Here is a 55,836-nt window from a genome sequence, read left to right as displayed (position 1 = left end):
ACTCCGAGCATGATTGGGCCTGGGTTTCGCGTGAGCTTGCTCACGGCAAAGATGCCGTGACGCTCACGCTGGAGCTGGCTTCGCACCGCTCTGATAAGCCCAACCCCACGTACTACGCCCAGCGGACTGTAGACATGGCTTCTGCCCGTCTCTGGTTGCGAGAAGGCACAAGCATCGCCGACGTAATCGCGATGCTTGAGAGCCGCAGACAGTCTGAGCTTCCCGCAGCACTTTGCTCCGCTCGTGCGCGGGAGATTGCGGCCACGGCACAGCGCATGATCGCACGCAACAAGGTCGCCTGAATTACCACCCAAAGGAGAACAGCAATGCCACTACTCGAAGTTATCCAAACCCGTCAGGTCAGTGCGTCTATTCGGCTTACTGACTCAACCGCTACGCAGGTCGATCAGTACGCCTCTTTCATCAAAGCATCCGCCGACGATGTCGTGGAACAGGCGCTTGCCTATGTCTTCTCGAAGGATCGCGACTTCCAGGACTTCTTGAAGACGCCACAAGCGAAGCAGGCTTCTTCGACGCTTCGCATCCGTAGAGCGCCAGCTGCCGATGCTGCGGAGCCACCCGTGAAGAAGCCGGTATCCGCAGCATCATCGCCAGTACAACCAGCAGCATCCGTGGCGGGATCGAAGGCTTGATCCCGCTGCTAGTGCAGTTGCAGAGCCACTACGGTGCTGCGCACCGGAAGAAGATTGACACTCCATCCCTTCCAGGGTTTCGTAAACCGCGCAACAGGGAGCCTATAGGCGACCTCGTTGCAAACAAGCAAGTTACATAAATCTGGTTGCTTATAGGAGACCGCAAGGCTCCTATAAGCAACTTCGGGGCAGACGACATGGAAACGGAAACCCAAGGTTCCCATATCAATTTAGAGACGCGGATTCGCCGGTCCAAAGGCAGGACCGGTCGGACGATCAGTGCCACAGCCAAGGTCACGCGCGACGAGCAGAACGAGATGGAAGCGGCGGCCATGCAAAGAGGTCAGAGCCTCAGCGAGTGGTGCCGTGAGGTGCTTCTAGCAGCGGCCAGAGGCGAGACCATCACGCCGATCTTTACTGAGATCGTGGCTATCCGTCAGCTCCTCAACTCAACTTTGCGGAATGTGGCTTGCGGCGAGGTGATGACACCGCAGGCGTTCCAGACCGAGTTGCAAGGCATTCGTTCCAGCAAGCACAAGGCCGCAGTTGAAGTCATGCAACAGTACGCCAGAACGGAGGTAGCACAATGAATAGCAATCAGCAGTGGGGTCGCAAAGAGACCATTGTTTGGCCGCCGCACGCTCCCGTCTATACCTTCAGCGCGTTGGCGTTGGGTGTTTTCGCAACGCTGTTTTTCGTGTGGCAGTTTCTCCGCTTCACGGAGACGCCGTTGCGCCGGACGTATACCCCGACGTACATTCAGTCGCTCGTTGGTGCGACGTTCAAGCAGCATGGCAAGTATCGTCTGCTCTACGTTGGGGGCGGCAAAGCCGCGCCCCGTCTGGCGCTACCAGCCGACTTCGTTCCCGGGGAAACCAGGCTGCCCAACGGTTCTGTTGTTCCCGTCGATTTGTCCGAGGTGACAAGGCATCAGGGTTACACGGTCTTCTATAGAGGGCCGGAGAAGGACTACAACGACGCCGCGCTGAGTCGGTGGTTTCGCAGCGTGTATTTTGACGGGCAAGGGTTGCTCGATATCTACGCAACCTCGTTAGGAGAAGGGCTTCTTGTACTGGTGGTCGCTCTCGTGTTCGCCGGACGCGCCGACGTGAAACGGTTCCGCGAGTTAAAGTACGGACGCCACCTGAAGGGGCCGCTTATGGTTTCACCGTCCGAGTTCAACAAGGCGCTGAAGGCCGATGGCTTGGCCATCGAGACTTCTAAAAAGCCGTGGTATCTCCGCAAGCCGATACAGCTTCGCATCCCCAAGAGCGCGGAAGCGAAGCACATTCAGATCATGGGTGACACCGGCACGGGCAAGTCCACACTGATAAAACAGCTCCTCCAGCAGGTCGCCGACCGGGGTGAAATTGCCATCGTCTATGACCCGGCAGGCGAGTTCACGGAGAGCTTTTACAAGCAGAGCCGCAAGGACCTGATTCTGAATCCGCTTGACGCGCGGTCGCCTTATTGGACACCTTCCAGCGAGCTGCGGAACCCAGCCGAGGCGCGGACTATCGCGGCTTCCATGTACCAGCCGCGAGAGGACAAGCGGGGTGAGTTCTTCACAGATACTCCCCAAAAGATCTTCGCCCATCTCCTGAAGTACAAGCCTTCGCCCGAAGAATTGGTTGCGTGGATGTCGGACGAGGATGAGATTGACCGACGCCTGGAGGGCACGGAGCTTGCGAACTTCGCACCCAAGGATGCGCCGCAGCAGCGGAGCGGCGTGCTTGGTTCGCTTGGGCTTGTGGCCGACAGCTTGCGTCTTCTGCCTACCCGCGAAGAAGCCCAGGGTCGCGAGTGGTGTGCGACGGAATGGGCCGACAAGCGCGAGGGCTGGATCTTCCTGACGTCCACGGAAGCCGAACAGGAAGCGTTGCGCCCTCTGCACTCGCTTTGGATCGACTTGCTGGTGTTGCGTCTCCTGACCAGGCCGAAGCCGGGGCAGAAAAAAGTATGGCTGGTGATCGACGAGCTGGCCAGCCTCCAGCGTCTTCCGCAGTTCCATACGGCGCTGACCAAGGGCCGCAAGAGTGACAATCCGATCGTCTTTGGCTACCAGGGTAAGGCTCAGCTTGAAACCATCTACGGCCATCTTGCCGAGGTGATGCTTTCGCAGCCGACTACCAAATTCATCCTCCGTACCGCCGAGCCGAACGCGGCAAAGTGGGCAGCGGAGATGATCGGCGAGGTCGAGATCGAGCGTGTCCGGGAGACGGTTGCGGACGGCAAGCGCCAGGGCAAGAGCTTCACCCTCGACCGGCAGATCGAGCCGCTGGTGATGAAGTCCGAGGTCGAAGGTCTACCCGACCTCCACACCTTTGTGAAGATCAACAACTACGTCTCGCGCTTTTCGTTTCCACCCATGAGCCTTCCCAAGATCGCAGAGGCTTTGGTTCCGCGCGTGATCCCTCCACACAAGATGTGGTTCAACCCACTCGCGCCGGTGCCGCCGCCAGCCGCGGAGCCAGCCAGCGACCCCGAGGATGTTGCCCCAACCAAAGGCGCTCCGATCAAAGAAGCCGAGGCAATGGTTCCAAAGCTGGAACTTCCCAAGGCCGTGGTTCCTTCGGCGCAGGCCCAAACTTCCTCCATCTCGCACAACCTGTAGGCTGCCATGCTCACTATTTCGAAAGCCATCAGCTCCGCCCAGGCACAGACGTATCACAAGCTGGAATACACCAGCGATGCGCAGAGCTATTACAAGCAGGACGAAACGGTAAGAGGACAGTGGCAGGGCAAACTTGCCGCCGCCCTTGGCCTATCCGGTGAGGTCGCGCCACTGGAGTTCTCCCGTCTGACCGAGGGCATGCACCCACAGACCGAGGCGCAGATGGTGCGGCACCGGGAAGGAAAGGAGTACACCAATGCAGACGGCAGCGTTACTAAACCTGTCGAGCACCGGGCCGGATGGGATGCCACTTTTTCCGCTCCCAAGTCCGTTTCACTCACTGCCCTCGTTGGCGGTGACGAGCGCGTGACAGAGGCACACCGAGCCGCCGTGACGACCGCACTGGAGGAGTTAGAGAAGTACACGCATGCGCGGATCGGCGGCAACAACCCCGCCGAGGTGACCGGGAAGTTCGTCGCTGCAAAGTTCGAACATGACACCGCGCGGCCTGTGAACGGCTATGCCGCGCCGCAGCTCCATACCCACGCCATCATCTTCAATGTTACGGAACGCGAAGATGGCTCTACCCGTGCCATCCAGGAACGAACATTCTTCGAGTCGCAGAACTATGCGACCGCCGTGTACCAATCGGTGCTGACGCATCAGCTACGCAAGCTGGGTTATGAGATCGAGCCGGGACAGAGCGGCGCACCCGAAATTCTGGGCTTCACACAGGCATACCTTGACGCCTCCAGCCCCCGTTCTCGGCAGATCAAAGAACAGATGGAACGTGCCGGTTTCCAGGGACCAGAGGCGGCACAGATCGCCGCCCACGCCACCCGTGACCGGAAGCAAACCCTCACGGCGTCCGAAGTGTTGGCGGCGCACAAGGAGATGGCCAAAGACTTCGGTGACCAGCCGGAACGGGTGATCGCCGCCGCGCGCGAACGTGCCTTGAGACAGGCACAGGAACCCAGTGTGCAGCCGGATTTTCGTGGGGCGGTAGCCTTCGCGAAGGAGAAGGTTTTCGAACGAGAGGCCGTAGCCGATGAACGTGTCATCATGCGGGAAGCACTACGCAGGGGCATGGGTGAGGTCAGCTTTTCGGAGGTGCAGACCGAGTTCCAGCGCCGACGAGAGGAGGGCGAATTACGCTCCGTCCAGGGACAGAAGTATAGTTCCGGCCGCAGCTTCACAACACCTGAGACGATTGCCGACGAGAGAGCAAACGTGCAGCATGTCCTTAACGGACAGGGCGCATCGGCTCCCATGCTGTCCACAGCTGCAGCAGAGCGGCAGGCCACGTCTCGCGATTTCCTGAATGAGGCGCAGCAAACTGCTATCCGCGAGGTGCTGACCAGCACCGACCGGATACACGGTTTCCAGGGGCTAGCCGGAACCGGGAAGACGAGCACGCTGGCCGCTATCCGCGAGGGTGCGGAGCAGGGCGGCTATAAGGTCGAAGGCTTCGCCCCGACCTCGAAAGCCGCAGGCCAGCTACGCGAAGCTGGGATCGAGGCCAACACTCTTCAGAGCTTCCTTGCCCGGCAGAAGGGCGCCGATCCTGCCAGCAGACATCTCTACATGCTGGACGAATCCAGTCTCGCCAGCACCAAACAGATGCGTGCCTTTCTCGAAAAGATACACCCGCAGGATCGTGTTCTGGTCATCGGTGACACTCGCCAGCATCAGGGCGTCGATGCAGGACGACCCTTCCAGCAAATGCAAGAGGCGGGGATGCAGACTTCCAAGCTCGACACGATCATGCGGCAGAAAGACCCGGAGTTGCTGCGTGCTGTGCAGCACCTTGCCACCAACGAGACAGAGATGGGGATCGCTCTGCTCACCCAGCAGGGCCGTGTCACCGAGCTTGCCAATGCGTCGGAGCGCGTCGCCGCTATCGCGCGGGATTACGCCGCCAAACCGGAGAACACACTTATCGTTTCCCCGGACAACCGCAGCCGCCAGCAGATCAATGAGGCCGTGCGGGGTGAGCTGCTGAAAGCCGGCACGCTGGCCGAGGATGGGCGGCGGTTCCTCACGCTGTCCCATCGTTCCGATATGACCGGCCCAGACCGCACCTGGGCAGCGATGTACCGCCCCGGAGATGTTGTCCAGTACGAACGCGGCAGCAAAGCCGAGGGAATCGAGCGCGGCAGCTTCGGTGTGGTGCGATCGAGCGATGCGGCTACGAATCGTTTGACCGTCGAGTTCTCCCATGGCTCCAGTGTCGAGTACGACCCCAAGCGGGTCTATGGCGTGAATGTCTACCGCGAGACCAGCCGCGAGTTCGCCACCGGAGATCGACTCCAGTTCTCGGCTATTCATAAGGATCTGGGGATTTCGAACCGCGACATGGGAACTATTACTAAGATGGAGCCGGACCGACTCACCGTACTCATGGACGGGAAGGAACAGCGTTCTGTCAGCTTCAATCCCGCTGAGTTTCGGCAGTTTGACCACGGCTACGCTGTCACGTCCCACAGCTCTCAGGGACTCACCGCAGATCGCGTGATCGCCAATATCGATACCGAGTCCAGCCGCAGCCTCATCAACAACCGGCTTGCCTACGTCGCAATCTCCCGTGCCTCCGAAGACGCGAGGATTTATACGAACGACGCTGCAACGTTGGGCCATCGGCTCGCTACCGATGTGACCAAGACCGCCGCTCTCGAATTCACTGCCAGGACGGAAGATTCCGAAGCGGCTCAAAGTACCAAGGCTCCAAAACCTGTCCAAATCCACGAGTACAACAACCCGGACTCGCGACTTGCCGCTGTCGCTCGCGAGTACGCCAGCCGCCCACAGCATTCCGTCATCGTTGCGCCCGATCGCGCGGAGCGCGAGGAGCTGACCAAGCTCGTTCGCGCCGACCTCTACGCCCAAAGCAAACTTGGCCGCGACGCCCAGGCTATTTCAGTTCTGATAGAAAAAGAGACCGGAAGCAAGATGCTTGCCGAGAGCTACCAACCCGGTGACAAAATCCAGTACAAGACCGGCAGCCCCAGTCTTAGTGGCATCCCACACGACAGCCAGGCCACAGTTGTCTCCACAACCTCGCGCGGAAATCTGCTCTCCGTTCGTTTCGATGCGACCCGGGAGGAAGTCTCCTACAATCCCGCGCAGCTCCGAATCCAAACGCGCGAGAGCCGTGTCTTCCAGGAAGAGACCCGCGCAATCTCTCAGGGTGAGCGCGTCCGCTTCGCCACCTACGACAAGGAGATGGGCGTGCGCTCCGGTGACCTCGGGACTGTCACCCGCATCGGCGAGGACCACGCCATGACCGTGAAGATGGATTCCGGCAAGATCGCCGAAGTTCCTCCTGAGAAGGCACAGCACATCGACTACGGTTACGTCGTCGATTCTTTGAAGAACGTTCGCGCAGAACGTGTGATCGCAACCGGAGATGGACTCACCCAACAGGCGTTCCAGGCAGCGTCCGCCAAAGCGGATCTCGCTCTATACACCAGCCCGCCGCCGCAAGAATTCGCTTCTTCCAAGGAAATCGCAGTAACAGAATTCGCCCAGCCCACCAAGCAGCAGAATGATTTCGGAATCGGCTTCTAGTCTAAGGATTTCTTTCCAAAGAGGGGCCCTTCCACCAGATGCACGCTTAGGGACATTCTGCGGTCCTGGTTGCATTCGAAGAGTAACAGGACTTCCTGATCCCAACCTCCTCAATGAGCGCATTGGCGATTTGGCGCGAATGCAGGCATCGCTGACGCTAAGAGCGTATTAAGAGCGTTGGACCAGAACAGTTGCCGCAGATTCAGTTTCAGATGTTTCCCCAGCATGTGCCTGGTGACGGCCTCTGGTGACGACTATCGCGGCGATCGCGATCGAGAGTGCCAGGCCGGCGCCGAACTCCGAAGTGATGTATTTGGACACGCCGACCGCAGCCGTCAATTGATCGTAGATACCCTGGATGAACGTATTGTGGCTGGCGTGAACAAGAACACAAGGCCAGATGCTGCCCGAACATAGCCTCAGGTAGCCCATGATATAGGCCATTGCGACCACGCCCACAGTGAAGCAGGTCATGGCGAAGACGGGGTTCGTGCCGACGTTGTAGTCAGCCCAGAGGAGCCCGGGAAAGTGCCACATCGCCCAGACCACTCCTGAGATGAGACATGCACCGTGAAAGCCGAAGCGTTGGTGCAGGCGGGGAAAGAGAAACCCACGCCAGCCAAGTTCCTCTCCTAGCGCCCAGACACATGTGGCGATCACATTGACGGTAAACAAGAGCGGCAAAGCCACGGCAAAGGTTCCAAAGACGGGCCATTGTGCCAAGCCATACATGCCGGACATGGCGGCCTCGAAGCCTTGCAGAGAGAATGTGCCATGGATAGCCAGCCAGGTGATGAGGTACACGGGCGCGGCATAGATCAGCGGGAGGACATACGCGAGCTTGAGGAACCGAGGTGCGGGCCAGCTCCACCCCAGGCTTGCTACCGGGATCCGTAGCAAAAAACAGGTACAAAGCGCAGCGAACCCGGGGCACCACATCGTAAATCTGCTGAGTGGCGCGTCTAGGTGATGGCTGTGAATCACAAGGGCATATGCGGCCGCACTGAAGAGACAGAGGAAAGCGAAGAAGAAAAGTAGTTGCTTGTTTGAATCGCGCACACTTGTCGTACGCAGCTGCACCATCATTTGTTCCATCCGGTCCCCTAGGCTCGAAAAGAAGTGATCTCCCGGTAGCGACAGGAAGTAGGCGGCTCATCGGATGCAACCCGGTCAAGAGTCGTCCACTGTCGACAACAGGCCAATGCACGTTTCCAGCCCCATCTGCCTCAACGAGTGACTCGACGATTTATCACACATTCAAATAGGCACGGCAGCGTTAGGAGATTGCACCGACGTCTGCCGTGACAGTTACGCTAACTGATTGTATCTAAATGATTTCATGGGCGTTGATGGCTAACTACAGCACCCTTGAGCACTCAAAAACACTGAGAAAAACACGAACTCTGAATTTCAGCACCCTCGCTCCCCGCAGCCCACGTGGAACTTGACCTCTGCCTATGCTCTGCAGAGGTCCGTGGCGGGGGTGGGGAAGCCTCGATTCGATGAGGGTGCTGAGAGGGTGCGTGAGCTCTATCCGCACGACCTCGTCTATAGGGCATTCATGATGGACCCGGAATAAGCAAGAAATCAGAAAGTGCGAATCGCGGCAGTGTGGTCGAAGGGAAAATGAAAGGCGACGGCCAAAATACCCCCGTATACTGGGCTTTCCGTATGCTGATCTCAACCAAAATCGATTGGATCGCACAGATTCTTGCTGTAGGCGCTGCCATATGGACCACGATCAACTGGGTCTTGCAGAAAAGGATGGAGCATCGGCTCAACAAACAGCTTGAGGCGACGAAACACGGGTTCCAAGACCAACTGCAAAAGCTTTCCATCGTATACGAGCACCAGAAAGACAGCTTCAAGGCGGTCCTCTCAGCGATGCATGAGGCGATTAGAGCCATCGAAGGAAAGATACGAGGCATCGACGATGAATGGGGTTCCATAGGCATAAGCGACTACGAGACATTTGGGAGAGTTGTCGCCGAAGAGACCTTGTTCCTCGACTCCAGAACAGACCAGGCGATCGCGCTTTTCTCGCAGATACTCTGGGATGCTGTAGACAATCCCAATTTTGATCAGTTCACCGACTCGGAAACTGTCAGGCGATCTTACGGTCATCTTAAGTTGATTTCAGATAGAACCGCCGAGTATTTCAGGTTCAAGGTCGGACTCCATCCAGGGAATCCTGATCCGCTGCTCGATATCGAACTGCTTGGCGCATGCCGTTTGATTAATGAACAAAACTTCTCGGATGCAGGACTTCCTACGAAGACCATATTCAAATTTGGTGAGCACACATCGGCTGAGGAAATTGTCTCCCTGGCCCACAAGAATCCGGATGTCCTTCGCTCTGAGTTGCAATCCCTGAAGAGTGTGCTCGATGAAGATGGATCTAAACGCAGTTTTTATCACCACCTTGAAACGACAGTAGAGCGATACCTCGCTTGCATGCAGCGGCTGGAGTCACCGAAGTGAAACCCAGATCATGCGCCCTCTGCGACCGCGAGTTCGACGGTGATCTCGTCATCAGTTCACGCGAGCACCTGATCCCCAACAGCATTGGAGGTCAAAAGAAGGTTCAGTGGGTCCTTTGCAAGGATTGCAATGATCGGACGGGCAAAGAGTGGGATGCAGTACTCGCCAACCAACTCAGCTTAATAACGATGACCGTCAAGGTGAAGCGAGACAGAGGCACGACTCCAGCCATAGACGCACGAACGAAATCCGGCAAGGCAGTCCGTATCCATGACGACGGCCACATCACCCTGCCCCGCAGCGCACCGATCGAGACTGCGGCCGACGGTGGAGTAAGACTGACTGGCCAGGTATCGAGCCTCGCAGAAGCGCAGAAGCTCTTCAAGGGCTTCAAGAGAAAATATCCCAAGTTCGACATTGAAGCAGCTATGGAGAGGCTGAAGGTGGAAAAGACCTACCTATCCGAGCCGATCGGTGGAGCCGTCTACATTCACGGGGATGCCTCCGCCCGTTCAATCGTTAAATCGGCTTTTGTGTTAGCCGTTCACTCTGGAGTTCCTGCTGAACGATGTGAAACAGCCCGCAATTATTTGAAAGACCCGACTGACTCTGCATGCTGGTGGTTCTACTACGACGGTGATCTCATCCCAGACCGCCCGAAAGGTCGTCTCTTCCACTGCGTCGCCATAAAAGGCAATCCTGCTACTCGTCAATTAATTGGGTACGTTGAATTTTTCGGATCTTATCGCATGCTGGTCCTTCTATCCTCCGAGTATGGCGGAAAGGAGATTTCGAATTCCTATACCGTTGACCCAACAACCGGAGAAGAACTATCGATCTCACCTAATTTGGAGCTACCCCCTGGAGAAGTCTTCGCAATTTGCCGGGGCGAACGATATCGGGCGGAAATTATGACGGCTGCGATCAATCAGTTGATGGCGATTGCTCATCCCAAGAAAATGCAGCGGGACCGAGAGAATGTGATGGAGCAGGCAGTCAGGGCTGCAGTTCCGAAGTTGGGGCTACAACCCCATGAAGGAATCGGCCCAGAACATGTTCCAGAGTTGGTTCGTTTAATTATGGCTGAGATTACGCCGTTCATCATCAGTCAAAATAATGCACAGTTTGAGTTGCAGAGGATCGCCCTGCAGGATTTGACTACGGAAAGCCATTCCCAAAGACGCCCGAGAGGAATAGGGCGTAACTCCTTATTCGGCAGGAATAAGCTCCAGTTCTCTTAAGTAGCGTTCCATCCTCAGATCGCCCATCGTGTCTTCGCGCATCTGGTTCACGAGATGGCTTACAGGCTTCTGAAAGCGCCGCCTGACCCATTCCTTCTTACTTTCCTCGGCCCGCTGAAAATCGAATTGCCTCATCTCTTCATTCTCATAACGAGGATGACCTGGCCTTCTGCCGTACTCGTCCATACCGAACACCTTTCCATTTTTGAAACCCATGAAGGTCCCCGCTGAAAACTTGACCTTGCAGAGATTCGGGAAAAGGAACCAGTCGTCATCTAGCTTTGTCCAATGGATATCGACATGCCTCTCTGGATAAAGAAGCTCCTCTTCACCGGAAGCGATGAACTTCTTAGCGCTCTTTTTGAGGATCAGGTTTATTTTTAAAACTTCGCTCTCGTCGAGCTCGCGCCCAAACTGGATCTGGGTCAGATTCGCTATCGTTCTGTCGAAAGTCCGCGCGTTTTCTCTATTCGCAGCCGGGTTGGTCCACGCGTTACGGGCGAGTTGAAGGTGACTAATGATGAGGCACGACTCTGGACTCAGAGGGAAAATAGTTCGGGTCCCCGCTTGAGGCAAATCAGCTCCAAATGGATAGGGAGGACCGCCAGGGACCACCCGCCGGTTGAAAAACGTCACCGGCTCATCGCTGATGATGAACTTAATCGTTGATTGCCTGGCATGGACAATCTCCCAGATCCCCTCTGACCACATAGTTCCGTAAGCCTGAAAGAGACGATTCATAATCATCAGCGCCTGAGTGTGGTCACCCAGCCCATATTGCTTTTTGATGAGGTCGAGCCCGCGCGGCGTTCTGAATCGCTGCGCGCCCATGTAGAACACGAGATCCTTGAACATCTCGATCGTCGCGTCAACATAGTCACGATACTCACTGAAGAAAGCAGCAGCTGGGGCGCCTTTCTTGTCCACTATTCCAAAGAGTCTGGTCTCCAGTATGTCCGTGGTTTCCTTGCCAAATCTCATGGCGTACAGATCGTCCTGGCAGAAGCAGTTGACCACGTCAGCGCGTTGAGGATTCCGCCGAAAGTAGGAGTGCTCGCCGTTTTCAACTTTTTGCGGCTTCAGGTCCAGGTAGAAGAGTTTGTCATGCCGGGTCGGCAGGAAGCGTTTCTGATACCACTGCGGCACGTAATGGTGGTTGTGGGACTGAGATGGGTTCATTTTCGGGCTCTGTGAACGAGAGAAGTATATGGGCCGCCGCCGCCGCTTCTGAAATTAGATGTGGGAGCCGCGTTCGGTATTGCGGAACCTTAGCAAACGCCTGATAGACTTCATCGAATCCAGATTTGCAACTTATTACATGCCTCCAGCTGAGAACGTCCCGGAGATATCGGTCCATTATGTCGGGCCGGCTGTTGAAAACGGCCGGATAGACCTTTTCGTCCTTTCAGACGGCCTTCGCGGACTCGGGAGACTCACCAGCAGAGTCAGCTACCTGATGTTTGGCAGCGAGCTCGACTACCGCATCGAGCTTGATAGCCAGTTCCAGACCGGCTCAGTCGTCATTCCACTTCATATCCTGACTGACGCGGTTGCAAAGGTTGAGAACGCGCTGCTCTCCCGGCATGGGCAAGCCCTCTCGAGCTTGTTGACGATTCTGGGATGGGGAGCAGTTTCCGGTGCTTTCAATCTGTACAAAATGTTCAAGCAAAAGAAAGGCCGACCGATCACGGACGAGGATGATCTCGCTCGCATTCTCGCGCGTCTAGACAATATAGAGCGGCTACTTTTCATCAAGATCTACAACGACGCCGAGGTTCAGGCCGCACTCCGGGCCGCCTTGCGGCCGCTTCGAGCGGATGGCATCGTTGAATTTCAGACCCGCCGGCGAGAGGTCGTCGTAGAGACGGTGCGGCAGTCAGATCTCAAATCTGCGGACGAAGCCGAGGAAAGCGCAATCCAGGAGGTCGAGGAGAAAGTTTTGGACATCGAAAAAGCAGCTCTGGTGCCTCATTTATCCTGGCACTTCTCAGACGAGGGCAGCGCATTCGATGCCCGCATTCAAGATGCGGCGCTCTGGGAACGTGTTGCGAAGGGAGAGCGCTTCGGGTATGGAGACAAGATGAGGGTCGAACTCCGGACCACTTTTCACAGAGATTCTAGAGGGCGGCTCAACTTGGAACGGACCATTCCCAAGGTGATTGAGGTGGAGCACGCGAGCCAACCTCAGCCGCTGCTTTGGAAGGATGACACTGAGCAATAGAGAAACCACTGGCCTCCAGGCACTTTCTGAGAATAAATGTAAACTGTCATCCAAAGAGCTCAATGCGTATATTTGTCGGCGTCACGGACAAAGACTGGTACCAGCTTCACGCCTCACGTGGGAACGTCGATGAGGTTAACTTCTGGCGTCCGTCGCCCACGGCCACATTCAAAGCCCTCGATCCGGGCGAGCTTCTGCTCTTCAAACTTCATTCGCCCGACAACTTCATTGTCGGCGGCGGTTTCTTTACGAAATTCCAGCAACTACCGGTGAACATGGCGTGGGACGCGTTCGGTTTGAGCAATGGCGTGTCCTCCCTGACGGAGATGCGACAGCGGATCGCTTACTACCGCCGCGAGCCCATGCAGCCCACCGAGAACCCGACGATCGGTTGCATCATGCTGGCCGAGCCATTCTTCTGGCCCCAGGAGCATTGGATGCCATCTCCGCCCGACTTCAAACTGAACACGGTGCAGGGGAAGGGGTACGACGCGGAAGCAGACACGGGACGAGAACTCTGGGCCGAAGTCGAACAGAGGCTGCGGCTTCAGCCTGCCGCGCAGCTTCAGGACGAGACTGCAACAGTCGCGGCCATTGAGTCGCATGGCTTCGGCAAACCGCAGATCGTTCTACCGCGGCTGGGTCAAGGTTCTTTCCGTATCGTAGTGACCGATGCATATGAAAGGCGCTGCGCGCTCACGGGTGAACGTACACTTCCAGTTCTCGACGCGGCCCATATCAAGCCGTATTCAGTTCTGCAGCGACATGAGGTCTCGAACGGCATTCTGATGCGCAGCGACCTGCACAGGCTTTTCGACGATGGGTACATCACCATCGACCCGGTAGATCGCAAGATTCTGGTAAGCCCCCGCATTCGCGAAGAATTCCAGAACGGTAAGGAGTATTACAGGCTTCACGGGCAATCGATCCGGGAGCCCGCGCACGCGCTCTATCGACCTCACGCTGACAATCTGGATTACCACGCCTATACAGTCTTTCGTTGACGCGAGTTTACAAGCTGTCACCAACCACAGGAAGCTCAATATCGTATGGAGGCATTTGCACACGTTTCATCTCGCGTTGAACGGCGAAGTTCACATCCGGGTTGTCTAGTCCGTCGGTGTCGCGCGCACTGTAAGCGGAGCGCCATCGACTTAAAAGTTCGCTATCCGGAGAAATATGCGTCATTGGCTGCCCTTTGGTGAGGATCAGGTAGTTCGTGGGAGGCCCGACAGTCTTTTCCTTCTGCGCTTCCAGCATCGCCTCATGGACATGAAATACGGTTCTTGCGAGGCTGAACCCAAGATTTTGAGCCCGCTTGTTTAGCTGATCCATGGCGAGAGCCGCACCCGATCCAATCGCGTGGATGCCAGGACTAGACTCGGATCGGATATGCTCCATACCTTTTGCGTGAAAGAACATCGTGTTCTCTCCGATGAACCCTCCCACAATGCACGACACGTTTAACGGCGTGGCCCTAATCGCTTGCATTCCGATCTTCTCAGCCATCATGTCGAATTCTGCGGGTGGGACGAACCTTTCGTGCCATTCCTCTAATGTCAGGCCTACATTTGCTCTCAAAGACTGATCGATTTTTGGCCTGAACACCTGAAAGCGAGCATCGTTTATCGCCTTCATAACCTCTTCCCGATAGGGTTCTCTCTCTCCTTCAGCCAGCAGTTCCATCTGCTGTACCAGCCTACCGACGAACTCGTGACATTCTGAGATGGAGCCTGCTATCGCCGCCGCGCAATTGTAGGGCGGCAATGGGTATTGCTTCCCAGCCTGGTCATGCGGTCCGACCGGGCTGTTTCCATGGGTCACACGGGTATCCGCAGCAAGGACGATAGACGGGCCCACTACCGTCAGTGCTCCGATACAAACCGTCATTTCCGAACCTCGCCAGAGTGTGGTGTCGGGTCGATTCTAGAACGCCCCCCGTGTGTTTCGTCATCTGTAAAGTCCAGCCCTTCTCGGCTACAAACAGATGGCCAGATGACAGATTGCCCTTGGTGACAGCAATGCTCGGTCTATTTCGACCAGCTGCACTTCAGCACCCCGCAGAGCACCCTCACGGTTCAATCGATATCCGTAAGCCAGTAGTTTCCTTCACTTATTTGTTCACAATGTCTTAGGCCTCTGCCGAGCCTCAGTAGAGGTCCGTCGCCCGGGATCGCTTCCTATAAGCAGACTTATCAGGACTGACTCGGCTGGGAACGGCTGCGTTGCCAGCGTTCTTGTGGATGGGGGAGAACGTCTGGCGATCATTAGGGCTGGAACAAGGCCGGGAATCGTTCTAGTTTTCTTGCCGCTTTCCACAACCGCCGCAAGCGAGGCCGCAACATCCAGCTCAGTCTTACGCACCGCCGGGCTACTGTCCTTGTTGCGCGATTGCTTGACCGGCGGAGGGCTCCAGCCGCTAATTTGCTGTGTCAGTAAGAGCACGCTTCAAAGGATGAGCTGGCCGAGGTGTAACCCACGTTCGGCGATCTTTTCGATGGCCAGTTCACGTCCTACCAATCTCCGCTTTCTTGACAAGCTTCGCAATCAATGAGATCGTCCTGTACTCCGCGACTAGGGGTTGAGAGAATGATCCCTAGATTGTTGTCAGAAAGAGTTCAACTGCCGATGGCCGAACTTCCGATCAAACTCTTTTCTAGCCGCGCTGAGCAATATCCTGAGCCAACGGGAAGCGATCTCGCTCTGGGTGCGGCTCGCGCCGCTGTGGCAGCGATCCCGTTGGTTGGTGGGTCTGCGACAGAGGTGCTTTCGATGGTACTGGCGCCCTCCGTAGCTCGTCGCCGCGATGAATGGTTCAAAGAACTCGCAGGCGCGCTTGAACAATTGGAGGCTAAGGTCGAAGGCTTTCACGTGGCCGATCTTTGTGGAGACGAAGTCTTTGTGTCTGCAGTGATCGAGGCCTCGAAAACAGCGATCGCGACTCACCGGCAGGAAAAGCATGAAGTCTTGCGGAATGCATTGCTCAATATCGCGCTGAAGCGTTCCACAGACGAGGACCAGCAGCAGATATTCCTCCGCTACATCGCGGAGTTGACAATCTGGCACATCCGTTTTCTCGCCCTTTTTCAAGCGCCTGGCGAAATGTTGGCCGCCAAAGGGATCAAAACGAACTACTACATCGGCGGCGCATCTCAGGTTCTAGAAGACTACTATCCCGAACTCAACGGTAAACGAGAGTTCTACGATCAGGTTGCCACTGATCTCAATGCACGGGGGCTACTCGGCGGGAACAGTTTTCTTCACACCTCCATGTCAGCACAAGGGATGGTCAGCAAGAGAACGACGCCACTTGCAGATACCTTCCTGGCCTTTATCCGCACTCCTCCAGAGCTAGCAGAAGTCGCCAAACAGAGCTGATCCGAAGGTTTGAACCTTGAATCTCGCAAACGCCAATACCGAGCCCTTTCATCAGTATCACCGGCGAAGCGAAGAATTCGATCGCACGACGCGCATCACCGTCGCCGGTCTCGCCTATGTCCGCCAGCAACAGCGGACTTCTGCTGGTCCCGTCAAGCTGCCAACGGACGGTGAGCCGTTCGGTGACAACCTATGGAACCAACCCGGAAAGAGCGTTTTGCCCGCGAAGCGGCTTCTCGCGCAAATGGGAGTCGTACACATTGTCACTCTTTTGGAAGACTTCTGCGTTGGCGTGAAGGCAGAACACGACAGGTTCGCGGCACTTACCGGGCAGCCAGTGCAAGAGAACACAGAAGGCGATGAAGAAGCAGAAGGGTTGTCACCAAAGTCGCTGTATTCGCAGCTTCGATTTCGCAAAGACACACTGAACGCCGTTGAACCTTTCTATGACTATTTTGTTAAGGTTCGAAACTGCGTCGTTCATCGTTCCGGGAGAGTCAGCAAGGATCTCAGCCGGTATTCCAGCAATGAAAAACTTCAGGCGTGTGTCGAGGGCTGGAAGGGACCGCGGGGCAAAAAGATTCCTGCTCTTCCCCCGGTGGTCCTGGGCGACGACCTCCCACTACTACCCCGACATGCGATCTTAGCAAGCGAAATCTGCCGGAAAATTGCTGTTGACGCGGATACGCAGCTTATGAGCTTTCTTGGTGAAAACGGAATGATTGCGATGGCCGCATATTACTCCTTACTTGCGGAGGAGCCGATTCGAACTGCAGCCCGCAACAGCGCCCAGTCAATACTCAATTACCTTGTTACCGACAGATATCGGATCGGTCTTGCGTCTCGCGAGGAAGCGGTACAGGTGCTTGTTCGAATGGATCGTTGGAAGCCGTATTTACGCAAATTCGAACGCCTGAAGGCAGACGGGCGACTAGATTAGATCAAACGGTATGAGGAGCCTCGATGGACATCCCGAACGGATCGCATTTCTGTTGCCTTGCGCTCAACGGTCCTCGCCTGCAAACAAAACAGGAATACCAGCTTGGCCCTGGGCTCTTCGTCAGCAACAAACAAGATGCACTTGAGTTGGAACCGCATTGGGTCGAGTGGCTTGGCACAATCCAAGCAACCTCCTTTCGAGAAAGCTCACTCTACATCACTGTCGTGACCGACAGTCGCACGCGCTCGTCGAACGAGATCCCACTTCCACAATCTCTCGACAACCTGACCTGCCCCCAGAAATCTCTACCAGTTGAATCTGGAGTTCTCTCGTAAATTATTTGAGAGGACGGAAGCGATGAAGAAGAGCCGGTACACGGAAGAGCAGATCATCGGGATACTGAAGCAGAGCGAAGCGGGCGTGAAGACGGCGGAGTTGTGCCGGGAGCACGGGATCTCGGCGGCGACGTTCTATGGCTGGAAGCAGAAGTTCGGCGGTCTGGACGTGAGTGAAGCGCAGCGGCTGAAAGCTCTGGAGGACGAGAACCGGCGGTTGAAGCTTCTGGTGGCGGAGCTGAGCCTGCATGGCGAGGCGCTGAAGGGCGTGATCCGAAAAAACGGCTGGAGCTTGCCGGTCTAAGAGGCGATGTGGCGTTCGCCCAGACGGAACATGGTCTGAGCGAACGCACGGCCTGCAAGCTGCTGGACATGGAGCGGTCGAGCTACCGGTATGAGCCGAGGCCGGACCGCAACGCGGAGCTACGAAGTGAGTTGGTGAAGCTGGCACGGCAGAAGCCACGCTATGGGTATCGGCGGTTGCACGCGTTGCTGAGCCGCAGAGGCCACGAGGTGAACGTGAAGCGAGTCTACCGGCTGTACGTGGAAGAGGGCCTGACGGTGCGGCGCAAGAGGCGCAAGCGGCTGGTGCGGGACCGTGCGGCAGAACAGCGGCTGACGGGGCCGAACCAGGAGTGGGCGATGGACTTCATCGTAGACGGCTTGGCGACGGGGCGGATGGTGCGCATCCTGAGCGTAGTGGACGCCTACACGCGCGAGTGCCTGGCGTTGGAGCCCGACACCAGCCTGGGCAGCGGCCGCGTGACGCGGGTGCTGGAGCGGCTGATAGCCGAGCGTGGCCGACCAGAGAACGTGCGCTCGGACAACGGCCCGGAGTTCACCTCGCGACGCATGATCGGCTGGGCGGAGGACTTCAAGGTCGGTCTGGTGCACATCCAGCCGGGCCGACCGATGCAGAACGGCCACGTCGAGAGCTTCCACGGCCGCCTGCGCGACGAGTGCCTGAACACAAGCTGGTTCCGGACGCTGAACGATGTCCGGTGTACTCTGGCAACCTGGCGCGAGGAGTACAACGGCGAGCGCCCCCACAGCTCGCTGGACTACCGCACACCCAACGAGTTCCGCACACTCCTCGAAGGGAGAGGGGCCATGGCCCCTCTCCCTTCGAAAACCCTAACTATCAACCCAACAGAGACTCCAGTTATGAATGGATGAGAAAAAGGGGGCAGGTCAAACCGTGTCCGCCTGTTTCATCACGCGCTGGTCTTGCTCGGCTGCGGATACAACAATTCCATGCTTATGGTTGGAGGAGAAAAGTATTACAGCGGTGGAATGCATGTTGGACCGATCCGTCCGGGACTCACGCCCTGTTTCAAACCCTTCTACCGCCAATATAGGAAGATAGAGTCCGTCGATCTCGAAAGGGCTACGAAGATCCTCACGAGTCTTGAGTTGATGTACACCCATGTGCCGGACAGGCTCTATCGACGCTTGCGTAAAGGTTTCAACGTATGGATTCGGGGAGCGCAGGAAGGAGAAGAGTGGACGGAAAGACTCCATGCTTTCGTGCGTGCAACGGAAGCGATACTCAAATGCACAATCGCAAGAAAACGCGATGCGAAGACCAAGAAAAGTCTGAAGCGTGCCTGGAGGGATATCACTCCTACCTTCATTCACCGTGGCCAAACAGTTATCGGTGCCGGAAAGTCGAGTGAGAATCTTCTACGTCAGCTTTACGACATACGAAGCAGCGTCGAGCACATCAAGGATGTCATGCCCGCCATTCGACAAGTCCGGGGCGTCCACGCAAGCGAAGTGTTCGGATTCCGGGCGTTGCAAGCGGAGATTCTTGCAAGTTCGATCTATGAGCGCATACTCGCGAGCGACACGCTGCTCTCAACATTCTCCACCGAAACGAAGGTTGAAGGGTTCTGGGCACGTCGAGCCAAACAACGTCAAGCGACATGGGGCCCCCCAATCGATATCGCAGCAGAGGCGCACCAGTCGTTTTTTTCTCAAAGAATTCCTGATTGGTACTGAAGGGCTGCAGCGGAAAGGAAAACATGGAGCAGATCTTTTGTGACGAGACAGGATTTACTGGCCCCGACCTGCTCAATCCCGATCAGAGGTATTTTGGCTATGCCAGTGTTCGCATGGAGGAGCAAGAAGCCTCGGAACTCGTCGATCGCATTCGGGCGAAACATCCGCTGCAGATGCCTGAGTGGAAGGGTTCGAAGATGCTCAAGACGCGGCGCGGTCGGGAGGCAGCACTCGCTGTTTTTGAGGCGGTGTGCGACCGTTCCATCACAACCGTGGTGGATAAGCGGTTCGCGCTTGCCGGAAAGCTCTTTGAATATATCTTTGAACCGACGATTGCTGCTTTTTCGGAGCCGCTCTATCAGGCGGGCTTTCACAAGTTCGTCGCGAACCTCCTCTACATCCATCTGCGAGCCAGTATCTCTCCAGTAGAAGATTTGCTGATTGCCTTTGAAGCGGGGGTTCGTTCCAATGACCTTTCGAAGCTGACTTCGGCCTTGGCCGCTCCAGGCTCCGGTGAAGGAGCCCACCAGTTCGCAGACGCAATCACCCAATACACTCGGGCGAACCAAAAGGTGATCGGGAAAGAAATCGCTAAATCGGGCATTTCATTGCACGACAAATGGGGGCTCGACTTAACGACGACGTGCCTTTCAGGGCTGTTGGGATTGTGGGCGGACCGTGATGTCGCTTTGGATCTGGTTCTTGATGATTCAAAGCCGCTCATGGACTGGTGGGACGAAGCAAAGGACCTGTACGAGATTCGACCGGGACCGAGCGGGCTTGGCAGACCAGAAGAGTATGTGACTGTCGAAGGGACGAGGTCGCGGGTACACTTCCCGCTGGCAGCCGCCCCGACTTTCGCGTCTTCGAAGGTAACGCCGGGATTGCAGATCGCCGATGTGGTTGCGGCTGTTATTTCAGACGCCTTCCAGCACAAAGACCTCTTAACGAATCAAGACCTGTTACAGAAGGGACTGGCCGCTGGCGCGATTGATGAGAAATGCATTCTTCCAGACTTCAGCTACGTTGACCCGAAACGTCCCGCTGTTCAGGCCAATCAGCAACGTCTTTGGGAGCTCATCTATCGTTCGATCAAGAAGTAGATCAAGCAACGAATCCAAAGTTCTTGGCTACGTTTTCCAGGACTGCAGCGGGTATTTTCCGCTGTACCCGCATCAAATGTCTTGTAGAAGTTGTTCACGTCCCCGAGTCGGCAGAGCGTTCGAATCGGATACACGATGCCATTGCTAGCACGATGTGGCGGGTAGACCTGGCTATGATCCTCGCGCTCTACCGGAGTGATATTGGCTATTCACCGGAACGCGATTCCTTATGGGACAAATGGCATTTCGAATGGTGGGCAAGAGCCACATCCAGAGATGATGCCTTCCTTAATCGAGTAGTAGTACGGGATTAGGATTGAGGTTCCTTCGACAATGATCTCGTCAAAAGCCAGGGATATGTCGATGGCAAGGATTTCAGATAGGGGGCGCTGCTCGGGGTTATAAACCGATACCAGTCTCGTCCACATTTCAGAGGTTCCAGCCCAGGCAGGCCCGTATGCCTCCGCCAAGGCTTCTGAATACATCATCGGTTTTGCTAAGCGGCAGTATCTCAGTACTTTTTCGAGGCCTTCTTCGTTGAGCTTCCGCAGAAAGCTTCCATGTGTGGGGCAATTCCCCATCTCGGCGACCATGCCGTACATGAAGTCGTAGGAGTACGTTCCAGCCGTGCTGGGAAGCTTGTAGTACTGTCCAATTGGTACGGGTGAGGCCTCTCCGCTTCTTAAGAGCTCCATGAGCGTCGAGTAGAAGCCGTACAGGGAATGCTGTCCGTCTGGATTACCTGCGACTGCCAGATCTTGAATGGCTTCTATGTCAGCATTCTGAAGCTTACCGACGTTCCCGTCCGTGAAGTAGTAGAGCATCTTTCCCAGCACGACGATCAGGTTTGGGAGGAGCTCCTTTGATTGCAAAGCTGCGAGGCGCTTGATTTCGTCGCGCAGCTTGGGCAGCTCCATGTCGGTATCGTAGGCGAAGATGATCCCAAAGCCGCGTTCACTTCTTGGCCGTAGCGTTCCGACCTTGCGTAGCCTCTTGTACGAGGCGATATTCTCAAATGCCTTGGCAAGCTCTGGCTTGGTCAGCCTTGATTTGACCTGGATGGCGCCATACGCAGACTCTGCCGGATAGACCAGATACTCCTCTTCGCGTTTCATCAAAACGATGCTCGATGAGCGATCAAAGAGCAAGATGTCGATCTCACGGCTTAGGAAACCTTGCGTGGACGCAACGCGGACGCTTGTATTCGATACGTCGTATTGTGCGGGCAGATATCCGCTTGTCTGAAGGAATCCGCTCAGGATTGCCTCTCGCGTGTTGCCGACGTCCCTAGGATGTTTGATGTCCTTTGATTTCTCATACTGCTGGAGCATGTCAGCTTGCGCGTATAAGAACTCGCGCTCAAGACCGTGGAACTCACGATCTATGTTGCGAAGCTGCAAGAGCTGTTTGGACTGCTCTGCCCAACGTGCGCGAACTCTCTCCTGCTGTTCCGGGGACATCGTAATGACGCGCACTTGCTGCGTATCGTCTGACGAAGGCTCAGTTAGATTTTGTGGCTCGTCCATTGGTACCTCTCGAACTCCAATCCAGACAGCTATACCTTGAACGCAGGCCTCTCAAAAGTTCCAAAAGAGCTCGCTGGCTATTGTCGAATACGGAGCACACGGCGATTTGTCCATCCATTTATGAGCTGTTCGGAGTTGTATTGGAAGACCTCGACGTGTGCCCAACCGTCCTTGACGTCTAGTACGCGGACAAGATCGTCGGGATATAGTTGCCGCATAATTTTTCCGTCCGCTTCCGGTGTCATCCGCAAAGGGGACGACCGCATTAAGACACGAAGGTTTCGGTCCTTCTCGTGCTCTTGCTTGAATTGGGCTAATGCTTTCTTGAGTTCTTCGTTGCGTTCGGCGATCTCACTTTGTGCGTTGCGATCTTGCTTGACGGCAAGGTCCCTTTGAACGTCTGCATCAATCCTTGCCCGTCGACCTTCCAGCGCCGTATAGGTTCCTAGAAAGAGCATCAGCATGGCCATTAGGCCTTGTCGCTTCACCCAGTCTTTGGTCTCTGCGAGCAACTCGATGAACAGCCCGGCGTAGGTCCGGAGGAGTTGAAGCACCCGTTCTGCAACTTCGTCGTCTGCCTCGTCAGCAATCTCCATCATTTGGACAACGGCTTCGAAGCTGATTGTTTCCTGGCGGTCGACATGAAGGCTGGCGATCACGTCTTGGATGAGTGCGGGCCGCCCAAGGCCCACGGCCCCGAGGCTGGATGCAATCTCCCAACTGGGCTGGACCGCCTGCAGAGCGGACAAGGGCTTCATCCATGAGGGGATGCCTTTCAGTGCCGCTTCCAAGCCTTTCATCCCCTCGATCGCAGAAAAGGCACTCCCTTGGGCTCCAATCTGCGACATCATGCTAAGACCGCTCATCTCCCGCAGATGGTGTGTGATTCCGTTGATGCGGCCCAACTCAGCGTAAACGGACCCTGAGATCGTCACTTGGCGTGCAAGCGCGAACCCGACGGAATCCTGAAGTATACTTTCGCGCGCGGCAGTCTCAGCTAAAGACGCGATGAATGACGAAGCAAACCTTACTGCCTGCATCTCCTTATCGAAGTGCGCCAGCGTCGTCATTTGGATGGTCTCAAGGTATCGCGAAGAAGGCAAAGCCATCGCGTTCCGAATCTGATCCATCACCGAATCCTGCCTTTTCAACGCATCGAAGACACTCAGTGGGATGCCTAAAGTGCGCTCGTATTCGGATTTGAGCCTTGCACTAGCAGAGCTGACAAGTTCGAGTTCTTTGAAGATCGGGCTTTCGAAATCACGGGGCACAATTAGATAATCCTCTCATTCCATCCAAAAGCCCAACCGTAGCGCTGCAAGATGCGTACGAGCCTGTCGCCGGAACCCGTTCCTTAGTCTTTGCTCGTGATGCGGTCGCCTCCGTTACGATCTATTCTTCGGTATCCGAAACGACGCCGTCCTCTCCCAAATATCGCAGGAATGTATCGAAGTCATTCTTCATCCTTCGTCGCGCTGCACATCGCAGGAAAGGCAGCCACTTCACGACCAGCTCTCGATCCTCTGACTCATCGAGTAGCAGGAAGTCTCCCGAATCCAGACTTCCATGCGCTACTTTGTGCCGAATCTCGCGTAGCTGGTTCTCGAAGATATTGGTGATTTTATTCCCACGAACTTCAGGGATAAATATCTCCCCTAAAATCCCCTCGTCCCAGTTGCGGTTTACATGAAAAAGCGCCGCGAGCCACTGTTCCATCTCCACTCTCGATGCTCCGGCAGGGATTCGTTCACCTTTGCGCTGCGGCCCAAACAACATCTTTTGTTGGGGATCGAGCCTGTTCCATCGATTGATGCTCGTCTCAATAATTTTGTAGAAGCAAAGGAACCTATAGATCGGCGTGTTACTATTCAACGCTTCACGATAAAGCGCCATGGTGTGTCGAAGCTCTCGGTCATTCGGATTTTCTCTGGCATTAACAGCCAAACCAGTAACCGGAAATGGTGCCGTGAAAGTGATGCCTTTGGTGCCAGTCGTCAGTTCTATGACTTCCACAAGTTCAATTATCAGAGGGATGTCGAGCTGAGCTGACAGATTACTGAGCAGGCTTCGCATGGCGGTCGACGCGATTTTTTCAGCCTCACCTCTGTTTGATGCGTGGAAAGGATCACTTTTCACCTTGGCCAGGTAACCGGCATCGTTGGGGAATCCGTGAAATACAAGGGCGGGGCTTGAGGGACTCTGGAACTGAAGTAACACTTCGGTTGGATCTATGTCGATAATCACCGCCGGCTTTGCGATTGCAAGATGGGAATCGCCTCGACGCTGGTCAGCGAAGCGGAACTCGTTTTCCGGGGCGTTCCTCGCGTCTGGCTTTGCCAGCACGAACTCCACGGTGTACATTCCGGGTCGCCCCATAGGGCCATGTGCATTTAGATGAGCCTTTGTGCCAGTTTCGATGTAGTGGAGAGCAGCAATGACCCCCTCAATTTCTCCAGAAAAACCTGTCAATCTAGCCCGCCTCTGGATTGGTGGCTGGCTCGTGTTGGTTGTCGAACTCGAATCTGTCATGACGCCTCGTTTTGCCGAGATAACGGCCGATGCCCTATAGACATGTATGCGCAGACCAAGTTTACTTCCTCGCCCTTTGTCCCAACTACCGACTCGGAGGCATTCATTGAGCGCTCGTCTGAACGGCTTGGACGGTATCGGTATCGAGAAACGCCGATCACGGAAGCTATCGGAGCGCTGGCAATAAGCTTCCGGAGTGCAAACTCATGGATGAGACCGACTCAGCCACGTAAAATCCCAGTATGCCACCAAACAGAACTGTCTTCGTTCAAGTCGAATCGTGGGACGAAATAGCGTCGCCGCGATCACGGGCAATTGTCGGACTGAAATGGAACTCCTGGAACGATTATGGGTTCGAGACAAGTTTTGAAGCCCGCGTCTATTGGCCGTCTCGAAAGCCTCTCGATCTCGGCACCGTGAAGATTCTGCATAGCGAACAGAGAGGGGGCCGTACCCATCTCAGCAAGCAGTTTGTTCGTCTTTCGGAAGACTACTGTTCCCTCGGCCAAGATATTGCCTATTACGAGATGCTGCACAAGCTCGGTTCCTGGGCAGACACCTACTTGCTCGCACTTCGCGACGTTGTAAGGTCGCCGATCATCGCGCAGAGTTTCGAAACGAATAAAGGCTTTCAAGACTCACTTCTGCGCTCCAGCGGAGCGGAAATTGCCTTGGCAGACGCTCCGAACCTATTCTCACCAGGACACCAAGGCACACAATCCCAAGAGCCGGCTAGCCCAGACGCACAACCTCAGGAGTCGGACTATCTAGCCTTTGCACTCGAGACAACGGTTGGCGGCAATACATTCGAATTTTCAGTCGGTCTTGGGCTAAATGAGCTCGCAGAACGGTGCGCGGTCGTAATTGGATACAACGCTGTTGGTAAAACGAAGTTACTTGCCAATATCGGGATGATCGCTTCAAGAAAGCCCGGCGATCCCGATGAGCTTCGCATCAGGAAGAACTTCGGCCAATTCCTGGGCAAGGCGCCACGGTTGTCGGGTGTGCTGGCGGTTTCTTATTCAGCATTCGACACCTTTGAAATTCCTCAAGAGATGTCCGAAGCGGACAATCGCAGCGAGAAGGAAGCACAGGGTCAGCGGGGCTACGTTTACTGTGGTCTTCGTAAGCCAAACAACGAATCGTTGGTGTTCAAGACTTCTGCAGAAATCCGAGAGGAGTTCTTGCGAGCGCTTGAACGTTGTAAGTCTCGTGGATTAAGAGACAGATTTCTTCAGTGCATGGGAGTGCTCGCCGGGGAGCCGTCCTTTCAAGAGTACGCCGCGATATCGACCCTAATGCAACGGGCAGAAGAGAGGTCCGGTACCTTCTACGACTCTTTGAGTACTGGACACAAGCTTGTACTCAAAGTAGTCACGCAACTGGTCGCATACCTCCAGAAGAGCTCATTAGTCTTGTTCGACGAACCCGAAACGCATCTGCATCCTTCGTTGGTTGCCGCATTGATGAAGTGTCTCAGGCATCTTCTAAGCCAAACATCGTCATTCGCAATCATTGCAACTCACTCTCCGGTGGTGATCCAAGAGACTCCGAGTCGAAACGTCTACGTACTACGAAGAAATGGCAGAGACACAACTTCGGAGAGGGTCTCGATTGAGACTTTCGGGGAGAACATCGGCATATTGACCACCGAGGTCTTCGATCTTGATGCGTCGCAGAGTGACTACCGGCATATACTCCAAAATCTGGCCGACCGAGACTTGAGCACTATCGACACTCTGTTCGTGAAGCCACTCGGGCTCCAAGCACGCAGCTTTATCCGATCGGTACAAAATTCAAAGCGATGAGAACACTGAATCGACCGAATGAGATTGACGACATCGCCAATCTGAACCAATCGCTCGCTGTGAGTAACACTGCGGACCTGATTGGCCCTTACACCGAAGCGATCATCCATTCTTACGATCGTTACACCTTAGCTGCCCCTGAGCTTACCCAATACCAAGGTGTCCCTATGGAAGGGCCTCCAAAGCAGCGAATGCTGCAGATTTTCAAACGAACAAACAACGGGAATCTTCAACATCTCCGGCAGACATTGAAGCGAAATTGCAGGCGATGCCCGTACTGCAACATCAGTAGCGCATCAGATCTCGATCACTATTTGTCGAAGGACGTCTTTCCATGTCTGGCGATCTTCTCCTGGAATCTCGTGCCGATCTGTGCCGAATGCAATCGCTTGAAAAATGGGGGCGCGGAAGGTGCCTTCATCCACTCCTACTATGACGCACTACCTGCGACCCCCTTCCTTGTCGCCCATATTGACTTCGAACCTCGTATAGTGATCATCAACTTTTCATTAGACCTACAACAGATTGAGAACCGACTTTCCACTCGGGTACGAACTCATTTTGAGGCCTTAGATCTCGCGAATCGGTATTCCTTAGAAGCGCAAGAACGAATCTCTGCTTTTCGGCTTTCGCTCCCCAGCGTCCATGACGATGGCGGAGCCGAAGCCGTGCGTTTAGAACTAGGGCGACGACTCTTGGAAGCGGCTCTCTACGGGGTCAACTATTGGGAAAGGGCGATGCTCTCCGCGCTTGTGGCTTCTGAGTTTTACTGCAGCGGCGGCTTCAATGGCGGCTGAGCTCTCTATTCGGGTCATAAGCGATCTTGGAGGCCTGGTTAGAAACGTTCAACTTTCGAGGTATTGGCATAGCGGATTCTCCAGTCAGCTGAGCTGAACTCGACTTATGTCGAGCCGAGTGCCTCTCGCCAAGGCATCAGCAACGGCTAATCAGAAGCGTGGATTGATCGGAACCAAAATTGCGAACGCATCTTAGCGACGAACGGCATTGTGTAACCAGTTCGATTGATCTTGAGAAACGCGCTTGGTTGAGTGATTTGCAATTCCGCACCCTTCAGCACCCCGCGCTATTTCAACCGGCTTGCCTATCTGATTTGTCTTTGCAGGTTTGCGTCATGGTGCTGCATTAGACCTCTGCCGAGCCCCTGCAGAGGTCGTAGACAGGCACTTCCTGCTCCGATTTCGATTGACGAGAACAGGCCAAGTCGCTCATTGAGCAGTTTGAAGCAAACCCTAGGAATAGATCGTTATTGTTCACTTGACTCGGACTGCTTGGTCCATCCTTCCAAAGCCTTTCTGGCCTCTTCGACGGCCTCGGGCTCCTCGTACATGAAGATTCGCCATTCCTCTTCATGTCTGGCAAAGACCAGTCCGCACTGGGCCATCATCTCGCAGATCAGATCGTAGATAGGCGCAAACACTTCGAGGGAGTCCCAAGCAAATTCCCGTAGCCAGAGTTCATGCAGGATACGTTCAAGCCGGGTCAGTAGGTCTTTGACGGACGGTTTCTTTCGGAAGATCTCCTCGAGGTGCGGCGTGCGATCCTTCAGATTCCGTTCTACTCCGTGGACGTGGCCGAGCAGGTAACCGGCGCAGATAAAAACATCACCGAAGATTTGCTGAAGTTCGCGAAACACATCGCCGGCGCCGCGCCCTTCGCGATGTGCCTTGATCTGTTCCAATGCCGCTGCAGAGCTGTCTTCGATTGCCCGGCAGAGAATCCCTTCAAACTCTTCCACCGCTTCCGGCCGAAACATCGCTGAGGACCGGCACGCGGCATATTCGCTCCAGACATCCATCGCCTTCAAATAGGTCTGGCGCGAGCGGTTGCCGCACTCCAGCGGCTTGCCATAGCTGTCGGGAAACATCCGGTACAGATGGCTCTCGTGTTCCACATGCGCGGCTTCATGTGCGATGCAGCCCAGCGCCAACCGCTGCATCTCCGGCTCTGGAGAGAGTGTCGATAACGCGAGACCGCGGCGCAACACGATATGGAAACGCAGGTCTCCCTCGCGGCGGACCGCAGCCGTCCGTGCCATCTCCATGACCTCCGGCTGTGGGTTCATCTCTAACGGAACCTGGCCTTGGGGAAGGTCTTGCAGGGCACACGCAGCCGCACGGCAGTCCGAGGTGACCGTCACGCCGTCCAACGCCTGCAACTCAATCCCGGAAAACGTGACGACGTAGAGTATTTCTTCGATGGCGACGGCCAGCGCGTCTTGTACTTCGGGTTCTTCAAAGCAGGAGAGATCAAGGCTGCATCGCTCCGGCAGCGGTAGACGCCCTCCACCTTTGGGCGCGAAGTTCAGTTCGCGAATAGCGCTCATCGCGGATACCCCGTCGCTCTCGCACATGGAATTGTCATGCGCACAAAGCCGTGCCTCCATTGCTTACCCAGGGGCAATACAAATACCGGTCCCGTGAAGACCGGTAAGAACCATTTCCGGGAAATATTATGCGGGATCAGCATAACTCCTCAATCGGATGGGGAGGCGAAAACGTCTGCGGTGCGCCCCCGCAAACAGCCCTATAACCCGAGGTCGGGGAGTTCGAAAGCCGATAGACAGGCTCCTGTGGCCTTTAGCTTTAGGGGCCTGGACATACGCCACAGGCTCCCCGACGCCAAAAGGTCTAGGGAGTTGCTCAGAGCGCCCGTCGGCGCTCTTTGTCTATCGGGGTTTCGACACCCCCGGACGGTGCGTACCCGTCCCACCTCCATCATCGGTCATACCCAATGCCTATGGCAATTCGCCATCCACGGGAGGGGTTTCCTCCCGCGCTGCGACTGCTGCGCATTCTCCGCTTCCCACCACAGCGGGCTGTTCCTGCCGCAACGCGACCCTGAAAATCATGTGCGCTGACGCGCATGGATAGGGAAACCAAACCTCGCTGAGGTGAGCGAAGCGGGACAGTGTTTACGTTTTATACCGGGGAGATGGTTTACAAGCCCCTTGCGGAGGAAGTGGCTCTGGTTCAGGGTTATGGCTGGCTAGGCCCGGTCTTAATAAGATATCTCGTCGCCGTCGAAGCGTTGGGAATGTGGGAATCCCGCAGGGATTTCCAAGAGGAGTGGGAAGGGTGGAAAACCGGCTGTATGGTTTTCCATGCTTTCCTCTCCTCGGCATTTCCAACGCTTGCTTTCATGGGCGAAGCCCGGGCCGAAATCGCATGTCGTCGACATTGAACTCGCCGACTTCTAAAGAGCAGAAATACACTCGGTAGAAGTTCTCCTCTACTTTTTCAAGCGCAATATCTTCACCACGGAAGACCTCGCTGATAAAGACCCTGCTCTTATGCCAACTGATGTCTCCCGCGTCGTTCACGCGCCGTGTCTGGAAGTGAGCTGGGTACTGATGAGCCTTCGTGTACCGTGGCAGGAGCCGCGAGCTCGGGACGTAAATGCTGCCTGGAGTCTCGTTCCCCAAAGCTTCATGAGGACGCTCATGGTTGTAGACGCGAACGAACTCATCGAAACGCTTCTGCTGCGCATGGAGTGTTTTCGCCGACGGGTTGGTCGTATCCTGCTTGAGCGTGCGGTGCATGCGCTCATGGCGGCCGTTCTGTTGCGGCTTGCCTGGCTGAATGCGCTCATGCACGATCCCAAGTCGTACCCAGCTCAGCGACAACCGCGAAAGCCCCATCACACCAAGTCCAGAGAACGGATTTCCGTTGTCCGTGCGAATCCGTTCGGGAACACCGTACTCGCGCATGGCGGCCTCGCAGATCGCAAGGACGTGCGCAGTATCCATGCGAGCCACTGCCTGACAACGGATCAGATATCGACTGTATGCATCGGTGATCGTGAAGGGATCGCATCGGTTCCCGTCGCCAGTGCGGAACCATCCCTTGAAGTCCATGCACCATAGCTGGTTCGGAGCGGTGACCTGGGCGAAGGGCTCTGAGTACGGGGTCGTTCTACGTCTCTTGCGAACAGGGTTGGTGAGTCCCGCCCGGCGCAGAATCTGACCGACGGTGCTTGCCGCCGGCCACACGACGTTCGGGTTCATCTTCTCCAGACGAGCCTTCAGCTTCCGCGCTCCCCAGGATGGAAAGCGCTTGCGCAATGCAAGGATCTCGTTCTCGACCTCCAACGACGTTGCGTGAGCACAGCCATGGGGCTTGCGCGAAATATCCAGCAAGCCTTCCGGCCCGACTTCGTTATATCGCTTGATCCACTTATATGCGGTTGGGCGAGAGATGCCGTACTCGTGGCACAGGTCCGTAACAGACATCTCTTCCTTCTGATAACTCGATAAGAACTGCAAGCGCTGATCCACAATACGACTCTCTTTCCAAGGCATGAACGTATCTTCTTGCGTTCAACCAATGCTTAAGAGCCCTCAGACCTCCGTATCTGTAAACGATGTCTCCGGTCTTTCGTGTAAACCATGTCCTCGGTACCTACTGAGGGCTCTGCCCTGGCGCAGCGCAAGGGGTTTCCCAACAGTCTTCCGCGCTCCGCTTGTGCAGACCTTCGCTTCGCTCGTCCTCCGCTTTGCTCCGGATGGGAGATACCCCTCCCCTTGCGCTTTGCCGCCCCGCCTTCGCCAGGAGGCGTTCGGCATGTAGGTACATGCCACGCATGGCATGAAAAGCAAAAGCAACCGCAAAGGAGAGACACACCATGAGCAGCGTAGCCACCACCACCATCGACAGCAAGAAGCCCACCACCAAACAGGAACTCATCACCGCCAATATCAAGCTGCTGATTGAACAGCTAGAGGCCGGACACTCCGACGCCCTCACCAACTACCTCACGGCCATGAGCCGCTTTCATAACTACAGCTTCGGCAATGTGCTGGAGATCGCGCGGCAGAAAGCAGTGACATAGTGCTACACCTCGCTGGAGTCAATAAACATAGGGGTTTGGGCGTTGCTGGTTACGCGCGATGGAGATCGGCGGCCCGTGTGGATGAGACGGACGGCTCTATGGACGGCTGGCAGCGTGAGGTGAGCGCGTTCGATCGTCCACGGGGCGAACTTGACGATTTGTTTTGCCGGTAAGATCTTTCGTTCGATCAATTGGCGAACCGACGCCTGACTGATACCCAGTGCGACGGCGGCTTGCTGCATCGTGATCCAGAGGCGCTGTTCCGGCGGCGGACATGCCGGAAATCCCTTGGTATGTCGAACGTGCTGCACACGCTTCTCCGTCCAAGTGTTAGCGTGACCCGTTCGATAACCCAACCGATTCAGGATAGACACGATGGCGCGGTCGTCGCAGACAAGAGCGAGTTCACGAATCAACTCCGTTACTTCTTCCGAGTTGACGTTGTTATGGTCGCCAGTCCTGTTCTTGCGCACCGTCAGTTGCGTGTGGGTACCGCCAGCCCAGTGCAGCTTGAGATGGACGGCGGGAGGCTCATCGGTGGTATCGGCGACGACTTCCTCAAGCACCGTTCTGAGGACGCGCTTCTTCAACGCCATCGGCGAGCTGGGATGGTCCCACAAGCGTTCGAGATCGTCGCCGAGCGTGAGCAACTGTTCCCGCTGTTCCGGGGTGAGTTGAAGTGCCGATGCGGTCGCGTCTTCCAGGCGGCGCTCCAGATCGTCGGCATGAGTCAGTGCGTTGTTCCATCGCTTCTCCAACTCTGCTGCGACGAGACGGTTCTCCGGCTCTGTTGCCTGGTACTGCCGTTCGATACGGCTAGCTTCATAGCGTGCCTTCTGGAGTGCGAGTTCGAGCGAGCGCCGCTTCTCATCGGTTCGGTTCTGGGTCTGTTCGAGCGCATCGAGCGCGGCCTGCACGCCGAGAGGGCGCAGGGCTTCGAGCACCTCGGCTGCGATCTCCCGGTCGACTCGCCAACCAGCGAAGGTGATGCAACTGCGCTTCAACTTATGGGCGCGGTCTCCGCTGCACTCGTAGCGCGGCAGCGGCCCGTCCCGCTTGCTGGAGGTATAGAAGACCTGAAGCGCGCGGCCACAGCGTGCGCATCGCAGCAGTCCCGCCAGCAGTGCGGGCCCGTTGCGCGCCGCGCCGCTCAGTCCTCCCATGCGGGCGTTCCATCCTGCGTTGGAGCGAATCTGTTGCTGGTTGCGCATAAACTCTTCCCACGTTATATACCCTTCATGGTGGTCCGGGATGACGACCTCCCACTGGTCCTGCGGTCGAGCGTGACCGCGTGTCTTGCGGGCGCGGCCCTCGACGATGGAGGTGCGCGTATGCTTCCTGCCCCAGACGAAGACGCCTGCATAGGCCGGGTTCTTGAGGATGCCGCAGAGGCTGGAGTAGATGGGTTCGATCCAGACCGTCTTGCGGTTGCCGGACTCACGCGAGAGAACGGGAAGGGGAAGCTTTTCATCGCGGTACCAGAGCAGCACCTGACGCACGCTGCCCAGCTCATGGAACTTGCGAAAGATACCGGCGATGGCCTCCTGCACCTGGCGGTCGGGCGTCTTCTCTATCCCTTCCTCTTCGGTGCGGACGTAGCCCAAAGGCACTTGCGTCATCACCATGCCGCGCCGCACCTTCTGACGATGCGCCTCCATCGCCCTCTGGCGCAGCAGACTGATCTCGAACTCGCTCATGGTGCCCTTGAGACCGAGCAGAAGCCGGTCGTTGAGCAGACTGGGATCGTAGACGCCGTCGTGGTCGATGACGAGTGTCCCGGCCATCGCGCAGAGATCGATCAGGTGATGCCAGTCGCGGTTGTTCCTTGCCAGACGCGAGGCCTCCAAAGCGAAGACGGCGCCGACCCTGCCGGAGCAAACGGACTCAAGCAATCTGCCGAAGCCGGGACGTTCGACCGAACCCGTTCCAGTGCGGCCCTGGTCTTCGTCGATCACGACGACACGCTGAAAGCCCAGTGTCTGCGCACGTTCGCGAAGGTCGTACTGGCGACGCTGCCCTTCAAGACGTGTCCGGACTTGTTGCATGGAGGACTGCCGTACATAGACGCAGGCCTCCCGATCAATGTGAATGGCTTGAATCTTCTCGCTCATCGCTCTCCTGTTCTGCGGGGGTTACGCCGCTCATGGTTCGGAGCAGCATCTGGCTGAGCAACTCGCGACAGCGCACCTGCGCTGTCTGCGGGAGCTGCTGGGGCTTGGTCTTGTCCCAGGGAAGAGATCCCTGGCGTGGTGGGCTCACCGAATGCACCTCCTGGCGAAGATGCTTCTGAAGGTAGCGAGTCATCGGGGCAGCCGTCTTCTGGCTGGGTGTCGATCAGAGAGCGCAGGGCAAGAAGCGCGGAGAGCGCTATCACTGGTCGTTCGACCACCGCCATGCCGCGGCAATGCTCTTCATCGAGCATCCATGCGGGAACGACAAGCTGATCGCCGCTGGGAAGAAGCAACTGAAGCTGGTTCCGAGGCTGCCCGGAAAACGAAACGCGCCGAACTAGCGTTACCGTCCGCCCAAACTGAGGATGATGCGCATAGTGAATCGTCAGAGAAACATGGGCAGTGTGTGAGTGCTTCGCAGATGCCTACCGCGACTCGCGTGGCCGGGTTTTGGACGTGGAAGAACCTTGGCCGTTCCGTCAATGCAGGAGCCAAGGGCATTCGCATTCTTGCTCCCATCGTTGGCGTTCGCCGCAAGAAGGTCGAAGAAGCCGAGAAGGACATCACCAAGCAAAACACCCGCACGCTACTTGGTTTCCGCAACACCTACGTCTTTGATATCTCGCAGACCAACGGCGTAGACCTGCCTGAGTTGCGCGAAGTTTCCGGCGACCCCGGCGAGAGCATCGACCGTCTCGCGGCCTTCCTCAGAGCGCAGGGCATCCAGATTGTCTACAACCCTAAGATTGCGCCAGCAATGGGTATGAGCTACGGCGGACGCATTGCCATCCTGCCGGGTCAGTCAAAGGCCGAGGAGTTCTCCACGCTGGTTCATGAAGCCGCGCACGAGATGATGCACAAGGCCGAGCGGCGCACTGCCACAACGAAGACGGTACGCGAGACAGAGGCGGAAGCTGTGGCCTTTGTTGTCGGCAAGGCGATTGGTCTTGTCACTGGCAGCGCGTCAGCGGACTACATCAACCTCTACCACGGCAACGCGTCTCTCTTGGCCGAGAGCTTGGAAGTGGTGCAGCAGACCGCCAACGTCATCCTCGCAGCCTTGGAGCCGCCCGTCGAAGACAGCGCAGCAGAGCCGCAGACCACCGAGGCCGATGCAGAACTTGCGGAGGCGGCCTAATGGACACCGTTCTCAGAATCCTCCGAGCCGCAGGAGGCTGGCATCATGGTCTCCACCTTCGCATCGAGAAGAGGAGGAGCGCAAAGCCGAATTCGAGCGTCAGCAGAAGGAGTACGAAGCCGAGCAAGCCCGCCGCGAGAAACAGCGCAAGGCGCGTCTTGCCACCTTCGACCGCATCCTCGATCAGGCTCCCGCAATGTTCACCGCCGCGCAGCTTCGCTTGTTTCTGCGTTTGGTCATCTACATCGACCCGTACAGCTTCCTTGAGGGAGTGGCCAGCCACTTCGCAGGGAATGACGAAAATCACGAACAGACCGAGCAGGAAATCGTACTCGCCGCGCTCGCAAACACCACCGACGAAAAGCTAACCAGCTTCGCCCTGCGTCTCGCCTTGACCGATCATCTCGGCATCCCGCGCGACACCGACCCCGACTTGCTGACGGAAGCCGAGGCCGTGTTCGTCCCGCCTCAGGCAAAACCCAAGAAAGCGACGAAGGCCAAAGCAGCCCCTAGCCTTGTCAAACCAGCCGAGAAGAAGACAACGGCGAAGAAGCAGAAAGCGGCCTAAGCATAGATATCGTGGCCCCGGATTCGTCCGGGGCCGATTTGTCTCTGGATTGCTCAAAAAACCGCGGGAGAACCCCCTTCGGTTTCTCCCGGCCCTCATCCCGCCTGGCACCGGCCCTCGCTCGCCGGCTGCGCGGCAAAGAGTCAAGTTCCTCCTCTTTGCATTCTTCCCCTTTATTGCCTGCGGCGCTCAACTGCCGTGAAGCGCGTCTCCCGTTACCTTTCTTCTGCGTGAAGCCGGGGTGAAAGACTCAACATGAGCGGCACAACAGCAAGTGCCGTGATGGCAGTAGCGACCACGGCCCAAACGATACCGGTCTTATCACCTAGGCGCCCGTAGATCACAGGGGCCAGTGCGCTTGCGCCGAGAATACCTGTGTAGAAGATTCCAAAAGCCCGCTCGATGCGATGCGGAGCCACAAGTTCCGGAACCGTGCCGTAAAGAACGGACGACGTGCCATTGAGCATCACGCCGAGGAACGGCAAGATGATGATCCCTGGGATGAGAGGAAGAACCAAGAACGAGAGGATGGCAACAGCGGTACCGATTTCAGTCGTGAGCACAGTCGCCAGCAAACCAAGACGTGCTCCAAGCCAGCCGCAGGCTGCTTTCCCAAAAGCTCCGCCAATGAATACTAACGATAAAGCAATACCCACACTCGTTTGCGATGCACTTTTCGTCTTCATGAGAAAAGGCAGGAACAACAAAAAGCCCATGCGTGTGGCTGTATCAAGGATTCCGATTACAAAGAGTAGTGCGAAGCCCACCTTGCCCTTAGTCTGGCCGATCGGCACAACGACCACTTCCATGTCGCTGGCAGGAGTTGGAACGGGCGGCATGAATAGCCGTATGGAGACTGCAACGAGCAAACCTAGCCCGGCAGCGAACCAGAGCGTTGAGCGCCAATGCATCAGCGTCAGCAAGAAAGAGACGACTGGTGGAAGTGACGCCTTGCCGAGGTCACCAGCAAAGTTATATGTGCCTAGGGGGCCGCGAGACTTCTCGCCATAAGCCCGCGACACGGCGCCAGAGGCAAGTGGATGTTGGGTGCTGCCGCCGAAGCCTGCCAACGCCAGCGCGCCGACCAAGCCTATGAGACCGCCTGAGAGGCCAGCCACTGCGTAGCCAGTTGCGCTGAACAATGTCCCGAGCGCGAGAACCGTTCGCGGGTTCAAGTGCTTCGCAAGCTGCGTTGACGGAACCTGGAACGCTGCCAATGTCCCGACGTAGACAGCGCGAACAACGGCGAGAGCCGCGTAATCAAGTGAGAACTCCGTCTGCCATATCGGGAGCAGCACGTAGATCGTGTCCACGTAGCCGTCATGAAGTGCATGCGCAACACATGCCAGCGCCAGAGTATGCCTAGCGTCCACAATCCCAGACCTTCCATCAGCCATGCTTGTCCTCGCTTCTATAAACGATTGTCAGAGGAGTCTGATTAGGCGATCTAGAACGTTTCCCCATCGCTGGGCATTATTCTCCTCTCTGTTTCTGGTTCCCGATCGGAGCTTGCTTACGTACTTTGGTGGACCAGCCTTCACCGGGAGCGTCATTTACAACCTAATCCATACCTATGCACTTCCATGCGTACTGGGCATCGTGCCCTATGCTTTCCCGTCGCCCGCTGTGCGGCCAACTAAGCCTTGTTTGGGTCACCCACGTCAGCATGGATCGGCTGCTTGGTTATGGCCGGAAGTATCCGGAGCCTTTCAAGTTCATGCACATCCAAAGCAGCGCGACCCCGATTACCAAACTCGCGGTATGAGGGAACGGGTCCGAAAATGGGCCGATCGCGAATCTTCAGCCGCGCCGCGCACCTCCAATGATGAGCTCGATACCTTCCCGATAGCGACGGTCGAACCGGTCAAACAAGATCGGACCGCTCTGGATCAAGATAGGTAGTCCCTTTCCTTCTAGCGCCGCCTTTCTGGCAGCGAGGTCGTACTGCGCTGATCGCTCTCCTGGTCGCGTAAATACGGCCTGCTCTTCCATGACGAAGCTTTGGGTGTAGGCGTTGATGGTGCTCATGAGGACTACCGTCTGACGAATGGTGAAACCGCCGTCTACAATGCGCTTCGCGATACTTTCGGCAACCGTCATGTAGCGCGTATCTGTGAGCCGGCTCCCAGTGACTAAACGAGCGCCGTCCCTATAACGAAGAAGAACCTTTCGCAGCCCTGTCCCAAACGCCGCGGCGAAGACGCTCCAGTCCGCATCTGCTTTTCTCGGCAACAGCTCCGGACTTCCTTCCACGAGGATTAGGGTTGCCATCTCGTCAATGAGGTCCTGTTTGCTCTTGAAATGCCAGTAAAGGGTAGCAGCTTGGATGTCCAGCTTCTTGGCGAGAGTTCGCAGTGTAAGTTCTTCTAGTCCCACTTCGTCCAAGAGCCTCAAGGCCTCCCGGAGAACCCGGTCGCGATTCACTTTCATGCTGATACGCTAACGACGCTTGACCTGAATGTCAAACACCGTTAGATTTTCCCTAACGGCGTTAGATATATGTGACACGTCAGGAGGAAGTCATGAAAGCAGCCATCATTCGCACAGCAGGAGCAAACCGGCCTTGGGAGAGTTTCCGGATCCAGTCGCCACAACCGGGATGGAGGTTATTGCTGTGGCCGCCTCCGCCCTCAGCCAGTTCAGCCGGTCGAGGTCGTCCGGCGCCCACTACAGCTCGGACGCGGAATTTCCCGTCGTTGCAGGAGCCGACGGCGTCGGGACGACGGACGATGGAAGACGGGTTTACTTCGTGATGCCGCAAGCTCCCCATGGAGCCTTAGCGGAACGAACGCTGGTACGTCCAAAACTGACCGTGCCGGTCCCCGACGACCTCGATGATGTGTCCGCCGCGGCTATCGCCAACCCTGGCATGTCCGCCTGGGCCGCTCTCGTGGAGCGCGCGGCGTTGAAGCCTGGCGAAACTGTTTTGATCAACGGTGCGACAGGCACCGCAGGTCGCCTCGCGGTACAAATTGCCAAGCATCTTGGCGCAGGCAGAGTGATTGCGACGGGGCGCAATGAAGCAGAGCTGGAAGAGCTGCGGGTCATCGGCGCCGATGTCCTTGTTCCATTTAAGCTGGGGCTGCTCCACCCATCAGGGGAAAAGCAATACGAAGCCGCCCTCAAGGACGCTATCGCGGGCGGCGTAAACGTCGTCCTTGATTACCTTTGGGGCAAGAGCGCACGGACCGTTATGGCGGCCATCGTCCGCAGCGTCGAGGACGCAACGCCGGTGCGTTTCGTTCATGTGGGAGGCGCCAGTGGAGAAGAGAGCATCGATCTTCCCGGCGCGGCACTACGTTCCTCCTCAATCCAGCTGATGGGAAGCGGCTTGAAGAGTGTTCCTCTGGAAAAGCTGCTCTCCGCGATCGCGAACGTATTTGCGATCCGCAGGTCTGGAAATCTCCAGATCGCCACCCGCACCGTGCCTTTGTCGGCGGTGGAAGAGGCCTGGGATGCGCCCGGGAAGCCGCGTCTCGTAGTCAGATTCTGAGCTAGCTGTCCGGGCTTTGCTGCGATGAGTCCGCCCGATCCTAGAGGACCATTGCGCGTTTGCAAGGTGAAACTTTCTCCTCGCGCTCACATCATATATAGCAGTGCTATGTAAAAGCAGAGCGCTAGAACTAAACCCGAACTTGAGGAGAATGCATATGTCTAGGACAATGTCAGCAAGCGAATACGCGGTGGAGCAGTTTTTCCGCGCTCTTTCCGACCGCGATATTTCGATCGCACCCCCTGTGCTCAGCGAAGAAGTAAACCTGACCATCCCTTACGCTTTGGCTGGTGGAACAGACCCGGAACGCGTTTTCAAAAGGAAAGATGCGGTACTGGGTTACCTCGGCATGGTGCTTGAGAATTTCACGCGATCCGTTATCACCGATCGGCAGACATTCCTCACAGACGATGGCAGGACTGTCTTCGTGGAGGGCCGTGGTGACCTGATCCGGAAGTCGAACGGTGAGCCCTACCGAAACCTTTACGTCTTCCGCTTCACAATCTCCGATGGGCACATCACGGACATCCGCGAGTACGGCAATCCGGTCATCTACGCGAAGGCTTTGGGCCTTCAGATCGGTTGACCTCAGCAGCCGGCTGCTGGTCCTTCCCGCGATCGGCAGCTAATGCCACGACCGCGCGGAATGAGTCTGCGGTCAGGAACGTGACCCATCCTGCCGGCTCGGTGATCTTCGAAGGCCTGATGAACAGCGACCGTGCACAGTCCCGCGTTCACTCCTCGGTCGTTGAATGATTATCAGGGAAGGATTGATGCTTTCTTATCATCGCTACGAACGCTGTGATCTCCCGAATCACCAGATCAGGCCTATCGTTCTGGATGTAGTGGTCGCTGCCTTTGGCGATGATGCGGATGCTCTGAGTGGACAGAGCTTTTGATTCCTCCTGCATCTGGTTCCAGACGACTGAGTTCGCTTTCGCGACAGAAGCGGGCCAGTTAGAAGAAAGTACCGTTGGGTCGCGCGAAAGAATCAGGACGGGAAGATCACCGAAGGGTCCTGCGTGGATCGTCTCTTCTCCTGAAGCCCGTTCTGCATCGAGTTCATTCTCTATTGCGGCCATTTGAGACGGAATGCACGAGTCGGCCTTGATCCATGCGCTGTCAGCTTCAAAGCCCGGGGGAATGGATGTGCAGTCTCCATGGAGCCGATACCAGCCCAGCGTCATAAGCAACTTCTGCCACGGCATCTCACGACGCTGGTCGTCCTGGATCTTTACCAGTGCCTTAGGAATGCGGTCGTCCTGCAGCGGCGTAGCTCCATCGACGAACACGAGCCCGGCCAGATCGCCAGGATAGTGCGCCGCGTAAGACCGCAGATAGATTCCTGAGATCGAGTGTCCCACCAGAACAAACGGCCTCTGGATAGAGGCCGCCCCGATGAGTTGATGGAGTTCCGAGGCAATCGCGTTCGCATCCTGAACGCCGGGACGCGATCCGCTCCAGCCAAAGCCGGCGCGATCGTACGAGCAAACTCTGGTTTGCCGTGAAAGCGCAGGCTGCACCCGCGCCCAGCTCGTGAAGTCATCCCCGAGCCCTGAACTCAGCACGATCGTTGGGGAGCCTTCGCCCGTGCAGTACAGGTGCATCGGATGGCCGCCAATGTTGTATAGCTTGCCAGGAACTCCAGCGATCGCACGATAGTGGCGAATGCTTAGCTCGTTGTAGGCAAATCCACAAACCCCAGCCAATACACACACAAGAATAATGATCGTGCTGATTCTGATGAGAAGCTTGCGGAATACCATCCAACTCATCCTAACAAAGCTGCCTCAGTTGCATAATTGAGCCGTCGCGTCTCGCTGGACGCGTTCAGACCAATGCGCTCATAGCGCAAGGGCGTGGCTCCTACAGCGGGACATTAGTCCTGTGAAACGCGGTTGCCTCCAGTAATCGGCGCACTTGCGAAATGCCGAGTTCCCCGATACCAGGTCTGCAATTTGGGAATCACATGGGCGGACTTACCTGTCCGATTCGGAACCTAGGGACCATACTTTGCGTATGGTGAGCTATGCAGAGAATGTTGCGGTATGGCCTTGTCCTTATGTTCATCTCACAGGCTGGCTTGGCCTTCGCCCAAAGCAAAGCCCCATCGCTCGATGACGCACGGATCTCTCCTACGCTTTACTTTCCAAGTGCGGCCGCCGAACTCTCCTCGCGGGCACCCTTGCAAGCGCTGGTGGCAGAGAAAATCAAGCAGCTTCCGAATGCTTCCGTCGCGCAGCTTGCCCACGGTCTTGATGGAGCGGACGAACTCTTCATCGCCCTGCAACGCCACCTTGCTTACATCAAGGTGCAGGCTTTGGAGAATATTGATGACCAGGCACTCCGTGCCGGCGGCGACCAGATTGCTGCTGCACAGGCGCAGTTGGATACTGCCATGGCACAGCGGCTACGGCTGGTGCCGCCAGCCGAGATTACGTCCCTGGGCCGATATGCGTATCTTGCCCAGCAGCTTCAAGGCGAGGTACCCACGGTTACTCACAGAATGCTGAGAGGTATCGCGATGCGGTGACGATACCGCTGGAAGCGAGCCTTTCCGACAGTTACGACCGAACGATCGAATTTCTGGGAAAGGGCGGCAAAGAGATCGCTTCGCCTGACACGGCTACGCGCCGCACGGCTCTGGCCGCGCGCAAGAACGCTTACGATCAAGCTGCTCCTGCCCCTGGCCGCGCGTCTTTCCGACAGGCAACGGCTCGCCCAACCCCAAGGGCCTCGACTTCTACAATCGGCTTCTCGATGAGCTCCACAACGCCGGCATCGAACCCTACTGCACTCTCTTTCATTGGGATCTTCCCCAAACCCTCGAAGACAAGGGCGGCTGGCAGTCCCGCGACACCTCAAAAACGCTGACTGCGTTTGTTCGTCGTGCGGATGAAGGCACGCTCTCCCAGCTACTGGTGGAAGCAAGCATCCTGCTGGCGTCCTCGCGGGAAAATCCCACCTCGATACTCGAAGATGCCGCCACTGCCTACAAGGTGGATACTGAAGCCATCGCCCTCAAGGTGAAGCAGGAGTTCGTTGCGAAGGAGAAGGCAAAGAAGGTACCACAAACAGCAGCTAAGACCGCGAAGAAGGCGGCCTAGCTATACATCCAGCGAGGGGCGGTGTTGCACCGTCCCTCGTCTTTCCGGGCCAAAATCGCGCAGGGAGAAACCTTGCTGGTTTCTCCCTGCACCCTCATCCGGCCTTTCCCGGCCCCCGCTCGCCGGCTGCGCGGCAGAAGGCGTTCTCCTTCCTGCACTTTCCCCTCGGCTGCCTACGGCCCTTTCTCACCATAAGCACGTTCCATGTAACTTATCCTGCAGGCAGCTTACTCGCAGCTACGAGCACCGCTGCGATGCTCATGAAAACTGCAACGCCAACCCCAACCAACACTCGAGTATCCTAGCCGGCGCTAGAAAAATGGAAGTCTCAATAGGGTAGTCAGGAGCTTGCTAGCTGGTTAATATCTTCAACTTCTAGAATCGGCTTCGGGTAGCCACGCAGAATGCATTTGATCATTGCAAGTCCGAGCTCCTGCATGGTGCTGACGTAGTTGGGAAATAGCTTGTCGAGAATGGGGTAGAGCAATGTGATGAGCTTGTAATAGCCCTTCACATTGCGCTGCGTTGGAAAAGGCTTCATGAAGCCGGGGCGGAAGCTGTAGACGTGCTGAAAAGGCAAGCGCATGAGGTTGTTTTCGGTGCGGCCTTTAACACGAGCCCACATCACACGACCCTTTTCTGTGCTGTCGGCCAGGTAACCGGAGACGAAGATAAAGATCATTTGAGGGTTGAGGGCGACGAGCACCTCGGCGAAGTGCACCGTGATGTCGTGAGTAATATGCGTGTAGTCAGCCTCGTTCATACCAGCGGAGCTGATACCCGCGCAGTAGAGGCAGGCATCGTAGCCGGCAAGCTGGGCAGTGACGCTCTCAATGTGCATAAAGTCGGGGACGAGAAGTTCTTTAAGCTTGGGATGGGCCAAGGTGGAGGGCCTACGGCTGACCATAAGAATCTGAGCAACGGCAGGGTGTTCGAGTGCTTCCAAGAGCACACCTTCACCGACTAAGCCGGTGGCTCCGGTGAGGATGAGATTGAGGGTCGCGGTTTCGTTGAGCATGAACGGCTCCTGTTTGCATCGTAACCCGTTGGACGGGTCCGTTGCAGAGGGTGCGAAGAGACACCCGGTTGGAAGTCATGCCTGGGTTGCTCCACTCTTGAACCGTTGAGATCTGGGGCATTTTCGAACGATCAGAAATCTTCCGCACCACCCTCACAACAACTCTGCGAGAAGAATACACAGGTAAACTTTACAGAAAACTGTTAACTCGGTTACTGTTTTGGTATGGCTAAGACAGCGATACCCACCAAAGACGCGGCATTTGCGTCCACGCTGGCAGCAGAGTTGCGCGCCACGTTCGGGAATCTCAAACGGAAGCTCCGACAGCAGGGCGAACAGAACGATTTCACTTCGTCTCAGATCGCAGTGATTCTCCGATTGGAGAAGGACGGCCCGGCAACGGTATCGAGCCTTGCCAGGGCGGAGGGGATGCGTCCTCAGTCAATGAGTGCTGTTATCGCTCCGTTGGAAGAAATGGGATTTGTCGCGGGATCTGCCGACCCAAACGACGGGCGAAAAACGCTTATGTCACTAACAGAAGCCTGTGAGAGATCGATCGAGGACGGGCGTGCCGCTCGTCAGGACTGGCTCGCGCAAGCCATCCAGCAGAAACTTTCTCCCCAGGAACAGAAGCAGGTATCTACAGCAATACACCTGCTTGCGCGACTCGCCGGTGATTGACTGTCCTGCCGCGAAGCAGGCCATCCACACTTCGGTCGCTACTTTTCAAAGGAGGATGCTGTGCCACCCACCATACTTGACCCTCAAACTGCGCTGATCGTGGTGGATCTTCAGAAGGGCCTTCGCGACGTACCGTCTCTCCATCCCATAGCAGGTGTCATCGACCATTCTTGTCAGCTTATCGAGGCCTTTCGCAGGCAGAAGCTGCCCGTGGTTCTGGTTAATGTCACCGGGGCCGCTCCGGGACGGACAGAGGAGCCTCGACGGCACCGGGAGCTTCCCGCCGACTTCGATGGACTGATGCCCGAACTGCATCAGCAGGCAGGTGACATCCTCATCAGAAAACGCACTTGGGGGGCCTTTGCGAACACCGACCTGGAAGCTCAACTAAAAACGAAAGGTGGGACGCAGGTCGTTCTCGCGGGCGTGGCCACCGGTACGGGCGTAGAGGCCACGGCTCGCCAGGCGTACGATGCGGGTTTCAATGTGACGCTTGCCATCGACGCCATGACGGATACGCGGGCTGAGGCGCATGCGTACAGTCTTTCTCATGTATTTCCTCGCCTCGGAGAAACCGGGACGACTCAAGAAATTATCGATCTCTTGGGGAAAAGGAGCTCTAACCAATGAACTGGATTCATCTTGTTTCGTACTTCTTTGGCGGCATCTTCATAGCGAACGCCGTTCCGCATTGTGTCAGCGGGGTGATGGGACAGCCCTTCCAGAGTCCCTTCGCAAAGCCGTCCGGAGAAGGTCTCTCTTCGTCGACGGTCAACATCCTCTGGGGATTTTTCAATCTGATCATCGGCTACGTGCTCGTGGTGCGTGTCGGACACTTCGATCTGGAATTGACAGGTGACGTTCTTGCGCTTGCGGTTGGCGCACTCCTCATCAGCCTGTTCTCGGCGCGGCATTTCGGCCAGTTTCACGGAGGCAACACCCCGGGGCGCTCATGAAGAATCCGCTCTCCAGAGCATTCCGAGCTCTGAGGAACTTCAACTTTCGTCTGTGGATGGCAGGCGGTCTGGTCTCTAACATCGGGACGTGGATGCAGCGCGTGGCACAAGACTGGATCGTGCTGACGCAACTGACCCACCACGACGCGACTGCCGTCGGTATCGTTACGGGTCTGCAGTTCGCTCCGCAATTGCTGTTGCTGCCCTGGAGCGGTTTGGCCGCGGACCGTTTCAACCAGCGCAAGCTGCTGATGCTCACGCAGGCATCCATGGGGGCGCTTGCGGCCCCATGGGCATTCTGACCATCTCAGGTCACGTCCGGCTTTGGCATGTGTATGTGTTTGCCTTTGTCTTTGGCGCCGCCGCGGCGCTCGATGCGCCCGTGCGACAAACTTTCGTTGGGGAGCTGGTGGGTAACGAGCACCTACCCAATGCCGTCGCACTCAACTCGACTTCGTTTGTCGTCGGCCAGATGATCGGACCAGCTGTGGCCGGTGTGGTATCGCGAAGATAGCAACTGGCTGGGCATTTCTCCTCAATGAGCTGTCCTTCGGCGCTGTTCTGCTCTCCATGTACCTGCTGCGCGTCCACGCGACACGGCGCCAGAGGCAAGTGGATGTTGGGTGCTGCCGCCGACGCCTGCCAACGCCAGCGCGCCGACCAAGCCTATGAGACCGCCTGAGAGACCAGCCACTGGGTAGCCAGTTGCGCTGAACAATGTCCCGAGCGCGAGAACCGTTCGCGGATTCAAGTGCTTCGCAAGCTGCGTTGACGGAACCTGGAACGCTGCCAATGTCCCGACGTAGACAGCGCGAACAACGGCGAGAGCCGCGTAATCAAGTGAGAACTCCGTCTGCCATATCGGGAGCAGCACGTAGATCGTGTCCACGTAGCCGTCATGAAGTGCATGCGCGACACTTGTCAGCGCCAGTATGCGCTGGAGCGTCTGCTCTCCAAGATTGCACTGGAGTTATTTGAGTCCGCAGAAGAGACTTCCTTCGAAAAGAACCTTTATACGCAGGCCGCCGGGCACGCGATGCTGGACCGCGAGAAAGTCGATGCGATCTTCCAGAGCACGCTTCGGCCGTATGAGTTCTATCCGATGGCAGACGCGGGCGCCTCTCGCAACTGGATGCGCAAATCCCTTGTGTTCGAAGACCCGCATTATCTCGTGAACCATCTCTATGCTTCAGTGATCGCGGTCGCGCTGTTCGACAAAGCCCACTCCGACCCTGGCTTCGCGGAGAAGTATGGTGCGCTCTTGCGTCGCGGTTTCGATGCTGATCCCAAAGTGCTGCTCGCCACGATGGGCATTCACCTCGATGACCCGCATCTGGTCGAAGGGGCGGCTCATCTCTTTGAGCAAAAGACAAATGACTTGCAGGTACTCTACGCGTCCCGGTGAAGACGCATCGCGAGAACTCGGCTGTCTCCACAACCGAGAATGCCTAAGACCGTTAGGAATCGTTGCGCTGCGCGCGGGGGCAGAGTCCTTTAGCGAGCTCTGGCTACCTTATTTATGTGCTCTCTGTCCAACCTCGACTCCCGGCGTAAAGAACTGGAATCCCATCGGCGAGGGGGCTGTGAACCGGCGTGCGCGACGCTCCTACTCCAGGTCCCTTGACCCAGAGCGCCTTTGCAATCATGGCTTCGTCCGAGCATTTTCAGGTCGAGCGTCTTCCTTGAAAAGGGCGCTCCTGCGGATCCCGTCCCGTAGGCCGAATTATTGTTACCCTGTGCAGCAAATCCTAGCGCGTCGCCGAATCCATCCAGCTATGCAAAGGATCTGTAAGGGTGGACGTGCGAAAGTCACAGCCTGGTCGGTAGTCCGGGGGACGCTTTGCGTTCGTACAGTCACCCATCCGCTTAGGATGTGGGGCTACCTGTAAGTCCTTTCCCCATCCTGGGGAGAGGAGCGTCTATGCAGATCGCAAAGTGGATCATCGCCTTTATCGCAGTTGTTTAACTCTCCACTGGTACAAAACATCGGGCAATCCAGGAACGACATTTGGATCGTGGATCAACGCCATATGCAACCAGCGGTCACGTTGCTTCCTTCGGACGTACAATCGCCCAATGACCACAAAATCGACGAGCCGACAGGCAGAGCGGCGGGATAGACGGCGTCAGGACATTCTCGACGTTGCGAGCCGTCTTTTTTCGAAGCTCGGTTACGAGAATGTGACCCTCAGGGCGATCGCGGAAGAGATGGGTTATGCGCACGCGAGTCTTTACCGTTATTTTCCAGATAAGTCGAGCCTGTTGGCGGAGATTTGTCGGGAAACATTTTCGCTGCTTGTCATCGAGTTCGATGCGGTGTTAAGCGCGACAACTGACCCTGATGAACGCCTCTTCCAGACGACACGAGCCTTTGTCCGATTCGGCCTCGACCATCCGCAGCACTTTCGGATTGTGTTTTTCGGGCCAGAAGACCGAAACGGGATCCGGGCCGGTGACTATATCAACGAGATCGGTCGGCCCCTCTTCGATCGTCTGGTCGACGTTTTTATCGCCTGTTCGGTCGGACAGGGGAATGCAGCCAAGCCTCCACTCGATGCACGCACATGGTGGTTCTGCATCTTTGGGCTTACACAGGTTCTGGTCACGCAAGGCGAGCTCCCGCATTTGCCCAATCCGGAGACGGTGATGGAACGAACGATCCAAGTTCTGTGGGCAGGACTGAACGCGTCGCCTCAGGTATCGACCCCTAAGAGGAGTGCTATAAAAAGCCCGCGATCTGCAATAAAAAAAACCTTAAGTTACTTTGCAACCACTGGTCACTTCCAACATCTATTCAGACATGGATGATGCAGGCCGTTCGCCGGTCGACTGCGTCGCTCACTAGGCATTCCCATGCCTGTAATCATGGGGCCACTTCAAGCAACAGACTGCGACGGCACGGGAGCGAGTGAAAAAGATGGCACCAACAATTGCGGTGGCAGGAGCAACGGGGAATCTGGGAATGCGCCTTGTGAGGGCGCTTCGCGAACGTGGTGCGGAGGTTGTGGCCCTCGTAAGGACGGCAACCGATGGGCGCAAGATAACTGAACTCGAACGGCTTGGGGGCAAAGCAGTTGAGGTCGATCTGGCCACGGCATCTGATGTAGCTGAGGCGATGGAAGGGGCAACTTGCGTCGTGTCCGTCCTTGCTGGACTTCATGACGTGATTGTGGAGAGGCAGAAGGTCCTGCTTGAGGCTGCTATTCTGGCAGCCATTCCGAAATTCATCCCGTCAGATTTCTCGACGGACTTCACCGCGCTCACGCCCGGAGAGAATAGGAACTTCGACCTTCGCCGCGAGTTCCACCAGACGCTGGACGTTGCGCCTATCGCATCGACGGCCATCTTCAACGGAGCATTCGCCGAAATCCTTACCTATAACGTGCCTCTCCTTGACTTCAAGGAGAAAGTCGTCGGGTACTGGGAAAATCCTGACTGGCACATCGACTTCACGACCATGGACAACACTGCTGCGTTCACTGCTGCGGCGGCGCTTGATCCGGATACGCCGAAGTCTTTGCGGATTGCGAGTTTTCAGGTCAGCCCGAACGATCTCGTCGCTTACACCGCAAAGACTTTTGGGACGCCGTACAAACTCGTGCGGCTTGGCAGCCTGGAGGACTTGCGCGCTTACAACAAGCGTGAGCGCGCCGCTCATCCTGAAGGCGAGAACGAGCTGTATGCAAAGTGGCAGCAGAGCCAGTACATGCAAAGCATGTTCAGCACGCACCACGAAACGCTCGATAACGATCGGTACCCCGGTTTCGTCTGGTCGGAGCTCGAAGATGTGATCGAGCCGCGGTAAGGATAGTTAGCTTCTCCAAATCTCAACAGAGGGAATGAGGAAATCGTTCATGCACCGTCGCGTGTTTTTGATGCAAAGCACCTTCGTTTCCGGTGCCGCGCTCTTGTTACGCCATCCTGCCTTTGCTGCGACCGACCCCAACAGCGCACCAAAAGGAGAGCCACATATGTCTACGAAGATCGAAGAATTTCGCCTCAACGTACCGCAAAGCCAGCTCGCCGATCTGCACGACCGGCTCACCCATACGCGATGGCCAGAGCGAGAAACCGTAGACGACACCAGCCAAGGCCCTCAACTTGCCAAGGTTCAGGCTCTGGTTGCCCACTGGCGAACCAAATACGATTGGAGGAAGTGCGAAGCCCTGTTGAACGGCTTTGGCCATTTCAAAACGAACATTAACGGCCTCGACATACAGTTTCTTCACATCGTCTCGCCTGAGCCCGATGCACTGCCGCTGCTGATGTGCCATGGATGGCCTGGTTCGATTCTTGAGTTCCGGAAGGTGATCGAGCCACTTTCCAATCCGGCAAAGTTCGGTGGCGATCCCCGCAAGGCATTTCATCTCGTTATCCCCTCGATGCCCGGCTTCGGCTTCTCTGACAAGCCGTCCGCAACCGGATGGAGCATTCCTCAGATTGCTGACGCGTGGATCACGCTGATGGACCGCCTTGGCTACAAGCGCTGGGGGGCGCAGGGCGGCGATCTCGGCTTTGCGGTGATCGATTCGATCGCGGAGAAGAAACCGAAACAATTCGTTGGCTTTCACTCGAACTTCATCATGATGCAACCTACCCCGGATGAGATTGCGCAGGCGACCCCCCAGGAAAAGGATATGTTCGCCAGCGAAAAGGACTTCTGGGATAAGCTGTCCGGCTATGCCAAAGAGCAGTCGACCCGGCCACAGACCATCGGGTATTCACTGGCGGACTCTCCGGTCGGTTTGGCTACTTGGATTTACGCCATGTTCCAAGACACCTGCGGTACTCCCGGGAACGCGGAAGCGACCTTCACCCTTGACGAGTTGTTGGATGACATCATGATGTACTGGCTGCCGAACACAGGCGCTTCTTCGGCAAGACTATATTGGGAGATGGTGAATTCTCACTGGCATCCCTCCACAAATCCCTCAAAACCTATTCATGTTCCAGCAGGATTCACCATGTTTCCACAAGAAGCCGTTCGCAAATCCCGGCGACTCATTGAAGCGAGGTACAACAATCTCGTTTACTTCAATGAGGCTGCGCACGGTGGGCATTTCGGCGCACTGGAACAACCTGAAGTAATTGTTTCTGATGTTCGGAAGACATTCGATACCTTGCGGTAAGAAGGCTTCAGCAGGTTACTGCCTGAAGCCATGCTGCAAGTCTTCCCGCGCGTTTTTGAGCATAAAAAGCGGGCGGCAGAACGCCGCACAATGTCCGCGTTTGTTACACCGCTTTCTTGCCAGTCTTCATTGCTGACTGTGATGCTTCTTCGCTTTCTCCTTCGCAACGAATTCCTGCCGTACTTTCGCAGCGATGGCGTCCGTGTCCACCTTGTAGGCTGTGGCAGCTTCCTTGAGGATCGTACTCGGATTGCCGCGTGAGGCAGCCGCAGAATGCAAGCATGCACCACCTAACTTCGGCGGCTTTGTCGCCGACGCGGTCGTTCCTGCTACCGCCGGACAGCATCTTCGCAATCCTCGCTGGCCTCCGCACGCCAAATTTCACAACGGTCAGACGATGCTCATGGGAGTTTTCAACGGCTCGCTTTCAGTGATCGTGTTGTCTCGCTTTCATGCCTCACCGTGCCCATGTTTCTGTTTGCGGCAGCGTTCGCTGCAGACGACTTTGTCGCTATGGCCCTTGCTCCACTGTTTCCCGGTGCCGGCTGGACCGACCCGGAGTTCGTGGCAGAGACGCGCTATCCCTTGGGTCTAGGGCCGTAACAACTGATCGCCTACGTGATTTATAGCCTCGCCTTGCTGGCTGTCAGCCTGGCCGTCTTGCAGCGCTGAGGAAGCGAAGTGATGGGCACCGTTTCATCGTGTCCATCACTTCAATGTCATACGTCTTGAGAAACGTGGTTGACAGAGCGTAGTAACGCGGTCTTCCGGCATCGGTGTTGCCGTTCGCCTCGCATTTCGCTGGTTAGTGGTGGCACTCCGGCATTCGCTCTCCTGCCGGTACAATCGCGCCTTCTACGAGAATGAGGTCAAAGCTCGCAGCCCCTTCGCGGCGTTTCTTGACCTCTTGGTAGGCAGGGCTTGTGTACCAGCGCCTTGCCTCGACCATGGATGGAAGCTCGAATAGAACCACTCCCAAGACGCCTCCTGCGCCCTCAAGAATTTCGAACGGTGCGTAGGCTACAAGCGGCTTAGCCTCGAAGCCCTCGAACGCTGGCTTCACATTTGCCCAGTAATCTTCAAGGCGATCGCGTTCAGTGATGTCTCTGCAAAGCGAAAAGGTAAGCGGGCATAGTTGCTCCTGATGATCAGCCGAGTGCGGCGACACCACGTAACAATGAGGATATCGCGCGTATGCGTATATAGCGGACATAGGCGCTATAGAACGTCCGTCCCGGTAAACGCACTCCTCGTCACCTGCGATCTTGATGAGTGCCAAATAACCAATGCGCTCAACGACTGCGAGAGTTTGCCCGGATGGCCACCTTGCGTTTCCTTTTCGACGGCACGCAGATCATGCTTTCATATGCGACGAAACCTGCGCCTGAGCTTTCACTGCCTGCAAGTGGGGAGCCAGAAACGCATTACGATCCTGCCCATGGTTGAGTACGCCAGTTCCTATCACCGTTATGAAGGCCATATCTGTTAGGCCGAGGAAGTCAAACAATGCCTCAAGGTATGTCTCGACAAAGTTAAACGAAGGTGACTCCGTTCGCCTATCGTGAATACTGCCGGTGGCAATAATGAAAGTAGCCTTTTTGCCGTGAAGCAGGCCTTTCTGAGTTCCACCTGCATGAGAGAACGTTTTGCCGACGCGAGTGATTTGATCGATCCAGAGCTTCATGACAGAAGGAACACTATAGTTGTGCATTGGCACTCCAATAACGTATTCCTTCGCCTGCTCCAGCTCGGCTATCAAGCTGTCAGAACATGCTAAGAGCTGTTCTTGTTGCGGAGTCCGCGCCTCGCTCGGCGTAAAGGCTGCGCCTAACCAGTCTGCGTTGAGGGGTGGGATTGATGTCGCGCTCAGATCCCGGTAGACCACCGTTCCTTCCGGATGGGCCGATTTCCATTCAGCAACGAACGCGCTGGTGAGTTCGCGCGAAACGGACTGACCATAGAGTGGACTTGAGTCGACGTGAAGAAGTGTGTGCATGGGTGGGAAGTCTCCTGTACGTGAACTGATGGCTATCGTATTGGCACTGATTCAATTAATTTACAGTTGCAAACTAAGAAACATTTGTGCATTATCAGACGGATGTTCACTATTTGAACCGATTCCTCTGGAAGAGAGCTATGCTCGTTAGATGAGGCCTTCCACCTCCCTTGACGGAACGTCCGATGCAACCGATCCCCGCATCATGCGAAGCCGCCGGATGCTAATGGATGCTTTGGCTAACCTATTGACCCACAAGCCCTTCGAGGACATCTCGGTCCAGGAGATTGTTGAAGAGTCCACGCTGACCAGAACGACTTTCTATCTGCACTACCCAGACAAGAATTCGCTCTTGCAAGCGATGACCACTAAACGCTTCGGAGAGCTGGCGGAGCGCAGAGGTCTCACATTTGCCGACGGAAATGGGAATCTGAGGGAAATCGCGTTGGGCGTTTGTGATTATCTGACTGAAGCACTTTATTGTCCGGGCCAGCTGCCGAGGATGGCTCTCGAAGGTGCCATCATTCCAATTGTGGAAGACCTGCTTCGGAGAGGGGCCCGTGGCGTCTCAATGGAGGCCGGCGCCGGATTCGAGCTGGTGTCGACCGCCGCTGCATGGGCGATCTTCGGCTGTGCGCGAAGTTGGTTTGAAACCTCTGATGGTATTCCAGCGGAGGAAATGGCTGTCAGAATTGAGGCGATTGTCAGGCCGCTGTTGAGCGCCGTGTCGCTTGAGCGCAATTCGGCAAGTTCGTGATTGAGCTCCAGATAGGCTGTTTTCGGGGAGGTCCCTCATAAAACGCCTTCCGGTTTGCGGCTGACAGAAGATCGCGCACACGAGCGGATTCGTCCTCCGTTTCAGACCTCTTTAAAACACGCCTTGAGTGCATTTTCCTGCTGGTCGGCCGGCAGTTTCCGTCGGCGCTGCACTGCTTAGACCCGACGCGCGCCTAGCAGCAAAGTTCCGCCATTTTTCTCGCGTTAGCCACCCAATCGTCCGACGGGGCCACAGCCCACAGCCCTGCCAAGGCACGCAGCATGTCCATACCGCTTACATACCGCGCAAATCACCGCTATCCACAGCCCGGTGCATTAAAGAATCAATAGCCGTCGTAATCAGTGACTCCGACTGCCCTCATCAGGGCTCCAGCGACTCTGACGTGGAACAATAGAAAAATGGCAATGAAGGCGAAACCATCAAAGCGTGACGCCATACTCGAGGCGATGCTCGACATTGTCGTGGAGCGTGGCTTCCATGACGCTCCCATGTCCTTGATCGCCCAGCGCTCCGGAGCCAGCGCCGGTGTTATCTATCACCACTTCTCCAGCAAGGAAGAGATCATCCAGGCGCTCTACGAGCACATTCGCGGCCTGAAGCTGGAAGCCCTGCTCGCTGGATTTTCCCCGGAAGAGGAGCCCCGCCAGACGTTCCTGCGTGGCTGTCTGAACGCCTACAACTTCTACCGGAAACATCAGCGCGAGATGCGGTTTTATGAGCAATACGAGCATGCCGGTTTCAACTGCAAGACACGAAGCAGTGAAGAAACTGTGCGTGTAAAGGCCTACGCCCGTCTGTTCTCCGGCAGGTCAAAGGGCGGCGTATTGAATGATTGGCCTGCGGAAGTCATTCAGGAATTAACATTGAATACCATTAACCGCCTCGCCAGCCAGAGCAAGAAGCTCCCTGAATCTCTGCTATTGGAAATCGCCGATAAGCTCTGGAAGCTTGTTGCGAACAGCGACTAGAGCGAACGTTCGGTTTATAGTGTAGACTTGCTTCATGAAAATCGATTCGGTTCTCGTCACCGGCGGCTCGGGCTTTGTTGCCATCCATTGCATCGATCAGTTGCTCCGTGCGGGCTATCCGGTTCGCACCACGGTGCGCTCGCTCAAGCGTGTAGCGGATATTCGCGCGATGCTGAAGGCCGCAGGTACTCCGCGCCAAGAAGCCCTCTCATTTTTTGAAGCCGACCTGATGCAGGACAAGGGATGGACAGAAGCCGTTGCCGGATGTCGATTTGTTCTGCACGTAGCCTCACCCTTTCCAGCATCCGTGCCGAAGCACGAAGACGAGTTGATTCTTCCGGCGCGTGAAGGCGCTCTTCGCGTTCTCCGGGCCGCCCGCGACGCAGGTGTGCAAAGAGTTGTTCAGACCTCTTCCTTTGCCGCCATCGGATATGGCCATAAACCGCAAACGGCTCCGTTCGACGAGACCATGTGGACAAACGTCGACGGTGCAGGTGTCAGCGCCTATGCGAAATCCAAGACACTTGCGGAGCGTGCCGCGTGGGACTTTATCGCGCGCGAAGGCGGTGAGCTCGAACTATCCGTGGTCAATCCTGTCGGCATATTCGGTCCTACCTTCGGTCCTGACTACTCAACTTCTATTCTCATCGTGAAGAAACTGCTTGATGGGGAAGTTCCCGCCTGTCCTCGTATCAGCTTCGGAGTGGTGGATGTTCGCGATGTATCTGACATGCACCTCCGAGCAATGACAAACCCTGCTGCAAACGGAGAACGCTTCCTCGTCACAGCTGGAGAGTTCATCTCGCTGCTCGATGTCGGCACAATTCTCAAGAAAAATATGGGTTCGATGGCAAAGCGTGTTCCTAGCCGCGAGATACCAGACTGGATCGTGCGTTTTCTGGCTCTCTTTATCGCGGACATGAAAGCAATCTCGCCAGAGTTGGGCATCAAGAAGAACGCGTCGAACGAGAAGGCCGAGCGCATTTTGGGCTGGACCCCGAGGTCAAATGAAGAAGCCATCACCGCTAGCGGTACAAGCCTCGCTCAGTTGGGCCTTCTAAAGGGTAAGTAGGCAGAGACACATTTCTTGGATATGGGCTGACGTAAAATCGCTCTCCACGAACGCGTTGTCCGTAGGCTTACCCGGACGAGAGAAGTCGATCTTGACCCCGTTGCTGTGGGCCCACACGTCCATCGCCTGACTAGCGAACTCGCTGCCGTTGTAGCGGAACAGCACCTTGGGATGCCACGCTCGAGCCTCAGCCTGTTCAAGGTTCGGACCACATCGTCCCCCTTCAAGCTCTGTCCTACTTCGATCGCCATCGACTCCCGTGTGAAGACATCGACTATCGTCAGCGACCGGAAGCGTCCTCACCACGTGTACGAGCCACGTTCTTATTTGGCGATAACGAGTAATTACGAGGAGATGGAAGCGAGAACCGCCTCCATCTCCCCATACCCCTCAGGGCAGGAAGAGATCCGCGCGGCTGGATGGTGCGTCTGAATACCTAGGAAAGAGCACACCGATAAACCGGGGCCGGATCAACTCCGGCCCCTCCGCATCTTGCCGTCGTTCCTCGCAGCGTCAGGCTCTTTGCATAACCGGAAGCGCCCCATGCGTGGCCACTGCCGGCCAACGGGACGTGTCCTTGAAGCGGGCGTCCATACCGTCAGGAAAGGTCGAACCCTTCGGCCGGTCTGAAACTGCTTTTCAGGCCGAGAAGTGACTTCTCCATGCCCATGAGCGGGAACGTATGGATGAAAAGCTGTTTCAGGCGGCGCCGATCGATCCGCCATCCGCGTGACGTGCGCTTCCAGTGGTCGAGCCAATAACCGACGAGAAAACTATTGCCGTCCCCCTCTTTGGTCTCGTGCATGTGGATATGAAGCGCGATCGAGCTTGCCTCGTCCCCGTTGATCGTGATCCTGACCGGATGTTCCAGGTGCGCCCAGAGGTTGAAATATTGCTCGATGCCCGGCTGATCCGGCCGCCTGCCGCGCATCAATTCGATATAAGTGGTCAGGCCGACCGGCTCCATATGCCCCGTATCGCTGACGTCGAACTCGACATCGTCGGCGAAAACCTCCGACCATTGCTGGTAAGAATCCTGATCCTCCCATCCAGGTTGGTGAAAGTCCTGACCCAGCGCGTACATGGTGGTTCGCTCATGAATTTCGGCGCGGTCTTTCAGATACCGCACATCTTCTTCCAATGACATAAATCCTCCAGCTTCGATCGACGACACCCGGCGAGCGCCTCGGCTTTGAATATAGCTATTCGCGTTGGCGTTTCTATGTTATGAAGTCTGTAATGCATGACAATTCGTCTGAAAATGGTGCTGGCGATCGTCTGACCGAAATCCTCCGCGACCTGCGTCTGGATGGCCTTGATTATGGGCGACGGCACTTAGAGGGCGCATGGGCGTTCGCCTTTCCGGCAAAGGGCGACGCAATGTTCCACTTCATCGGAGGGAAGGGGTGCTGGTTGAAACGACCAACCGGCGAGTGGATGGAGCTTCTGTCCGGCGACGCCGTCCTTATCCCACGCGGGGATGCGCATGCACTGGCGAGTGCGCCCGACGCGGTGT

Annotated in this window: 56 protein-coding genes and 5 pseudogenes (2 of these 61 only partly in view); 41 read left to right on the top strand and 20 right to left on the bottom strand. The window is 56.3% G+C overall.

Annotated elements, in window-relative coordinates; all coding sequences use genetic code 11:
- The 5 genes from AC5S27_RS00860 to mobF all read left to right on the top strand — a co-directional run.
- Nucleotides 1-302, top strand: partial view of a DNA-primase RepB domain-containing protein gene (locus tag AC5S27_RS00860; protein ID WP_493932695.1) — the 3' portion only. 643 nt of this gene lie to the left of the window's left edge; only the last 302 of its 945 coding nucleotides appear in the window; its start codon lies off the left edge, out of view; its stop codon occupies nucleotides 300-302.
- Between the two features lie 24 nt (nucleotides 303-326).
- A complete protein-coding gene (locus AC5S27_RS00855) occupies nucleotides 327-653 on the top strand; it encodes a hypothetical protein (RefSeq protein WP_493932694.1) in 327 nt (108 codons plus the stop codon).
- 197 nt (nucleotides 654-850) lie between these two features.
- Entirely contained in the window at nucleotides 851-1,243 is a 393-nt protein-coding gene (locus AC5S27_RS00850; RefSeq protein ID WP_013581499.1) for a hypothetical protein, read from the top strand.
- Entirely contained in the window at nucleotides 1,240-3,267 is a 2,028-nt protein-coding gene (locus AC5S27_RS00845; protein WP_493932693.1) for a type IV secretion system DNA-binding domain-containing protein, read from the top strand. Before AC5S27_RS00850 ends, AC5S27_RS00845 begins: the two co-directional genes overlap by 4 nt.
- A 6-nt stretch (nucleotides 3,268-3,273) precedes the next feature.
- A complete protein-coding gene (gene mobF, locus AC5S27_RS00840) occupies nucleotides 3,274-6,834 on the top strand; it encodes a MobF family relaxase (protein ID WP_493932692.1) in 3,561 nt (1,186 codons plus the stop codon).
- Nucleotides 6,835-7,002: 168 nt separating this feature from the next.
- Here mobF and AC5S27_RS00835 read toward each other — a convergent pair whose 3' ends face one another.
- Nucleotides 7,003-7,920: a CPBP family intramembrane glutamic endopeptidase gene (locus tag AC5S27_RS00835; protein ID WP_493932691.1), complete on the bottom strand. Its 918-nt coding sequence runs from the start codon at nucleotides 7,918-7,920 to the stop codon at nucleotides 7,003-7,005.
- 540 nt (nucleotides 7,921-8,460) lie between these two features.
- Here AC5S27_RS00835 and AC5S27_RS00830 point away from each other — a divergent pair.
- Together AC5S27_RS00830 and AC5S27_RS00825 are read left to right on the top strand one after the other, a co-directional pair.
- Nucleotides 8,461-9,315, top strand: coding sequence for a hypothetical protein (locus AC5S27_RS00830; protein ID WP_493932690.1), 855 nt, complete (start codon nucleotides 8,461-8,463; stop codon nucleotides 9,313-9,315).
- Nucleotides 9,312-10,556, top strand: coding sequence for an HNH endonuclease (locus AC5S27_RS00825; RefSeq protein ID WP_493932689.1), 1,245 nt, complete (start codon nucleotides 9,312-9,314; stop codon nucleotides 10,554-10,556). Before AC5S27_RS00830 ends, AC5S27_RS00825 begins: the two co-directional genes overlap by 4 nt.
- On the opposite strand, the gene AC5S27_RS00820 is transcribed toward AC5S27_RS00825, so the two are convergent.
- Nucleotides 10,524-11,735: a DUF4238 domain-containing protein gene (locus AC5S27_RS00820; protein WP_493932688.1), complete on the bottom strand. Its 1,212-nt coding sequence runs from the start codon at nucleotides 11,733-11,735 to the stop codon at nucleotides 10,524-10,526. The two genes, AC5S27_RS00825 and AC5S27_RS00820, sit on opposite strands and share 33 nt — an antisense overlap.
- A 79-nt stretch (nucleotides 11,736-11,814) precedes the next feature.
- On the opposite strand from AC5S27_RS00820, the gene AC5S27_RS00815 reads away from it, so the two are divergent.
- Both AC5S27_RS00815 and AC5S27_RS00810 read left to right on the top strand, forming a co-directional pair.
- The gene (locus AC5S27_RS00815; RefSeq protein WP_493932687.1) at nucleotides 11,815-12,777 is read left to right on the top strand and encodes an LAPAL motif-containing putative phage structural protein; all 963 of its coding nucleotides are present in this window, start codon (nucleotides 11,815-11,817) and stop codon (nucleotides 12,775-12,777) included.
- A gap of 62 nt (nucleotides 12,778-12,839) precedes the next feature.
- Entirely contained in the window at nucleotides 12,840-13,781 is a 942-nt protein-coding gene (locus AC5S27_RS00810; RefSeq protein ID WP_493932686.1) for an HNH endonuclease, read from the top strand.
- Nucleotides 13,782-13,788: 7 nt separating this feature from the next.
- Here the strand turns inward: AC5S27_RS00810 and AC5S27_RS00805 are convergent, their stop codons facing one another.
- Entirely contained in the window at nucleotides 13,789-14,667 is an 879-nt protein-coding gene (locus AC5S27_RS00805; protein WP_493932685.1) for a hypothetical protein, read from the bottom strand.
- Nucleotides 14,668-15,405: 738 nt separating this feature from the next.
- Here AC5S27_RS00805 and AC5S27_RS00800 point away from each other — a divergent pair.
- The 6 genes from AC5S27_RS00800 to AC5S27_RS00775 all read left to right on the top strand — a co-directional run bounded on the left by AC5S27_RS00800 (nucleotide 15,406) and on the right by AC5S27_RS00775 (nucleotide 20,534).
- Nucleotides 15,406-16,155, top strand: a complete 750-nt coding sequence (locus tag AC5S27_RS00800) for a hypothetical protein (RefSeq protein ID WP_493932684.1) — start codon at nucleotides 15,406-15,408, stop codon at nucleotides 16,153-16,155.
- Between the two features lie 16 nt (nucleotides 16,156-16,171).
- Entirely contained in the window at nucleotides 16,172-17,095 is a 924-nt protein-coding gene (locus AC5S27_RS00795) for a hypothetical protein (protein WP_493932683.1), read from the top strand.
- A gap of 23 nt (nucleotides 17,096-17,118) precedes the next feature.
- On the top strand, nucleotides 17,119-17,430 hold the full coding sequence (locus AC5S27_RS00790; RefSeq protein ID WP_493932682.1) for a hypothetical protein: 312 nt from the start codon (nucleotides 17,119-17,121) through the stop codon (nucleotides 17,428-17,430).
- Between the two features lie 22 nt (nucleotides 17,431-17,452).
- A protein-coding gene (locus AC5S27_RS00785) for an IS3 family transposase (protein ID WP_493932681.1) occupies nucleotides 17,453-18,606 on the top strand; the annotation gives its coding sequence in 2 pieces (ribosomal slippage) (nucleotides 17,453-17,705 and nucleotides 17,705-18,606; 1,155 coding nt in all).
- Between the two features lie 78 nt (nucleotides 18,607-18,684).
- Nucleotides 18,685-19,431: a hypothetical protein gene (locus AC5S27_RS00780; protein ID WP_493932680.1), complete on the top strand. Its 747-nt coding sequence runs from the start codon at nucleotides 18,685-18,687 to the stop codon at nucleotides 19,429-19,431.
- Between the two features lie 23 nt (nucleotides 19,432-19,454).
- Nucleotides 19,455-20,534, top strand: a complete 1,080-nt coding sequence (locus tag AC5S27_RS00775; protein ID WP_493932679.1) for a DUF3800 domain-containing protein — start codon at nucleotides 19,455-19,457, stop codon at nucleotides 20,532-20,534.
- Between the two features lie 227 nt (nucleotides 20,535-20,761).
- Here the strand turns inward: AC5S27_RS00775 and AC5S27_RS00770 are convergent, their stop codons facing one another.
- From AC5S27_RS00770 to mauJ, 3 genes are all read right to left on the bottom strand, one after another.
- The gene (locus AC5S27_RS00770; protein ID WP_493932678.1) at nucleotides 20,762-21,934 is read right to left on the bottom strand and encodes a DUF6602 domain-containing protein; all 1,173 of its coding nucleotides are present in this window, start codon (nucleotides 21,932-21,934) and stop codon (nucleotides 20,762-20,764) included.
- Between the two features lie 203 nt (nucleotides 21,935-22,137).
- Nucleotides 22,138-23,331, bottom strand: a complete 1,194-nt coding sequence (locus AC5S27_RS00765) for a hypothetical protein (protein ID WP_493932677.1) — start codon at nucleotides 23,329-23,331, stop codon at nucleotides 22,138-22,140.
- A gap of 121 nt (nucleotides 23,332-23,452) precedes the next feature.
- Nucleotides 23,453-24,529, bottom strand: coding sequence for a methylamine utilization protein MauJ (gene mauJ, locus AC5S27_RS00760; RefSeq protein WP_493932676.1), 1,077 nt, complete (start codon nucleotides 24,527-24,529; stop codon nucleotides 23,453-23,455).
- A gap of 302 nt (nucleotides 24,530-24,831) precedes the next feature.
- Here mauJ and AC5S27_RS00755 point away from each other — a divergent pair, with 302 nt between their 5' ends.
- Together AC5S27_RS00755 and AC5S27_RS00750 are read left to right on the top strand one after the other, a co-directional pair.
- Entirely contained in the window at nucleotides 24,832-26,397 is a 1,566-nt protein-coding gene (locus AC5S27_RS00755; protein ID WP_493932675.1) for an AAA family ATPase, read from the top strand.
- Entirely contained in the window at nucleotides 26,394-27,194 is an 801-nt protein-coding gene (locus tag AC5S27_RS00750; protein ID WP_493932674.1) for an HNH endonuclease, read from the top strand. The genes AC5S27_RS00755 and AC5S27_RS00750 overlap by 4 nt, the downstream gene beginning before the upstream one ends.
- A 467-nt stretch (nucleotides 27,195-27,661) precedes the next feature.
- On the opposite strand, the gene AC5S27_RS00745 is transcribed toward AC5S27_RS00750, so the two are convergent.
- Together AC5S27_RS00745 and AC5S27_RS00740 are read right to left on the bottom strand one after the other, a co-directional pair.
- Complete coding sequence (locus AC5S27_RS00745; RefSeq protein ID WP_493932673.1) at nucleotides 27,662-28,741, bottom strand: hypothetical protein; 1,080 nt, start codon at nucleotides 28,739-28,741, stop codon at nucleotides 27,662-27,664.
- A gap of 813 nt (nucleotides 28,742-29,554) precedes the next feature.
- Nucleotides 29,555-30,715, bottom strand: a complete 1,161-nt coding sequence (locus AC5S27_RS00740; RefSeq protein WP_493932672.1) for an IS481 family transposase — start codon at nucleotides 30,713-30,715, stop codon at nucleotides 29,555-29,557.
- 323 nt (nucleotides 30,716-31,038) lie between these two features.
- Between AC5S27_RS00740 and AC5S27_RS00735 the strand changes: the two are divergent.
- Nucleotides 31,039-31,233 (top strand): annotated as a pseudogene (locus AC5S27_RS00735) (DUF1738 domain-containing protein); the annotation flags it as partial.
- Between the two features lie 14 nt (nucleotides 31,234-31,247).
- Here the strand turns inward: AC5S27_RS00735 and AC5S27_RS00730 are convergent.
- On the bottom strand, nucleotides 31,248-33,356 hold the full coding sequence (locus AC5S27_RS00730) for a recombinase family protein (RefSeq protein ID WP_493932671.1): 2,109 nt from the start codon (nucleotides 33,354-33,356) through the stop codon (nucleotides 31,248-31,250).
- Entirely contained in the window at nucleotides 33,325-33,549 is a 225-nt protein-coding gene (locus tag AC5S27_RS00725; protein ID WP_493932670.1) for a hypothetical protein, read from the bottom strand. Before AC5S27_RS00725 ends, AC5S27_RS00730 begins: the two co-directional genes overlap by 32 nt.
- 279 nt (nucleotides 33,550-33,828) lie before the next feature.
- Between AC5S27_RS00725 and AC5S27_RS00720 the strand changes: the two are divergent.
- Nucleotides 33,829-34,554, top strand: a pseudogene (locus tag AC5S27_RS00720) (zincin-like metallopeptidase domain-containing protein); the annotation flags it as partial.
- Complete coding sequence (locus AC5S27_RS00715) at nucleotides 34,529-35,122, top strand: hypothetical protein (protein ID WP_493932669.1); 594 nt, start codon at nucleotides 34,529-34,531, stop codon at nucleotides 35,120-35,122. The pseudogene AC5S27_RS00720 and the gene AC5S27_RS00715, both read left to right, overlap by 26 nt.
- A gap of 215 nt (nucleotides 35,123-35,337) precedes the next feature.
- Here AC5S27_RS00715 and AC5S27_RS00710 read toward each other — a convergent pair whose 3' ends face one another.
- Nucleotides 35,338-36,519: an MFS transporter gene (locus AC5S27_RS00710; protein WP_089408896.1), complete on the bottom strand. Its 1,182-nt coding sequence runs from the start codon at nucleotides 36,517-36,519 to the stop codon at nucleotides 35,338-35,340.
- On the opposite strand from AC5S27_RS00710, the pseudogene AC5S27_RS00705 reads away from it, so the two are divergent.
- Both AC5S27_RS00705 and AC5S27_RS00700 read left to right on the top strand, forming a co-directional pair.
- Nucleotides 36,518-36,736, top strand: a pseudogene (locus AC5S27_RS00705) (DUF4260 family protein); the annotation flags it as partial. The gene AC5S27_RS00710 and the pseudogene AC5S27_RS00705 sit on opposite strands and share 2 nt — an antisense overlap.
- Nucleotides 36,696-36,887, top strand: a complete 192-nt coding sequence (locus AC5S27_RS00700) for a DUF4260 family protein (protein ID WP_089408895.1) — start codon at nucleotides 36,696-36,698, stop codon at nucleotides 36,885-36,887. The pseudogene AC5S27_RS00705 and the gene AC5S27_RS00700, both read left to right, overlap by 41 nt.
- Before the next feature lie 35 nt (nucleotides 36,888-36,922).
- Here the strand turns inward: AC5S27_RS00700 and AC5S27_RS00695 are convergent, their stop codons facing one another.
- Complete coding sequence (locus AC5S27_RS00695; protein WP_493932668.1) at nucleotides 36,923-37,552, bottom strand: TetR/AcrR family transcriptional regulator C-terminal domain-containing protein; 630 nt, start codon at nucleotides 37,550-37,552, stop codon at nucleotides 36,923-36,925.
- Between the two features lie 133 nt (nucleotides 37,553-37,685).
- Here AC5S27_RS00695 and AC5S27_RS00690 point away from each other — a divergent pair, with 133 nt between their 5' ends.
- Entirely contained in the window at nucleotides 37,686-38,615 is a 930-nt protein-coding gene (locus tag AC5S27_RS00690; RefSeq protein ID WP_493932667.1) for a quinone oxidoreductase family protein, read from the top strand.
- A gap of 157 nt (nucleotides 38,616-38,772) precedes the next feature.
- The gene (locus AC5S27_RS00685) at nucleotides 38,773-39,201 is read left to right on the top strand and encodes a nuclear transport factor 2 family protein (RefSeq protein ID WP_176441740.1); all 429 of its coding nucleotides are present in this window, start codon (nucleotides 38,773-38,775) and stop codon (nucleotides 39,199-39,201) included.
- A gap of 148 nt (nucleotides 39,202-39,349) precedes the next feature.
- Here the strand turns inward: AC5S27_RS00685 and AC5S27_RS00680 are convergent, their stop codons facing one another.
- Nucleotides 39,350-40,381, bottom strand: a complete 1,032-nt coding sequence (locus AC5S27_RS00680) for an alpha/beta fold hydrolase (protein ID WP_176441739.1) — start codon at nucleotides 40,379-40,381, stop codon at nucleotides 39,350-39,352.
- Nucleotides 40,382-40,644: 263 nt separating this feature from the next.
- Here AC5S27_RS00680 and AC5S27_RS00675 point away from each other — a divergent pair, with 263 nt between their 5' ends.
- The 3 genes and pseudogenes from AC5S27_RS00675 (at nucleotide 40,645) to AC5S27_RS00665 (ending at nucleotide 41,722) form a co-directional block, all read left to right on the top strand.
- On the top strand, nucleotides 40,645-41,148 hold the full coding sequence (locus AC5S27_RS00675; RefSeq protein ID WP_089408890.1) for an FtsZ/tubulin family protein: 504 nt from the start codon (nucleotides 40,645-40,647) through the stop codon (nucleotides 41,146-41,148).
- 157 nt (nucleotides 41,149-41,305) lie between these two features.
- Nucleotides 41,306-41,485: pseudogene (locus AC5S27_RS00670) on the top strand (family 1 glycosylhydrolase); the annotation flags it as partial.
- 51 nt (nucleotides 41,486-41,536) lie between these two features.
- Nucleotides 41,537-41,722, top strand: a complete 186-nt coding sequence (locus AC5S27_RS00665) for a hypothetical protein (protein WP_089408889.1) — start codon at nucleotides 41,537-41,539, stop codon at nucleotides 41,720-41,722.
- A 340-nt stretch (nucleotides 41,723-42,062) separates the two neighbouring features.
- Here AC5S27_RS00665 and AC5S27_RS00660 read toward each other — a convergent pair whose 3' ends face one another.
- Nucleotides 42,063-42,740, bottom strand: coding sequence for an NAD-dependent epimerase/dehydratase family protein (locus AC5S27_RS00660; RefSeq protein ID WP_089408888.1), 678 nt, complete (start codon nucleotides 42,738-42,740; stop codon nucleotides 42,063-42,065).
- A gap of 225 nt (nucleotides 42,741-42,965) precedes the next feature.
- Here AC5S27_RS00660 and AC5S27_RS00655 point away from each other — a divergent pair, with 225 nt between their 5' ends.
- Genes AC5S27_RS00655 through AC5S27_RS00635 form a run of 5 tightly spaced genes read left to right on the top strand, consistent with a single transcriptional unit; the run spans nucleotide 42,966 to nucleotide 44,891 of the window.
- Nucleotides 42,966-43,421 carry a MarR family winged helix-turn-helix transcriptional regulator gene (locus tag AC5S27_RS00655; protein ID WP_089408887.1) on the top strand — a complete coding sequence of 152 codons (456 nt, stop codon included), beginning with the start codon at nucleotides 42,966-42,968 and terminating at the stop codon, nucleotides 43,419-43,421.
- A gap of 60 nt (nucleotides 43,422-43,481) precedes the next feature.
- Nucleotides 43,482-44,051, top strand: coding sequence for a cysteine hydrolase family protein (locus tag AC5S27_RS00650; RefSeq protein ID WP_493932666.1), 570 nt, complete (start codon nucleotides 43,482-43,484; stop codon nucleotides 44,049-44,051).
- Nucleotides 44,048-44,377 (top strand): hypothetical protein, encoded by a 330-nt coding sequence (locus AC5S27_RS00645; RefSeq protein ID WP_089408885.1) that lies wholly within the window; start codon nucleotides 44,048-44,050, stop codon nucleotides 44,375-44,377. Before AC5S27_RS00650 ends, AC5S27_RS00645 begins: the two co-directional genes overlap by 4 nt.
- Entirely contained in the window at nucleotides 44,374-44,679 is a 306-nt protein-coding gene (locus AC5S27_RS00640) for an MFS transporter (protein ID WP_217897050.1), read from the top strand. The genes AC5S27_RS00645 and AC5S27_RS00640 overlap by 4 nt, the downstream gene beginning before the upstream one ends.
- A complete protein-coding gene (locus AC5S27_RS00635; RefSeq protein ID WP_217897049.1) occupies nucleotides 44,667-44,891 on the top strand; it encodes an MFS transporter in 225 nt (74 codons plus the stop codon). Before AC5S27_RS00640 ends, AC5S27_RS00635 begins: the two co-directional genes overlap by 13 nt.
- Nucleotides 44,892-44,912: 21 nt before the next feature.
- Here the strand turns inward: AC5S27_RS00635 and AC5S27_RS00630 are convergent, their stop codons facing one another.
- Nucleotides 44,913-45,266, bottom strand: a complete 354-nt coding sequence (locus tag AC5S27_RS00630) for a hypothetical protein (protein ID WP_493932665.1) — start codon at nucleotides 45,264-45,266, stop codon at nucleotides 44,913-44,915.
- Between the two features lie 18 nt (nucleotides 45,267-45,284).
- Here AC5S27_RS00630 and AC5S27_RS00625 point away from each other — a divergent pair, with 18 nt between their 5' ends.
- The 4 genes from AC5S27_RS00625 (at nucleotide 45,285) to AC5S27_RS00610 (ending at nucleotide 49,506) form a co-directional block, all read left to right on the top strand.
- Complete coding sequence (locus AC5S27_RS00625; RefSeq protein WP_089408884.1) at nucleotides 45,285-45,782, top strand: hypothetical protein; 498 nt, start codon at nucleotides 45,285-45,287, stop codon at nucleotides 45,780-45,782.
- A gap of 671 nt (nucleotides 45,783-46,453) precedes the next feature.
- A complete protein-coding gene (locus AC5S27_RS00620; RefSeq protein ID WP_493932664.1) occupies nucleotides 46,454-47,185 on the top strand; it encodes a TetR/AcrR family transcriptional regulator in 732 nt (243 codons plus the stop codon).
- 109 nt (nucleotides 47,186-47,294) lie between these two features.
- A complete protein-coding gene (locus tag AC5S27_RS00615; RefSeq protein WP_089409085.1) occupies nucleotides 47,295-48,182 on the top strand; it encodes an NmrA family NAD(P)-binding protein in 888 nt (295 codons plus the stop codon).
- Between the two features lie 166 nt (nucleotides 48,183-48,348).
- Nucleotides 48,349-49,506 (top strand): epoxide hydrolase family protein, encoded by a 1,158-nt coding sequence (locus AC5S27_RS00610; protein WP_089408882.1) that lies wholly within the window; start codon nucleotides 48,349-48,351, stop codon nucleotides 49,504-49,506.
- 126 nt (nucleotides 49,507-49,632) lie between these two features.
- Here AC5S27_RS00610 and AC5S27_RS00605 read toward each other — a convergent pair whose 3' ends face one another.
- Nucleotides 49,633-49,785, bottom strand: a complete 153-nt coding sequence (locus AC5S27_RS00605) for a hypothetical protein (RefSeq protein ID WP_493937355.1) — start codon at nucleotides 49,783-49,785, stop codon at nucleotides 49,633-49,635.
- Here AC5S27_RS00605 and AC5S27_RS00600 point away from each other — a divergent pair.
- On the top strand, nucleotides 49,727-50,101 hold the full coding sequence (locus tag AC5S27_RS00600; protein WP_425432478.1) for a DUF6640 family protein: 375 nt from the start codon (nucleotides 49,727-49,729) through the stop codon (nucleotides 50,099-50,101). The two genes, AC5S27_RS00605 and AC5S27_RS00600, sit on opposite strands and share 59 nt — an antisense overlap.
- Nucleotides 50,102-50,311: 210 nt before the next feature.
- Here AC5S27_RS00600 and AC5S27_RS00595 read toward each other — a convergent pair whose 3' ends face one another.
- Together AC5S27_RS00595 and AC5S27_RS00590 are read right to left on the bottom strand one after the other, a co-directional pair.
- Nucleotides 50,312-50,719 carry a DUF1330 domain-containing protein gene (locus tag AC5S27_RS00595; RefSeq protein WP_493937251.1) on the bottom strand — a complete coding sequence of 136 codons (408 nt, stop codon included), beginning with the start codon at nucleotides 50,717-50,719 and terminating at the stop codon, nucleotides 50,312-50,314.
- A 141-nt stretch (nucleotides 50,720-50,860) separates the two neighbouring features.
- Entirely contained in the window at nucleotides 50,861-51,502 is a 642-nt protein-coding gene (locus tag AC5S27_RS00590; protein WP_089408880.1) for an FMN-dependent NADH-azoreductase, read from the bottom strand.
- 226 nt (nucleotides 51,503-51,728) lie between these two features.
- Here AC5S27_RS00590 and AC5S27_RS00585 point away from each other — a divergent pair, with 226 nt between their 5' ends.
- From AC5S27_RS00585 to AC5S27_RS00575, 3 genes are all read left to right on the top strand, one after another.
- Entirely contained in the window at nucleotides 51,729-52,259 is a 531-nt protein-coding gene (locus AC5S27_RS00585; RefSeq protein WP_493932663.1) for a TetR/AcrR family transcriptional regulator, read from the top strand.
- Between the two features lie 425 nt (nucleotides 52,260-52,684).
- Nucleotides 52,685-53,248 (top strand): TetR/AcrR family transcriptional regulator, encoded by a 564-nt coding sequence (locus AC5S27_RS00580; RefSeq protein ID WP_493932662.1) that lies wholly within the window; start codon nucleotides 52,685-52,687, stop codon nucleotides 53,246-53,248.
- Nucleotides 53,249-53,282: 34 nt separating this feature from the next.
- Nucleotides 53,283-54,320 (top strand): SDR family oxidoreductase, encoded by a 1,038-nt coding sequence (locus tag AC5S27_RS00575; RefSeq protein WP_089408877.1) that lies wholly within the window; start codon nucleotides 53,283-53,285, stop codon nucleotides 54,318-54,320.
- Between the two features lie 39 nt (nucleotides 54,321-54,359).
- Here the strand turns inward: AC5S27_RS00575 and AC5S27_RS00570 are convergent.
- Nucleotides 54,360-54,616, bottom strand: a pseudogene (locus tag AC5S27_RS00570) (DDE-type integrase/transposase/recombinase); the annotation flags it as partial.
- A gap of 302 nt (nucleotides 54,617-54,918) precedes the next feature.
- Complete coding sequence (locus tag AC5S27_RS00565) at nucleotides 54,919-55,467, bottom strand: nuclear transport factor 2 family protein (RefSeq protein WP_089408875.1); 549 nt, start codon at nucleotides 55,465-55,467, stop codon at nucleotides 54,919-54,921.
- Between the two features lie 92 nt (nucleotides 55,468-55,559).
- Here AC5S27_RS00565 and AC5S27_RS00560 point away from each other — a divergent pair, with 92 nt between their 5' ends.
- On the top strand, nucleotides 55,560-55,836 hold the beginning of the coding sequence (locus AC5S27_RS00560) for an AraC family transcriptional regulator (protein WP_089408874.1). Its footprint extends 677 nt past the window's final position; only the first 277 of its 954 coding nucleotides appear in the window; the start codon lies at nucleotides 55,560-55,562; its stop codon lies beyond the right edge, outside the window.

It is taken from the genome of Acidicapsa borealis, assembly GCF_059115245.1.
Note: the sequence above shows the minus strand (reverse complement) of the source record. Positions and strands in the feature narration are given on the sequence as shown.

Bases quoted from the DNA above. Each gene is read 5' to 3' on its own strand.
- AC5S27_RS00745 (WP_493932673.1), bottom strand. From the start codon at position 28,741: ATGAGCGCTATTCGCGAACTGAACTTCGCGCCCAAAGGTGGAGGGCGT.
- AC5S27_RS00810 (WP_493932686.1), top strand. From the start codon at position 12,840: ATGCGTATATTTGTCGGCGTCACGGACAAAGACTGGTACCAGCTTCAC.
- AC5S27_RS00845 (WP_493932693.1), top strand. From the start codon at position 1,240: ATGAATAGCAATCAGCAGTGGGGTCGCAAAGAGACCATTGTTTGGCCG.
- AC5S27_RS00820 (WP_493932688.1), bottom strand. From the start codon at position 11,735: ATGAACCCATCTCAGTCCCACAACCACCATTACGTGCCGCAGTGGTAT.
- AC5S27_RS00625 (WP_089408884.1), top strand. From the start codon at position 45,285: ATGCGCGACACTTGTCAGCGCCAGTATGCGCTGGAGCGTCTGCTCTCC.
- AC5S27_RS00590 (WP_089408880.1), bottom strand. From the start codon at position 51,502: ATGCACACACTTCTTCACGTCGACTCAAGTCCACTCTATGGTCAGTCC.
- AC5S27_RS00715 (WP_493932669.1), top strand. From the start codon at position 34,529: ATGCAGAACTTGCGGAGGCGGCCTAATGGACACCGTTCTCAGAATCCT.
- AC5S27_RS00635 (WP_217897049.1), top strand. From the start codon at position 44,667: ATGGGCATTCTGACCATCTCAGGTCACGTCCGGCTTTGGCATGTGTAT.
- AC5S27_RS00790 (WP_493932682.1), top strand. From the start codon at position 17,119: ATGGACATCCCGAACGGATCGCATTTCTGTTGCCTTGCGCTCAACGGT.
- AC5S27_RS00780 (WP_493932680.1), top strand. From the start codon at position 18,685: ATGCTTATGGTTGGAGGAGAAAAGTATTACAGCGGTGGAATGCATGTT.
- AC5S27_RS00755 (WP_493932675.1), top strand. From the start codon at position 24,832: ATGCCACCAAACAGAACTGTCTTCGTTCAAGTCGAATCGTGGGACGAA.
- AC5S27_RS00835 (WP_493932691.1), bottom strand. From the start codon at position 7,920: ATGATGGTGCAGCTGCGTACGACAAGTGTGCGCGATTCAAACAAGCAA.
- AC5S27_RS00575 (WP_089408877.1), top strand. From the start codon at position 53,283: ATGAAAATCGATTCGGTTCTCGTCACCGGCGGCTCGGGCTTTGTTGCC.
- AC5S27_RS00655 (WP_089408887.1), top strand. From the start codon at position 42,966: ATGGCTAAGACAGCGATACCCACCAAAGACGCGGCATTTGCGTCCACG.
- AC5S27_RS00800 (WP_493932684.1), top strand. From the start codon at position 15,406: ATGGCCGAACTTCCGATCAAACTCTTTTCTAGCCGCGCTGAGCAATAT.
- mobF (WP_493932692.1), top strand. From the start codon at position 3,274: ATGCTCACTATTTCGAAAGCCATCAGCTCCGCCCAGGCACAGACGTAT.
- AC5S27_RS00640 (WP_217897050.1), top strand. From the start codon at position 44,374: ATGAAGAATCCGCTCTCCAGAGCATTCCGAGCTCTGAGGAACTTCAAC.
- AC5S27_RS00595 (WP_493937251.1), bottom strand. From the start codon at position 50,719: ATGTCCGCTATATACGCATACGCGCGATATCCTCATTGTTACGTGGTG.
- AC5S27_RS00615 (WP_089409085.1), top strand. From the start codon at position 47,295: ATGGCACCAACAATTGCGGTGGCAGGAGCAACGGGGAATCTGGGAATG.
- AC5S27_RS00645 (WP_089408885.1), top strand. From the start codon at position 44,048: ATGAACTGGATTCATCTTGTTTCGTACTTCTTTGGCGGCATCTTCATA.
- AC5S27_RS00700 (WP_089408895.1), top strand. From the start codon at position 36,696: ATGCACTTCCATGCGTACTGGGCATCGTGCCCTATGCTTTCCCGTCGC.
- AC5S27_RS00850 (WP_013581499.1), top strand. From the start codon at position 851: ATGGAAACGGAAACCCAAGGTTCCCATATCAATTTAGAGACGCGGATT.
- AC5S27_RS00675 (WP_089408890.1), top strand. From the start codon at position 40,645: ATGCAGAGAATGTTGCGGTATGGCCTTGTCCTTATGTTCATCTCACAG.
- AC5S27_RS00730 (WP_493932671.1), bottom strand. From the start codon at position 33,356: ATGAGCGAGAAGATTCAAGCCATTCACATTGATCGGGAGGCCTGCGTC.
- AC5S27_RS00830 (WP_493932690.1), top strand. From the start codon at position 8,461: ATGAAAGGCGACGGCCAAAATACCCCCGTATACTGGGCTTTCCGTATG.
- AC5S27_RS00565 (WP_089408875.1), bottom strand. From the start codon at position 55,467: ATGTCATTGGAAGAAGATGTGCGGTATCTGAAAGACCGCGCCGAAATT.
- AC5S27_RS00740 (WP_493932672.1), bottom strand. From the start codon at position 30,715: ATGCCTTGGAAAGAGAGTCGTATTGTGGATCAGCGCTTGCAGTTCTTA.
- AC5S27_RS00585 (WP_493932663.1), top strand. From the start codon at position 51,729: ATGGATGCTTTGGCTAACCTATTGACCCACAAGCCCTTCGAGGACATC.
- AC5S27_RS00805 (WP_493932685.1), bottom strand. From the start codon at position 14,667: ATGACGGTTTGTATCGGAGCACTGACGGTAGTGGGCCCGTCTATCGTC.
- AC5S27_RS00725 (WP_493932670.1), bottom strand. From the start codon at position 33,549: ATGACTCGCTACCTTCAGAAGCATCTTCGCCAGGAGGTGCATTCGGTG.
- AC5S27_RS00660 (WP_089408888.1), bottom strand. From the start codon at position 42,740: ATGCTCAACGAAACCGCGACCCTCAATCTCATCCTCACCGGAGCCACC.
- AC5S27_RS00680 (WP_176441739.1), bottom strand. From the start codon at position 40,381: ATGGTATTCCGCAAGCTTCTCATCAGAATCAGCACGATCATTATTCTT.
- AC5S27_RS00620 (WP_493932664.1), top strand. From the start codon at position 46,454: ATGACCACAAAATCGACGAGCCGACAGGCAGAGCGGCGGGATAGACGG.
- AC5S27_RS00580 (WP_493932662.1), top strand. From the start codon at position 52,685: ATGAAGGCGAAACCATCAAAGCGTGACGCCATACTCGAGGCGATGCTC.
- AC5S27_RS00855 (WP_493932694.1), top strand. From the start codon at position 327: ATGCCACTACTCGAAGTTATCCAAACCCGTCAGGTCAGTGCGTCTATT.
- AC5S27_RS00710 (WP_089408896.1), bottom strand. From the start codon at position 36,519: ATGGCTGATGGAAGGTCTGGGATTGTGGACGCTAGGCATACTCTGGCG.
- AC5S27_RS00695 (WP_493932668.1), bottom strand. From the start codon at position 37,552: ATGAAAGTGAATCGCGACCGGGTTCTCCGGGAGGCCTTGAGGCTCTTG.
- AC5S27_RS00775 (WP_493932679.1), top strand. From the start codon at position 19,455: ATGGAGCAGATCTTTTGTGACGAGACAGGATTTACTGGCCCCGACCTG.
- AC5S27_RS00610 (WP_089408882.1), top strand. From the start codon at position 48,349: ATGTCTACGAAGATCGAAGAATTTCGCCTCAACGTACCGCAAAGCCAG.
- AC5S27_RS00750 (WP_493932674.1), top strand. From the start codon at position 26,394: ATGAGAACACTGAATCGACCGAATGAGATTGACGACATCGCCAATCTG.
- AC5S27_RS00685 (WP_176441740.1), top strand. From the start codon at position 38,773: ATGTCTAGGACAATGTCAGCAAGCGAATACGCGGTGGAGCAGTTTTTC.